44 protein-coding genes and 1 other RNA gene (1 of these 45 running past the window's edge) are annotated in these 57,671 nt (G+C 37.3%); 17 read left to right on the plus strand and 28 right to left on the minus strand.

All coding sequences use genetic code 11. From position 1 onward, the window contains the following. Positions 1–318 (minus strand): acyl-CoA dehydrogenase family protein (locus A0F92_RS10475; protein ID WP_167517023.1); only part of this gene is annotated, 318 nt, incomplete at its 3' end. A gap of 273 nt (positions 319–591) precedes the next feature. Here A0F92_RS10475 and A0F92_RS10480 point away from each other — a divergent pair. Then, positions 592–1,773 carry a cation:dicarboxylate symporter family transporter gene (locus tag A0F92_RS10480; protein WP_253810362.1) on the plus strand — a complete coding sequence of 394 codons (1,182 nt, stop codon included), beginning with the start codon at positions 592–594 and terminating at the stop codon, positions 1,771–1,773. On the opposite strand, the gene A0F92_RS10485 is transcribed toward A0F92_RS10480, so the two are convergent. Beyond that, complete coding sequence (locus A0F92_RS10485) at positions 1,774–2,559, minus strand: S1/P1 nuclease (protein ID WP_068245435.1); 786 nt, start codon at positions 2,557–2,559, stop codon at positions 1,774–1,776. A 227-nt stretch (positions 2,560–2,786) separates the two neighbouring features. On the opposite strand from A0F92_RS10485, the gene A0F92_RS10490 reads away from it, so the two are divergent. Further along, positions 2,787–3,509: a response regulator gene (locus A0F92_RS10490; protein ID WP_167517024.1), complete on the plus strand. Its 723-nt coding sequence runs from the start codon at positions 2,787–2,789 to the stop codon at positions 3,507–3,509. 88 nt (positions 3,510–3,597) lie between these two features. Here A0F92_RS10490 and A0F92_RS10495 read toward each other — a convergent pair whose 3' ends face one another. Further along, on the minus strand, positions 3,598–6,078 hold the full coding sequence (locus tag A0F92_RS10495; protein WP_068245439.1) for a S9 family peptidase: 2,481 nt from the start codon (positions 6,076–6,078) through the stop codon (positions 3,598–3,600). 99 nt (positions 6,079–6,177) lie between these two features. On the opposite strand from A0F92_RS10495, the gene kynU reads away from it, so the two are divergent. After that, positions 6,178–7,458, plus strand: a complete 1,281-nt coding sequence (kynU, locus tag A0F92_RS10500; RefSeq protein WP_253810364.1) for a kynureninase — start codon at positions 6,178–6,180, stop codon at positions 7,456–7,458. After that, the gene (locus A0F92_RS10505; RefSeq protein ID WP_167517025.1) at positions 7,448–8,071 is read left to right on the plus strand and encodes an SGNH/GDSL hydrolase family protein; all 624 of its coding nucleotides are present in this window, start codon (positions 7,448–7,450) and stop codon (positions 8,069–8,071) included. Before kynU ends, A0F92_RS10505 begins: the two co-directional genes overlap by 11 nt. Here A0F92_RS10505 and pyrF read toward each other — a convergent pair. Next, the gene (gene pyrF, locus A0F92_RS10510) at positions 8,063–8,908 is read right to left on the minus strand and encodes an orotidine-5'-phosphate decarboxylase (RefSeq protein ID WP_068245448.1); all 846 of its coding nucleotides are present in this window, start codon (positions 8,906–8,908) and stop codon (positions 8,063–8,065) included. The two genes, A0F92_RS10505 and pyrF, sit on opposite strands and share 9 nt — an antisense overlap. A gap of 40 nt (positions 8,909–8,948) precedes the next feature. Next, on the minus strand, positions 8,949–10,313 hold the full coding sequence (locus A0F92_RS10515) for an alpha-amylase family glycosyl hydrolase (protein ID WP_068245449.1): 1,365 nt from the start codon (positions 10,311–10,313) through the stop codon (positions 8,949–8,951). Positions 10,314–10,549: 236 nt separating this feature from the next. Between A0F92_RS10515 and A0F92_RS10520 the strand changes: the two genes are divergently transcribed. Next, complete coding sequence (locus tag A0F92_RS10520) at positions 10,550–11,641, plus strand: tryptophan 2,3-dioxygenase family protein (protein WP_068245450.1); 1,092 nt, start codon at positions 10,550–10,552, stop codon at positions 11,639–11,641. Positions 11,642–11,647: 6 nt separating this feature from the next. On the opposite strand, the gene A0F92_RS10525 is transcribed toward A0F92_RS10520, so the two are convergent. Further along, positions 11,648–14,218 (minus strand): WD40/YVTN/BNR-like repeat-containing protein, encoded by a 2,571-nt coding sequence (locus A0F92_RS10525; RefSeq protein ID WP_167517026.1) that lies wholly within the window; start codon positions 14,216–14,218, stop codon positions 11,648–11,650. Between the two features lie 166 nt (positions 14,219–14,384). On the opposite strand from A0F92_RS10525, the gene A0F92_RS10530 reads away from it, so the two are divergent. Next, entirely contained in the window at positions 14,385–15,026 is a 642-nt protein-coding gene (locus A0F92_RS10530; protein ID WP_068245462.1) for a hypothetical protein, read from the plus strand. Between the two features lie 207 nt (positions 15,027–15,233). Here the strand turns inward: A0F92_RS10530 and A0F92_RS10535 are convergent, their stop codons facing one another. After that, complete coding sequence (locus A0F92_RS10535; protein WP_068245465.1) at positions 15,234–16,496, minus strand: alpha-amylase family glycosyl hydrolase; 1,263 nt, start codon at positions 16,494–16,496, stop codon at positions 15,234–15,236. A gap of 49 nt (positions 16,497–16,545) precedes the next feature. Here A0F92_RS10535 and A0F92_RS10540 point away from each other — a divergent pair, with 49 nt between their 5' ends. Beyond that, positions 16,546–17,934, plus strand: coding sequence for an APC family permease (locus A0F92_RS10540; protein WP_068245467.1), 1,389 nt, complete (start codon positions 16,546–16,548; stop codon positions 17,932–17,934). Here the strand turns inward: A0F92_RS10540 and A0F92_RS10545 are convergent. The 3 genes from A0F92_RS10545 to A0F92_RS10550 form a co-directional block, all read right to left on the minus strand. Then, on the minus strand, positions 17,881–19,593 hold the full coding sequence (locus tag A0F92_RS10545; RefSeq protein WP_068245470.1) for a sodium:solute symporter: 1,713 nt from the start codon (positions 19,591–19,593) through the stop codon (positions 17,881–17,883). The genes A0F92_RS10540 and A0F92_RS10545 overlap by 54 nt on opposite strands. A gap of 327 nt (positions 19,594–19,920) precedes the next feature. Further along, positions 19,921–20,064, minus strand: coding sequence for a hypothetical protein (locus A0F92_RS15635; protein ID WP_167517027.1), 144 nt, complete (start codon positions 20,062–20,064; stop codon positions 19,921–19,923). Positions 20,065–20,069: 5 nt separating this feature from the next. Further along, positions 20,070–22,610: a PIG-L family deacetylase gene (locus tag A0F92_RS10550; RefSeq protein ID WP_068245623.1), complete on the minus strand. Its 2,541-nt coding sequence runs from the start codon at positions 22,608–22,610 to the stop codon at positions 20,070–20,072. A gap of 318 nt (positions 22,611–22,928) precedes the next feature. Here A0F92_RS10550 and A0F92_RS10555 point away from each other — a divergent pair, with 318 nt between their 5' ends. Beyond that, positions 22,929–23,975 (plus strand): Gfo/Idh/MocA family oxidoreductase, encoded by a 1,047-nt coding sequence (locus A0F92_RS10555; protein WP_068245473.1) that lies wholly within the window; start codon positions 22,929–22,931, stop codon positions 23,973–23,975. Positions 23,976–23,983: 8 nt separating this feature from the next. Here the strand turns inward: A0F92_RS10555 and A0F92_RS10560 are convergent, their stop codons facing one another. The 3 genes from A0F92_RS10560 to ffs form a co-directional block, all read right to left on the minus strand. Further along, on the minus strand, positions 23,984–24,775 hold the full coding sequence (locus tag A0F92_RS10560) for a M90 family metallopeptidase (RefSeq protein WP_068245478.1): 792 nt from the start codon (positions 24,773–24,775) through the stop codon (positions 23,984–23,986). A gap of 77 nt (positions 24,776–24,852) precedes the next feature. After that, the gene (gene fsa / locus A0F92_RS10565) at positions 24,853–25,503 is read right to left on the minus strand and encodes a fructose-6-phosphate aldolase (RefSeq protein WP_068245481.1); all 651 of its coding nucleotides are present in this window, start codon (positions 25,501–25,503) and stop codon (positions 24,853–24,855) included. 69 nt (positions 25,504–25,572) lie between these two features. After that, positions 25,573–25,672, minus strand: an RNA gene (gene ffs / locus A0F92_RS10570) — signal recognition particle sRNA small type. A gap of 352 nt (positions 25,673–26,024) precedes the next feature. Here ffs and A0F92_RS10575 point away from each other — a divergent pair. Beyond that, a complete protein-coding gene (locus A0F92_RS10575; protein WP_068245486.1) occupies positions 26,025–27,686 on the plus strand; it encodes an ArnT family glycosyltransferase in 1,662 nt (553 codons plus the stop codon). A 58-nt stretch (positions 27,687–27,744) separates the two neighbouring features. Here A0F92_RS10575 and A0F92_RS10580 read toward each other — a convergent pair whose 3' ends face one another. Continuing rightward, complete coding sequence (locus A0F92_RS10580) at positions 27,745–29,019, minus strand: type IX secretion system plug protein (protein ID WP_068245495.1); 1,275 nt, start codon at positions 29,017–29,019, stop codon at positions 27,745–27,747. An 85-nt stretch (positions 29,020–29,104) separates the two neighbouring features. Between A0F92_RS10580 and A0F92_RS10585 the strand changes: the two genes are divergently transcribed. Then, on the plus strand, positions 29,105–30,361 hold the full coding sequence (locus A0F92_RS10585; RefSeq protein WP_253810366.1) for an ABC transporter permease: 1,257 nt from the start codon (positions 29,105–29,107) through the stop codon (positions 30,359–30,361). On the opposite strand, the gene A0F92_RS10590 is transcribed toward A0F92_RS10585, so the two are convergent. Further along, the gene (locus A0F92_RS10590) at positions 30,354–31,076 is read right to left on the minus strand and encodes a TrmH family RNA methyltransferase (RefSeq protein WP_068245497.1); all 723 of its coding nucleotides are present in this window, start codon (positions 31,074–31,076) and stop codon (positions 30,354–30,356) included. The genes A0F92_RS10585 and A0F92_RS10590 overlap by 8 nt on opposite strands. A 4-nt stretch (positions 31,077–31,080) precedes the next feature. On the opposite strand from A0F92_RS10590, the gene A0F92_RS10595 reads away from it, so the two are divergent. Further along, entirely contained in the window at positions 31,081–33,501 is a 2,421-nt protein-coding gene (locus A0F92_RS10595) for a BamA/TamA family outer membrane protein (RefSeq protein WP_068245500.1), read from the plus strand. A 137-nt stretch (positions 33,502–33,638) separates the two neighbouring features. Here the strand turns inward: A0F92_RS10595 and truB are convergent, their stop codons facing one another. Together truB and proS are read right to left on the minus strand one after the other, a co-directional pair. Beyond that, on the minus strand, positions 33,639–34,352 hold the full coding sequence (gene truB / locus A0F92_RS10600) for a tRNA pseudouridine(55) synthase TruB (protein WP_253810368.1): 714 nt from the start codon (positions 34,350–34,352) through the stop codon (positions 33,639–33,641). 138 nt (positions 34,353–34,490) lie between these two features. Beyond that, a complete protein-coding gene (proS, locus tag A0F92_RS10605; RefSeq protein ID WP_068245506.1) occupies positions 34,491–35,969 on the minus strand; it encodes a proline--tRNA ligase in 1,479 nt (492 codons plus the stop codon). 173 nt (positions 35,970–36,142) lie between these two features. Between proS and A0F92_RS10610 the strand changes: the two genes are divergently transcribed. The 5 genes from A0F92_RS10610 to A0F92_RS10630 all read left to right on the plus strand — a co-directional run bounded on the left by A0F92_RS10610 (position 36,143) and on the right by A0F92_RS10630 (position 46,238). Continuing rightward, entirely contained in the window at positions 36,143–36,925 is a 783-nt protein-coding gene (locus A0F92_RS10610; protein ID WP_167517028.1) for a hypothetical protein, read from the plus strand. A gap of 59 nt (positions 36,926–36,984) precedes the next feature. Further along, entirely contained in the window at positions 36,985–38,517 is a 1,533-nt protein-coding gene (locus A0F92_RS10615) for an OmpP1/FadL family transporter (protein WP_068245518.1), read from the plus strand. A 329-nt stretch (positions 38,518–38,846) separates the two neighbouring features. Beyond that, positions 38,847–40,613 (plus strand): gamma-glutamyltransferase, encoded by a 1,767-nt coding sequence (gene ggt, locus A0F92_RS10620; protein ID WP_068245526.1) that lies wholly within the window; start codon positions 38,847–38,849, stop codon positions 40,611–40,613. A gap of 72 nt (positions 40,614–40,685) precedes the next feature. Continuing rightward, positions 40,686–41,351, plus strand: coding sequence for an HAD family hydrolase (locus A0F92_RS10625; RefSeq protein WP_068245531.1), 666 nt, complete (start codon positions 40,686–40,688; stop codon positions 41,349–41,351). Between the two features lie 177 nt (positions 41,352–41,528). Further along, positions 41,529–46,238, plus strand: coding sequence for a translocation/assembly module TamB domain-containing protein (locus A0F92_RS10630; protein WP_068245533.1), 4,710 nt, complete (start codon positions 41,529–41,531; stop codon positions 46,236–46,238). Between the two features lie 13 nt (positions 46,239–46,251). On the opposite strand, the gene A0F92_RS10635 is transcribed toward A0F92_RS10630, so the two are convergent. After that, positions 46,252–47,793, minus strand: a complete 1,542-nt coding sequence (locus A0F92_RS10635) for an ArnT family glycosyltransferase (RefSeq protein ID WP_068245535.1) — start codon at positions 47,791–47,793, stop codon at positions 46,252–46,254. Positions 47,794–48,233: 440 nt separating this feature from the next. On the opposite strand from A0F92_RS10635, the gene A0F92_RS10640 reads away from it, so the two are divergent. After that, positions 48,234–49,460 (plus strand): glycosyltransferase family 9 protein, encoded by a 1,227-nt coding sequence (locus tag A0F92_RS10640; protein ID WP_068245539.1) that lies wholly within the window; start codon positions 48,234–48,236, stop codon positions 49,458–49,460. Between the two features lie 105 nt (positions 49,461–49,565). Here the strand turns inward: A0F92_RS10640 and A0F92_RS10645 are convergent, their stop codons facing one another. From A0F92_RS10645 to rpsM, 10 genes are all read right to left on the minus strand, one after another. Next, positions 49,566–50,930 (minus strand): T9SS type A sorting domain-containing protein, encoded by a 1,365-nt coding sequence (locus A0F92_RS10645; protein WP_167517029.1) that lies wholly within the window; start codon positions 50,928–50,930, stop codon positions 49,566–49,568. Then, positions 50,851–51,591 (minus strand): sialidase family protein, encoded by a 741-nt coding sequence (locus tag A0F92_RS10650; RefSeq protein WP_167517030.1) that lies wholly within the window; start codon positions 51,589–51,591, stop codon positions 50,851–50,853. Before A0F92_RS10650 ends, A0F92_RS10645 begins: the two co-directional genes overlap by 80 nt. 195 nt (positions 51,592–51,786) lie before the next feature. After that, positions 51,787–52,377: a hypothetical protein gene (locus tag A0F92_RS10655; protein WP_068245552.1), complete on the minus strand. Its 591-nt coding sequence runs from the start codon at positions 52,375–52,377 to the stop codon at positions 51,787–51,789. A 444-nt stretch (positions 52,378–52,821) separates the two neighbouring features. Further along, complete coding sequence (aroQ, locus tag A0F92_RS10660; RefSeq protein WP_068245554.1) at positions 52,822–53,244, minus strand: type II 3-dehydroquinate dehydratase; 423 nt, start codon at positions 53,242–53,244, stop codon at positions 52,822–52,824. 133 nt (positions 53,245–53,377) lie between these two features. Then, entirely contained in the window at positions 53,378–54,484 is a 1,107-nt protein-coding gene (gene carA, locus A0F92_RS10665) for a glutamine-hydrolyzing carbamoyl-phosphate synthase small subunit (protein ID WP_068245556.1), read from the minus strand. Between the two features lie 140 nt (positions 54,485–54,624). After that, on the minus strand, positions 54,625–55,170 hold the full coding sequence (gene rplQ / locus A0F92_RS10670; RefSeq protein WP_068245557.1) for a 50S ribosomal protein L17: 546 nt from the start codon (positions 55,168–55,170) through the stop codon (positions 54,625–54,627). Between the two features lie 84 nt (positions 55,171–55,254). Beyond that, on the minus strand, positions 55,255–56,256 hold the full coding sequence (locus tag A0F92_RS10675) for a DNA-directed RNA polymerase subunit alpha (protein ID WP_068245560.1): 1,002 nt from the start codon (positions 56,254–56,256) through the stop codon (positions 55,255–55,257). Positions 56,257–56,345: 89 nt separating this feature from the next. Further along, entirely contained in the window at positions 56,346–56,951 is a 606-nt protein-coding gene (rpsD, locus tag A0F92_RS10680) for a 30S ribosomal protein S4 (RefSeq protein ID WP_068245567.1), read from the minus strand. 96 nt (positions 56,952–57,047) lie between these two features. Then, entirely contained in the window at positions 57,048–57,458 is a 411-nt protein-coding gene (rpsK, locus tag A0F92_RS10685) for a 30S ribosomal protein S11 (protein ID WP_068245569.1), read from the minus strand. Positions 57,459–57,601: 143 nt separating this feature from the next. Next, positions 57,602–57,671, minus strand: partial view of a 30S ribosomal protein S13 gene (gene rpsM, locus A0F92_RS10690; RefSeq protein ID WP_068245576.1) — the 3' portion only. 311 nt of this gene lie beyond the right edge of the window; the window shows 70 of its 381 coding nt (coding positions 312–381); its start codon lies beyond the right edge, outside the window; it ends in the stop codon at positions 57,602–57,604.

Consider the following 57,671-nt stretch of genomic DNA (forward strand, 5'->3'; position numbering starts at 1 on the left):
GCCCTGAACACTGGCAGTAGAACGAACCCCGCTATCGCCCCGTTCCAGTTCCTGCATCATTAATCCATAACTAATATAATCTAAACCGCCACCGCCATATTGTGCCGGAATGGTGGGCCCGAAGCAGCCTAATTGACCCATTTGTGATACAATTTGCTCGGGAAAAGCTGCATTTTGTGCATATTCTTCTATAATGGGCGAAATTTCTTTTTTTACATAATTACGCACAGCATCCCGTACCATTTTGTGTTCTTCGGTTAATAAATCATCTAACTGAAAATAATCGGGTGACTGGAATAAATCGGTTCTGGCAGCCATATTCTTTTTTTTATTAGAATGAATCGTTGAATTTCAGGAAAACAGGTTTTAAACTACACACCTAATACAATTAAAACAAATGTAACAAGATGCACACATCTCTCCGCATTTTGTTACATTTTTCTTTTAGGATTGCCCTTGCTTCGAACGCAATATTGATTGATGAATTGAATCTTCATCCGGCATCTGTTTTTTTATGAATAATATTTAATGGGTTTCAACTTTATATTTGTATATCAACGACTTGAACATTACACTGCTAAACATGCTATTTTGAAAAAAATTCTCAGCCACTTAACTTTTTATGTTTTTATTGCAATTATTGCTGCCATTGCATTGGGTGTTTTTTTCCCGGATACAGCTGTTTCCATGAAGTTTTTAGGCACTTATTTCGTTGATTTAATTAAAATTTTTATTGTTCCCATTATTTTCTTCACCATTGTATTGGGTATTTCGAGCATGGGCGATTTGAAAAAGGTAGGCCGAATTGGTATAAAATCCATTATTTATTTCGAGCTCATTACAACGCTTTCCTTATTGATTGGAATGGGTGTAGCGTTAATACTTAAGCCTGGAAATATCAACAAACAGTTATTACCTGTGGCAGCAGCGGCAAAAGCAACCACTGCATCCAAATCATTTAACTGGCTCAGTTTTTTGCAATCCAATACCACCATTCAAGCTTTATTATTGGCCATCATTGCAGGGATTGTTATTAACAAAAATAAAAACAGAATCAACATTATTCATCAACTAGGCAAATTATCACATTATGTTTTTATTGCACTAAAATATGTGATGTATCTGGCGCCGGTAGGCGCTTTTGGAGGAATGGCTTTTAGCGTAGGTAAATTTGGATTGGCTACGCTGCTGCCACTTGCCAAATTAGTGGCTTGTGTTTATGGAGCATCTGCCTTGTTTGTTTTTATAGTATTGGGCAGCATTTTAAAATATTACAATTTAAGTATCTGGAAATATTTGGTGGCTATAAAAGAAGAGCTTTTATTGGTGTTGGGAACCTCTTCATCAGAAGCTGCCTTGCCTACTTTAATGTCGAAACTAGAAAAGATGGGCTGCAGTAAAACGGTAGTAGGTTTGGTAATACCTACCGGTTATTCATTCAATTTGGATGGTACTTCCATCTATTTATCGATGGCAGTCATTTTTATAGCACAACTGTATCAGGTACATTTAAGTTTTGAGCATTTACTGATGTTAATACTGATACTAATGCTTACCTCAAAAGGAGCTGCGGGTGTTACCGGCAGCGGCTTTATTGTATTAACCACTACCCTTACTGCCATACACACCATACCTGTAGAAGGTTTGGCATTTTTATTAGGGGTAGATAAATTTATGAGTGAAGCAAGAGCCATCACCAATTTAATTGGCAATGGCGTTGCTACCATTGTTATTGCAAAAAGCGAAAAGGAGTATGTGAATCCTGCTACCTGATTATCCAAAAATCTGATTCATTAAACCGGCCAAATGCACACCGCCTTTTAATAATTGCTCATTAGCAGTTTGAATATGGTCGTACACATATCGGTAACTTAATTTTTGATCGGGTGCTTTTACTTCAGCATATAATTTTTGTGCTATTACATAAGAGTCATAAATCCATTGACTAACGGGTTGCTGCATCCAGGCCTGGCGTTGCGCTTTGTTGGTATAATTGATGGCATTGGTATATTCCGTATAGCTTAACTGCTCACTGCTGATTAATTTATCATCCCAAACCGAATGTAAATTGGTAGGCTGGCCAAACCAAAACACTTTAATTTTATTTCCGCCGGCATCTTCTTCCCGGCTAACGTGCATGGGCTGATGTACATCCCCAACAATATGAATCAATAAACGTACATACATTTTTTTGACATCCTTCGATAAGTCTTTGCGCTTTAATTCAGTGGCTAAAAAATTAATTTTGGTATATGCATCTGCAATGGTATCCTGCGCCAGATAAGCATTCAATTCCTCCTGCGTTAAATTATCGGCTACATTTATGTAATGCCATGGAGAGAGATAATCGTATTCATGATCAGATCTTACAAAATCGGCCCATGTACTGGCTAAAGCCATGGTTTCATTGCCTAAAATATCTTTAATGGCTGCAGCAGCTTTTGGAGTTAAATAACTTTCAGCTATCTGGCCAACTACCCGATGGCCTAACATGCCCCATGCCATTGATGATAAAGGCACATAAAATAGTATCGCAATAAAAAATAGTTTTCTTCTCATAATCTCATTTTTTTTAAACGAAAGTAAAAGATGCCGTTTAAAAAATGGATTAATAAATTAAGAACGGTTAAATGGGTGAAAATATCTGTTAAAAAGGATTTTTGGAAAATTGCTGCAAAAAAATGTAATTTGCTGTTTGAAATTGTCCCCCAACAAATCAAAAAAGATAAAGCATGAAGTTTAGTGGATGGCAGAATTATGCTGATTATTAACCAATACTTACGTGCATGTACAGATTTGTTATGGTAGATGACCACTACCGAACCCATTGGCGCTTTAGAGATTTTTTTATAGAGCGTACCGACTTTGTGATGGAGAAGGCTTGCTACTCCGTTTATGAATTTTTAGTGTATATCAAAGACCTGGAAATTGCAAAGAAGCCCCTGCCTGACTTATTGGTAATTGATATTAATATGCCCGGAGCAGATGGAGCCTCGCTTGCCCATTACATGAAGATTTTTTATCCCAATATTAAGATTTTAATACTCACTGTTCATGATACGGAAGAAAACCTGTTTAATGCCACACTTTGTCTGGCAGAAGGGTTTATCATGAAGCCCTTCTTTGAAGACCTGATTATTGATGCTTTTCAAAGAATTATGAATGGTGAGGAGTTTTATCTGGATCCCAGAACCACATTGCCTTATCCTACCATCATTGAAGATTCATTAGCTTATCGGGAATTGAAAATCAGAAATGTTAATCCATATAATTATACGGAATTAGAACGCAAATATCTGATTTTTCATGTAATGGGTCTTACTGTTCCGCGTATGGCCTATTTGCTGGATATTACAGAAGATGAAGTGCGTAATTTGCATGAATTAATGGTAAAAAAAACCGGCATTCAAAATGTTCCAAAAATTAAAGAAGACAGTAATCTGCGTTATTTTTCCATTAAACATAACTTAGCCCGAATGGCCGATTACAGAGCTTTTCTGGCAAGCTAACTTTACAAACAAAAATAGTTTTATAAAAAGACCCGCCCCAATTTGGAGGCAGCCTTTTTATTGTCTGAAACTTGTGTGCTGTTCGTTTTTACTTACTCATGGGAATATCATTATCCATTTCAGTAATATCTACATTCCGCTCAGTATGATCGCCCATTAAGTATTGTGAAAAATAATCTGCCATGCGCCACCAGAAATACTCAGTCATATCACCATAACCATGTCGTTGGCCGGGCATCATTACCAAATCGAATCGTTTATTGGCTTTTATGAGTGCATTAGCCAAACGAATGGTGTTGGCAGGATGCACATTGTTATCAATATCGCCAGTAGAAAGCATTAAATGCCCTTTTAAATGGCTGGCAATAGTTGGATTTTTATCAATACTATACACAAAACTGGTATCGCCTCCTTTAATTACCTCTTTTACACCATGATGCTTTTCACTCCACCAACGGTTATATATACTGTTATCATGATTACCCGATGATGCAACGGCTACTTTAAAAAAGTCAGGGTATACCAACATGGCAGCTGCACTCATAAATCCACCCCCACTATGCCCATGAATACCCACACGATTGATATCCATGAAACTATACTTATTGCATAATTGCTCTGCAGCAGTTTTTTTATCGGCCAAACCATAATCACGTAAATTACCATATCCATACGTATGGTACCATTTGCTACGCGAAGGGTTGCCACCTCTGTTACCAACTGTTACTACTACAAAACCCAATTGTGCCAACCGATCGGTTCTATTCATATTGGTAGAAAATGCTGTATTCACTGCTTCGGTTTGAGGGCCGGGATAAACATATTCTATCACCGGATATTTTTTGGTGGAATCAAAATCAAAAGGTTTATACAATACACCATATAAATCGGTAATACCATCATCTGCCTTTACACTAAATGGTTCGGGAAAATGATAACCGGTAGCCATTAAGGCTGATAAATCGGCTGTTTCTAAATTCATTAAAATTTTTCCATCACTATTGTATAAAACCGAAGCTGGAACGGTATTTACCCTGCTAAAGTTATCTATAAAATAACGGTTATCATCATTCATATCCACCGCATGATCAAAGTTCCCAGAATTCAGTAAGGTTAATCCCGTACCATCAAAATGAATACTATAGGCATGCAGGTAATAGGGATTTTCATTTTTCTCTTTGGCATTGGCAGTAAAATACAATATTCTTTTATCTGCGTCAATGCCTAATATATCTTCACAATGATAAGGGCCTGATGTAATTTGGTTTTTCAATTTTCCATTGCCATCATACAAATAAAAATGCCCCCATCCATCCCGTTCACTCCATTCAATAAGTTCTTTGCCATCATTTACCAGTCCTAACCTCCTTACCTCTACATAAGTATTAAAACGCTCTTCAATTAATGTTTGAATGGTATCGGGCACTACCCAGGCTTTGCAAATATCAATTCTTTTTAAATCGCGACTGGTACGTGTAAAATAAAATGCCTGATTATTGCCTAACCAAATACTGGGTCGGGTATCATCATCTCTATTATTCTTTTTGTCAGGAGCCGCCCAAATACTGATATCTTGGTCTTTAAAAGCCGCCACTTGCAATTCTTTACCTTCCTGCTTTTGCATATCAAACACATATAAATGATCTACCGGTGATTGTTTTTCACCGGGCATCCAATATTTATATGTTTCTAAGGTAGGCCTTGGTTGTGCAATGCTATTAATCACCCATAAATCTTGCACATTTCTATTGTCTACCCTTGTTAAACTAAAATACCTGCTATTGGGCGACCAATAAGCCCAAACGGATTTCCTTTTTTTCTTATTTTTTTCTTTATCTACATTCGATTCGCCTAAGCCCGATAAATTGGAGGAATTGTAGTAACTAAAGTTTTCTATACCATCTTTTGTTAAAGCATGTTCTACAATGGTAGAGTCATCTTCATTTTGCAGGGCTTTTTCATAATTCTGCTTATCCATCCAGTACAAATTATTCTCTCTTCCAAACAAAATAATGGCACTATCGGGCGAAATATTTGCCCAGGCGGGCTTTCTTGCAGGGCGCTTAAAATCTTTCAAATCCACCAATTCATTGGTATGAATGTTGTATTCAAAGTAAAACACTTTTTTCTTTGGCTTTGGTTCTTCGCTCTTCTTTATGGAAGTGTCGGTGTTCACCTCGTCAATTGAACTTTTTATTTGAAATTGAATCCAGTTTTCATCACGAACAAACTTTAAACTATCTATGGGTAAATGTTGTGCATCGAAAGGGTCTTTCACCATTAAAGTGATGGCTACAGCCAATTTACCATTGTCAAATAATAATTTTTTTTCATTTTTAACAGGATCAACCAACAGCCACTTTTTTCCTGCTGTAGTTTCATACATATACCAAAAACGGTTCGATTTTTTGAGCCAGTGGGGATCAACGGCTGTACTAAATACCATTTTCTTTAACCGGTTCGGGGAATACTTTGCTGCCAGTTCATAATTAGCTTTCGTAACCAATTGTTGGGCATACAATATGGATGTACACACCAATAACACCATCAATAAAAATAATTTTCTCATAGCATTTTTTTGGAAAATTAAAAATAGCCAATTAACCAATATCCCAAAAACCGCTTATCCATAAACAGCCGAAAAATATTTGAAGCAAATAGAGTTAATTTGTACAAACAGAAAATGATGACAGCCTACAGCACAGATTTTGCATTTGCTAAAAATGCCGATGAAAATGATCCTTTAAAAATATATCGTAACGCGTTTTATTTCCCAACCATTCATAACAAAGCGGCCGTTTACTTTTGTGGCAACTCATTAGGATTACAACCCAAAAAGGCTGCAACCATCATAGAAACGGAATTGGCCTCCTGGCGTAACCACGCCATTGAAGGCTTTTTTACCGGCACCCATCCCTGGTTGTATTATCAGGAATATGTAAAACCTTCACTCGCCAAAATAATGGGATGCCTGCCACATGAAGTAACTGTAATGAATACACTGACGGTGAATTTGCACTTACTGCTATTAAGTTTTTATAAACCCAATTCAAAACGATTTAAAATTATAATGGAGGCCGGCGCTTTTCCGTCCGATCAATATGCCGTTGAAACGCTGGTAAAACATTATGGTTTAGAACCTACATCTGCCATTATTGAAATACAGCCTGAACCGGGCAATAAAACTTTACAAACCAGCGCAATTATTACAACCATTGAAACACATGCCAACGAATTGGCCTTAGTTTTAATAGGTGGCATACAATATTATACCGGACAATTGTTTGATATTAAAGCAATTACTGCTGCAGCACACAAAGCCGATGCCGTTGCAGCTTTTGATCTGGCACATATAGCAGGCAATGTACCGGTTCAGTTACACGAATGGAATGTAGATTTTGCCGTTTGGTGCAGTTATAAATATTTGAATGGCGGGCCGGGAGCAATTGGTGGTATATATATTCATGAACAATATGCCACCAATATTAACTTTCCGCGTTTAGGTGGTTGGTGGGGAAATGATGAACAAGAACGATTTAAAATGGAAAAAGGTTTTAAACCAAAAAACAATGCCAGCGGTTGGAACATAAGCACTACACAAGTGATGAATACTGCCGCACTAATGGCATCGCTCGAAATTTTTGAAGCAGCAGGCATGGATGCAATTCGCAAGAAAAGCATAGCATTAACCGGTTATCTGGATTTTCTATTAAAGCAATTACCCAATATTGGGTTTGAAATGATTACACCCGCAGCACCTAAAGAACGGGGTGCACAATTATCGCTTTATTTTAAAGAAAATGGCAAAACCATACACAGCAAAATGTTGGAAAAAGGAATTATAGCAGATTTCAGAGAACCGGGGGTAATTCGTATAGCTCCGGCACCATTGTATTGCAGTTTTCAGGATGTATTTGCATTTTATGAAATATTAAAAAATGAATTTTAATATGAAACCGGTTCATCAATTACTTTGCCTCGGCGATTCCTACACCATTGGTGAAGGTGTACCATTGTATGATAGTTTTCCTTATCAACTGATGCAGCTACTTCGCCAAATGCAGATTCATTGCAATGCGCCCGAAATAATTGCCAAAACCGGTTGGACCAGTTTTGAGCTGGCAGAATATTTAATTCATCACCCTTTCAGCACAAATTATGATTTTGTAACATTATTAATTGGCGTTAATAACCAATACAGAAATTCCGATATTACTGAATTTGAAAATGATTATCAATTCCTGTTACAAAAAGCCATACATTTTACAGGCAACCAACCCGGCAAAGTAATGGGCATTGCAATTCCCGATTGGGGCTATTCGCCTTTTGCAGCGCGTAAACATGCAACAAACATTGAAAAAATTCACAAAGAAATTGATACATTGAATGTTATTTGTGAAGCACATTGCAACAAAGCAGGTGTACATTTTATCAATATCGCCAACTTAACAAAGTATATTGTTGAAGAAGGATATTTTACGGATGATGGGTTACACTACACCACTACAATGTATCGGCAATGGGCACAAATGATTGCAGTACTGATAAAAAAATTACAGTAATTTTTGAGAAAGTATCTGTTGCATAGTCAATTGGTATTTTGCAGCTGCTGCAGTTGCAGCTATTTGAAAATTTTCAGTATCATCTGCATAAATAATGCTTCTACTGGCATTTACTAAAAGTCCAACATTTTTATTCCACCCAAAATCAGCCACTTCATTTAAATTGCCGCCCTGTGCACCAACCCCCGGCACCAGAAAAAAGTGTTCCGGAACAATTGAACGAATTTGTTTCATTTCCACAGTTTTGGTTGCACCTACCACAAACATTAATTGCTCAGTTGTTCCCCAGTTTGCTACTTTTTCTATAACTTTTTCGTACAGTTTTTTTTGTGAATAAGCACCGGAATTACCGCCTGTTTCCTGAACGATTAACTGTTCAAAATCTTCACTGCTTTTGTTTGAAGTTAAGCCCAATACAATGGTAACTTTTTGGTTATACTCTAAAAACGGGCGAATACTATCTTCACCCATGTATGGCGCTACTGTTACAGCATCGAAAGGATATATTTCAAAAAACGTGCGGGCATATTGTGCAGCAGTATTGCCAATATCGCCGCGCTTTGCATCAGCAATAGAAAAATGCGTAGTAGGGATATAATGCAAGGTTGCTTCCATTATATCCCAACCCTTTGCACCCATCGCTTCATAAAAAGCCGTATTCAGTTTATAACTTACACAAAAGGTTTTAGTTGCATCAATAATTGCTTTATTAAAATTGAGTACGGCATTGGGTTGCTGTTGCAAGTGTTTAGGCAGTTTTTTTAACTCGGTATCTAAGCCAACACACAAAAAACTTTTGTTTTGAATAATTTGTTGCGTTAAATCTTTCAACAGCATAAACAGATAGTTAAAGTTCTAATTTTTGATAATGAGTTATTTAGTATACAAACACTTTATAGCCCCATGCTTCTAATGGTAACGACATACCCTTTGCAATACTCACTTTTTCGTTCGTAAATAATTCAGTAGCATTTCCAATAATTTGGGGATGATTCAAATTAATGGCTACGCGCTTACTACTCCAATTCAATACCACCAATACTTTTTTATTCTTCATGGTTCGTAAATAAGCAAATACTTTATCATCGGCATTGGTATGAATTTGCATAAATGTTGCATTTGCAGCCAAAGCTTCATTTTCACTCCTTAAATGCAATAACTTAGCATAAAAGGGTGCCCGTTCGTATTTATTAAATACCATAGTATCTTTATCAAAAAAGCGAATAACCCTTAATACAGGTTCTTCCTGGCCGCTGTAAATGAGGGGAACACTTCTCACAATTGTTTGCGTAAATACTGCAAAAGGGGCATGACTGGCGCCGGGCATGGTTGAGAAATCGGCTCCATTCCAGCTATTCTCATCATGATTACTGGTAAAATACATGCGCAATGCATTTTTGGGAAACAAACTATCTGTTCTATGCAAAGCACTATCTATTGCATAAGCCGGCTTTTTACCTTTTGCAATTTCTTTCATGATATTAAAATCATTCCAGGTATAAGTGGCATCAAAACCATCTTCATTTAAAGCAGGCTTATCGCCTTCGGCCAACATAAAAATGTTTTTATCTTTTCTTAATGTAGCAATGCATTTTTTCCAGAAATCATCCGGAACATCACTGGCCACATCACAACGATAACCATCTATTCCGGTAGAATCAATCCAATATTTCATTTGCGCAATCATTGTATCGCGTAATTCATTATTGGCATAGTTTAATTTACGCGTATCTGCCCAATCAGCAGCCATTGCAGGTTTGCCTGTACTGTCTTTCACATAAAAATCAGGATGTTTGGTTAACCAATAATGATCAGCTCCTGTATGATTGGGTACCCAGTCTAATAGTACTTTAAAACCTTTTTCATGGCATAATGCAACCAACTGCTTCCAATTTGCCATTGTACCAAATTCAGGATTTACATCCATATAAGTACTTACTGCATAATAACTTCCTAAGCTGCCTTTACGATCTGTTTTGCTGATAGGATTAATGGGCATAAACCATAAAGTTTGTACACCCATTGCTTTCAGTCGGTCTAAATTGGGCTCAAAAGCTTTAAATGTTCCGGCAGCAGTGTACTGACGGATATTTACTTCATAAATATTGCCCTGCATAATCCAGGCAGGATGGCCATTAATAGTAGCCGTATCATTGTTTGCAACAATTGATTGTTGATGAGAAGGTTGATTACAGGCAGTTAATAAAACAATGGCCGCTAAAAGACTTAGGAATGATTTCATTTTACAAAAATTGAATGTTAAAAAACCACGTTCAACAGAATGGCCTTACAAAAATAAATACCATTGCCGATGTAAGTGATAGAATGGATGTGTAAATTAAACACATTTAAACAAGTTTTGAAAAAATTACTGCATAGTTTGAAGAATAACAGGAACGAATTCCAATGAAAAAATTAAAATAAAAGAATTTGAATGATAAGTTTTTTATTTGTAGCATTATTATAAACGATTGTACAATGGAAAATTCATCCCCCTATTACCACAACTATTTGCAATTAAATCATATTTTAAACAGTCAGCAACCCATTAGTTTTAATGAAGGAAATGAGCCGGCGCATGATGAAATGTTGTTTATTATAATACACCAGGCTTACGAGCTTTGGTTTAAACAAATTTTATTTGAGATAGATAGCATTACTGCCATTTTCAGAAAAGAAACCATAAATGATAATACGGAAGATGCGGGTATTATTTTGCAGCGCATTAAAAGAATCAACACCATCTTGAATTTATTAAACCAACAGGTACGCATTTTGGATACGATGACACCACTGGATTTCCTGTCGTTTCGGAATTTACTTGTTCCGGCATCCGGCTTTCAGAGTTTACAATTTAGAATGATTGAAGCCAAATTGGGTTTAAAAATGCAACAACGCCACCGATCTGATTATTACAAAAGAACCAACGAAGGCGGCTTTACGATGACAGATTATTCAACCATTAATGAGGCAGAAGCAACACCATCATTAGCTGAATTATTGAACAGATGGTTAGAGCGTATGCCTTTTTTAAAACCGGATTTATGGAAAACTTACCGGCCCATTTCATTAACTCCATCTTCTATTACAGAACACCCTTTCTGGAATGATTACAGACATTTATATGTAACAAACTTAAACATACATGAAAAAAATAAATTAACAGATTTTGATTTTGTTTTATTCAATCAAAACAATGGTAATCTTACAGAAGAAGAATGTAAAGCACTCAGGCACCAGTTTACCGCATCTGCACTGCAATCGGCCTTATTCATGATTCTATACAGAAATTATCCTTTGTTCCAAACTTCATTCCAAATTATTGATGCATTGATTGAAACAGACCATTTATTAAGCACCTGGCGCCATCAACATTTAACAATGGTGCGCAGAATGATTGGCATGCGTGTTGGTACCGGCAATACCAGCGGTGCCGGCTATTTAGAAGGCGCTGTACAACAACATTTTATTTTTAAAGATTTAGCCGGCCTGTCTACCTTTCTGATTGAAAGAAAAAAACTGCCGGTTTTACCTGAAGCTGTTTTACAGCATATTACTTATACATTGTAGCATACATTATTTCTTAAGTTTTGCTTGTACTTCTTTAAGTGGAGCAATATAAATACTGCGCCCATGTGTCCCCAATATAATTTCGTTGGCTATAGGTTGGATGGCAATATCGTGTACCGGAATACTAAAAGGCAAACCATTATTCCATCCCATAAACGTAGTACCATTGTCGGCACTTACATACAATCCGCCATCAGTACCCACATAAATTACATTACTGAGTTTGTTGTCTTCTTTTATTACATTGATTGATTCATATGGCAAATCAGCACCAATGGACTTCCAGGTTTTGCCATAATCATCGCTTACAAATAAATAGGGCTTAAAATCATCATTCCGATAACCATTTAAACTTACATACACCCTGTTTTCTTTAAAAGCACTGGCAGTTACCCTGCTAACATATAAGCCTTTAGGTAAACCATCCTGAATAGATTGCCAGGTATAACCATCATCAAAACTAACATGTAATGAGCCATCATCGGCACCGGCATACAACAAACCAAACTTCAAAGGACTTTCACTAATGGTAGTTAATGTGCCAAATGGCACATTGCCCTGTGGTGGATTGGTTGTTAAGTCATTACTCAACGTTTCCAAATCTTCGCCCCGGTGCAATGAACGTTGAAATTTATTACTGCCATAGTATAAAATATCCTGATTATGCCTGCTTAATAAAATAGGTGTTTGCCAGTTAAAACGCAATGGCGCTTCTCCTAAATCGCCACGCGGATGGATATAAATAGTTGAATCCTCTTTTGCATTAGCAGCAGCAACCGACTTTATTGAACTTTCCGATTCTCCCGGAACTGCATCTGCGTCCGGCTCATCAACAGATACACGCCTGTTTTTATTGCTACGCATATAATTTCCAAACTGAAATCCGGAATAAACCGTTGTATTGTCGCTCCAATCAACCTGCACCTGCATACCATCGCCACCATTAATTGGTTTAAACGCATAGGAACCACTCGCCATCCATCCGGGATTCTCTTTATGGTTTGAAGGGCCGAACCAACTGCCGTTATCCTGTAATCCACCATAAACATTGTAAGGAGTAGCCATGTCATAAGTAACGGAGTAAAACTGACCAACGGATGGGGTATTCGCCTTAAACCAATGCGCACCATCATCATAAGTAATATTGCAACCTCCATCATTACCAATAATCATGTGTTGATCATCAGCAGGATTTATCCAGGCTATGTGATGATCGGCATGGGTTAATACATTATTAATTGGTTTAAATGTTTTACCACCATCCGCACTTAATTCAACATCAAAACCGGTAATCACCAATTTATCATCATTGGCAGCACTGGCAAATATTTTACCAAAGTAATAGCCATAGGTATTGTATAATTTCAATTGTTTATCATTCATTTTTTTCCAGGTTTTACCTGCGTCCTCACTCCTGTATACTTCACAACCAATAATGGGTGTTGTGAATAAAGCAGTATTTGCATCCATTAAATAATCCCAAATACAGGTGGGCTTTAATTCATTTGCTTTAACTTTTTCTTTAATAATTTCCGCAGTGTATTTTTCAGGAATTCCATTTCTACGCAGTCGTAAAAAAGTATTTAATTTTTTATTATCTAAAGCAAGGAATGCTTCTTTCGATAAATGTTTAAAATCAGTGAGGGTGTATTTTGAAGTATCGGTCATTTTTTTTGCAGTATCAGGCAAATGAAAATTATTATCTACCACAGCATACACCCAATTGGAATGTTGATGAGCAGTTGCTAATCCAATTCTGCCAACGCCTTTGCCAACAGGGAAACCTGCACCTTCATTCGTTATCAACTTCCAGGAATTACCGCCATCCGTACTTTTATAAATACCACTACTCGCTCCACTTTCTTCAAAGTTAGCAGCCGTGCGGGTTCTGTACCATGCTGCCGCATACAATACCGATGGATTTTTTGATTGAATATCCAGATCTACTACTCCTGTATTTTCATTCACAAACAAAGTTTGTTTCCAGGTTTTACCACCATCTGTTGTTTTGTACACACCCCGCTCTATATTGGGAGAATACAAGTGGCCCAGTACGGCAACCCATGCAATATTTTTATTGGTGGGATGTAGTACAATTTTTCCAATATGATGACTTTCAGGTAATCCCATATACTGCCATGTTTTGCCACGATTATTTGATTTGTATACACCCAATCCTGCATATGATGAGCGACTGCTATTTACTTCGCCTGTACCTACCCAAATGGTACCGGATGTCCAGTCAACCGCTATGGCCCCTATTGTAATCACATGCACGCTATCAAAAACTGAGGTAAAGCTCTGTCCGTTATTTTGGGTATACCATAATCCTCCGGTTGCATAGGCCACATAAAACTGAGTAGGACTTTTAGGGTTTACGGCTAGGTCAACAACGCGACCACTCATAATGCTGGGACCTACATTTCTAAATGGAATTTGATTAATAACTGATTGAGCTATCAACGCCGATTTTTTCTCCAATCCCTTCAATCTTTGATCGGCTGAAGTTGGAGGCACTTGTGCAAACAGGCTTATTGCAATACACAAGCATACAGTGATTAAAGTTAGTTTTAGCATAATTTTTTCATTTAGCATTTCATAAATGAATGCGGATCTATACCGTAAACCTTAATTGCGGAATAAAAAGTACATTCGTAAATCTAATATACAATTTATGCGTTGGTTAATCATACCGCTTATAACTATTTTTCATTCCGGTGTTTTTGCACAATGCAAAACTTTTATGATTTCTGATCGTGGAGATACCCTGAATTGTATAGATATGAACAATAAAAAACAGGGTAAATGGCTCATTCATGTAGATGAATTAAGGGGTGAACCCGGTTATGAAGAAGAAGGAGAATACAAAGACAATTTGAAAGAAGGCAGATGGAGAAGGTACAGTTTGATGGGTGATTTAATTGCCGTTGAAAATTATCGATGGGGAAATAAAGACGGCCAGCAGGAATATTTTTACAACGGTTCAATTGAACATGTGGAAAGTTGGAAAGCAATAGACCCACAAAAAAAATATGATACCATTTATGTTCCCGATTTGTATGATGAATATAAAGTTGACAAAAAAATCATTAAAATTAATGCATATGCGGTGAAAGACGGGATTTGGAAATATTATTTACCGGGATCTTCTTCTTTAATAAGAACAGAAACCTACAGTTATGATGCCATCGTAAAGCCAAAACCCGTTGGTACGCATCAAAAAGATACTTCAGCAAACACAATCAATGAAAATACATTATTGCAGGATAGTTTACCAAAAGAAAAAGTAAACAACGGTAATAAACCAAAAGAAATTTTACAATTCGAAAAAAAGAACCAGCATCGAAAAAAAGTGAAAATGCGGGATGGAACAACGGGTAATTAAATTAAAACATGTTTTAATTATGTCAAAATAAAACAATAAAATTCTGCCATCTCGTCATTAATTCATGACCGCACCTCCTCCCTACCATCTTCAGGAACTGATTCAACACATATATGAATCAACAGTATTGAATACCGAACCAGTATGGCACATGGCTGGGCATTGTACCAAAGCTATTTTCTGTCATTTTTGCAGTATCTGGAAGGGTTATTTTGCTTTGTGATAGATGAGGTATTCATAACCCTGTAATTCAAAATCTATTTTGCCGGAAAAGGTGAACTGCAGGCCGGAAAAGGGATTGGTAAATGCACCGTTTAACCATTCATGCTGTACCGAAAATTTTTGTTTGTCATCCCCACTCAGGTTTAATAATACCAGCAATACTTCATTATGCCAATAGCGCATGAATGCCATAATGTTATTGCCGCTTACGGGCAAAATAAAGGTTTCACCTTTCATGATAAGATCGGTTTGCCGCAAGCTGGATAATTGGGTATAAAAATCTTCCAAACCCAATGGCTGTTGCCATTCAATTAAATCTTTATCAAAAAAAGATAATCGCTTTTTATTCGGACTTTCCTGGCCACTGTATATCAATGAGAGCCCCCTCCACAAAAAACTATGTACGGCCAACGGCAGGGCGGCACCGCCATATTTTTCATATTCCGTTCCATTCCAACTGTTCTCATCATGATTGGATGTAAAAAACAACTTATAACTATCGGCCGGATATTGGGAATAATCGTGCAGGGTATTGTATAAATTGCTCATGCCGGCCGTGCCTTTGGCATAGGCTTCGGTTTGGTGCATCCATTGCCAGGCATAGCTTACATCAAATGCATCATGGTATTGTACATTTTCGGTTTCGGCCAGCCAAAACAGGGGCTTAACGGCATCGCATTGCTGCCGGGCTTCCATCCAAAAATCTAAGGGTACCAAATGGGCCATATCGCACCGAAAGCCATCAATGCCTGCCTGGTGTATCCAAAACTGCATGGCAGCTATCATGGCCTTACGCATTGGGCTTTGCGTATAATCTAAATCAATCACATCTTTCCAGCCATTTTTCTCCGTAAAATTTCCTGCTGCATCTTTTATATACCAGTCCGGATGTTCTTTGGTCCAGTGATGATCCCATCCGGTATGGTTGGCCACCCAGTCAATAATTACCTTCATTTCCAATGCCTGTGCCTGTTGCACCAGCGCTATAAAATCGTTAAGGGTACCAAATTCAGGATTTATGGCTGTATAACTGCTGCAGGCATAATAACTACCCAGTGTGCCCAATCTGTTCAATTGCCCAATGGGTGTAATGGGCATCAACCAAAGTATACGTACCCCCATTTGTTGCAGACGGGGCAAATGGGCGGCAAATGCCCGAAAAGTTCCTTCAGGGGTATATTGCCGAACATTCACTTCATAAATAACGGCTCCGTTAGCCCAGGATAACATAGGGAAATGATTGGCCATAACTGTTGTGTGTTTACAACAAAGAAAAGCCTTATTTTGTAAACGCAAAATGAACAAACCAAAACTAGTCAGGAAGATAAGTTTATTACAGGCTACCGCTATTAATATGACAGATATGGTGGGCATTGGCCCCTTTGTGGTATTGAGTGTGGTGGCAGAAAGCATGAATGGCCCCTGGTATTTGTATGCCTGGGTGGCCGGTGGGCTTTTGTCGGTAATAGATGCCAATGTTTGGAGCCAATTAGGGGCAACTTTCCCTTTAGCAGGTGGCAGTTATAATTTTTTAAAAGAAGGTTATGGCCCCCGGTGGGGAAAATTGATGAGCTTTTTGTTTGTGTGGCAAACCATGATTCAAGCCCCATTGGTGATAGCATCGGCGGCGATTGGTTTTGCACAATATGCTTCCTTTTTGGTTCCCTATAGTACCACGGTTTCAAAATGTATTAGCGGTTCGGTGGTTATTGCTATTGTGTTTCTGTTGTACAGAAAAATTGATGCCATTGGAAAAATCAGTGTGTTTTTGTGGACGGGGGTATTGTTTACCATGGGCTGGATTATTAGCGGAGGTATGTTGCATGGGCATTTTATGCAACCCATACTACACATCAACGATGGATTGACGATCAATCATGCATTTGCTGCTACATTAGGCTTTGCGAGTGTAAAAACCATATACAGTTACTTAGGTTATTACAACGTTTGCCATTTGGGGGGCGAAATTATGCACCCTAAAAAAAATATACCCCGCAGTATGTTTATTTCCATTGGGGGTATTGCCGTGTTGTATTTGCTGATGAATGTAAGCATTGCCAGTGTGTTACCGCTGCATACCATACAGCACAGCCAGTTTGTGGTAAGTACTTTTATTGAACAGATAGCAGGCCCTTCTGCCGCCAATGTGGCTACGTTGTTAATTTTATGGGTGGCTTTTGCATCGGTTTTTTCTGCCACACTGGGTTATAGCCGTATACCCTATGCCGCGGCTGCCGATGGGGCTTTCTTTTCTGTATTTGCCAAACTGCACCCTACCAAACATTTTCCCTATGTATCATTATTGGTATTAGGTGGTACTGCCTTTGTGTTTAGTTTGTTGTTTAAATTACGCGATGTAATTGATGCCATTCTGGCTATGCGTATTTTAATTCAGTTTATTGGGCAAGCATTGGGCTTAATTTTATTAGTGAAAAGAAAAGGCCGGAAGTATTTTGCCTGGCACATGCCCTTGTACCCTTTACCGGTATTGCTGGCTATGGCTATGTGGTTCTATATTTTTATTTCAACCGGCTATACCATGATGCTGGGCGGAATAACGGTAACCCTATTGGGTATCATTGCCTATCTGCTAAAAGCCAAACGTAATAAAGAATGGCCCTTTCTGAAAGGATTAGTTGTTGGGGAGCAAAATTTGGATGAGCCAACTGATGATGGCGACGAGTAAAGCACCAATTACATTGAGCCATAAGAAACTAACCCCTAGAATATTGTATTTGTTTAATACAAACACCAGTATTACTATAAGTTCACTTACAATGGCCGCCCAGAAAACAGCATTCCCTTTTACTGATTTCATATAAAACGCTACTAAAAATATACCGAGTATCACCCCATAAAAAAGTGATCCCAAAACATTTACGGCTTCAATGAGACTGCCCATGCCAATCACAAACTCTGCTACAATTACACAGAAAATACCCCATGCAAGGGTATAAAATTTTGAGATTTTATAATTATTAAGTGCTTCATCATAAGAAGCGGGTAAATCTTCTTTCTTTTTTTGAAAACGCAAATGAAAATCAATAACTGAAGTAGCAGCCAATGAATTCAGTGCTGCTGCAGTTGACCCCCAGGCTGCTAAAAAAATAATGGCAATGAGTAATCCTACTAAACCATGCGGTAAATAGTCTACTACAAAGCGCAGAAAAATATAATTGGTATCATTGGTATCGCCGGTAATACCTGCTTTTTGAAACAAACCCTGATAACTGGTTTTGAGTTGCTGCGAATGTACATTCAGTTCCTGCAATTTTGCTCTTGCCTTATCGGGTTCGGTATTCCATATTTTAAGAGCTGCCTGCTTTTCTGCATTTATCTGGTTGTATTGCTGTTCTAACAATATGGCATTGTGTTTCTGGCTGCTGTTCAGCAATTGTTCATGCACCACATTGTTAAAAAAAATAGGCTGGTCGCTGAATTGATAAAACGTAAACAATAAAGCGCCTATCAGTAAAATACCAAATTGCATGGGCACTTTTACCAATCCGTTCAACAACAAACCCATTTTGCTTTCTTTATCATTTTTGGCGGTAAGATAACGGCCTACCTGACTTTGGTCGGTACCAAAATAGGAAAGCGCCAAGAAGAAACCGCCAATAATACCGCTCAGCAAATTATACTTGTCTTTCCAGTCGAACCCATTTTTAGTAAACCCCGTGGTAATTACATTTAATTTACCATTACTGCCGCTAATTTTCAATGCATCCGTAAAGCCAAAGCCGTTGGGCAATAAATGTACAATCATAAAAGCTGCAATTGCCATTCCTGCAAATATGATAATGAGCTGCAATTGCTGGGTATAGGCAACTGCTTTTGCCCCGCCACTTACTGTGTAAATAATCAACAGACCGCCCATGATGATATTGGTGATATAAATATTCCAGCCAAACAATGAAGACAGAATGATGGCGGGTGCGTAAATACTGATACCGGTTGAAAGACCACGAGATAAGAGGAATAAAAAAGAAGTAAAGGAGCGGGTTTTAATATCGAAGCGATGTTCTAAAAACTCATACGCCGTAAAAATTTTTAAACGGCTGAACAAAGGTACAAAGCTGATGCAGATAATGACCATGGCAATAGGTAAACCAAAATAATACTGCACAAAGCGCATACCGTCAGTAAATGCCTGACCTGGGGCCGATAAAAAAGTGATGGCACTGGCCTGGGTACCCATTACACTTAACAACACCAAATACCAGGGCATAGAACGATTGGAGAGAAAATAGCCTTCCAGGTTCTTTTCTGTTTGGCTCTTGTATATCCCATAAGCAATGATGCCTACCAATATGAGCGTAAGAACAATCCAGTCAATTTGGTTCATGAAAAATATTGTGTAAACCAGGTAAAAAATATAATTTCTGCAATCAACGCTATAATTACCAACAGGTACCATTTATTCCAACCGGTGAAAACAATTATTTTATTGTTTTGTGGCATTTGATTAATTTTTTTCTGAACCCTTTTAAATAAACCGATAATAACAAACTAAGCAGCCTTTAAAAAGTAATTGAATCTTTAATGCAATCATCATATTCACTTCAGTATCATTCCTTTTGCAGTTTAGCTAATTATTCTCATATCATCAAGTCTTGTAACGGGAATACTGCTGCATTTTTGCTAAAGTTTTATTAAAGCTGCCTAAACACTGCTATTTTCCATTTACTAAACTGCCTGCAAACAAACCCAAAGCCAACCCAATGAGCAAACCGATTTTTACATTTTTAATTAAAAAACCCAAGGCAATACCAATAATTAATATCGTAAAAAAACCTATTTTTTTTCTGGGATGCATTGTTATTATTCGTGTTTAGGTAAAGCAATTAAATTTGCCAATAATTTATAAGCACCTGGCACTCCGGCAGGTAATTGCCGAAACAATACCAAACTTACATAAGCTACATTGCCTTTGCCATAAGGGGCAATAATTAAACTGCCTGATGATGGGGCTTCATCTGTATCATGCATACTCAGCGGGGCTTCAAAATGCGCATCATTGGTTTGTGCCTGATAGGTGCTGCGTTCCTGTACCCATCCTTCAAAATCGTTTTCGGTGATTTTGTTGGGGAAATTTAATACGCTATGCTTCGGTAACAAAAATTGAACCGGCGAATTTTCTTCCGTTACCCGCGGACTACCATTCACTAAGAATTTGTAGGGACCCGCCTGAACCGGTTTATTGTTGATAAAATTGCTTTTATAGTATTGAATAATGAGGTTACCCCCGTTGTGAATGTAGCGGTTAAAAATATCATTTTTGGTAGTGAGAAATTCATGAATATTATACGCTCGAATACCAATTAAAACGGCATCGAACTGACGAAGTTTTTCATCGGTAATGTCCTGCTCCTGCAACCACTGCACCTGATAACCCAATTGTTGAATGGCATCGGGCAGTTTATCGCCGGCACCGGCAATATAAGCCACCCTTGTACCCACTACTTTTATCGGTTCGGTAATTACTTTTACACTGTCTGTATACAAATAATGAATGGTAGGTATATGATTGTAGGCAATTTTCTTTACGTTTAAATGATAGGTTTCATTTTTTCCCTGAATGGGGATAATAACGGAAGGTTGAATAACAGGCACTTGCTTCGCATTAAAAATGCCCCCCAAAGGCACCGGCCAGGCATAATTTTTCCCGGCTTCAAAAAGTAGCGTTGTATCTTTGGTATACACAATGGTGTTGCCTTGTTGCAATTGATAGGTTACAGGAACTTTGGATCCACCATAATTGGCTTGTAATTGAACGTTTAAAAGAGGCGGATTAACCTGCTTGCCTTCCCTTTCCACATTACTCAATACCACATTGGGTTGTATACTAACTGTAACAGGTGGTGTAATCACAAAGGGCTGGTACACTTCTCCTTTTACAGGATCGAGATATTTATACTGCACGGCTTTTTGAATGGTAAATACCAAATCCTCTAACGCAAACGTAAACGCAACTGCATAAGCAGGCGGACTTTCAGGTTTGCCAATTAAAGTTTGGTCGTTTACCGTAAACATGCCTACATTTTCCATAGGGTGCACCAACCAATAAGGCTGTGAAACCGGCTGCTGCAATGCTACCGGAAATTTTCGTTCGAAAGCAATATTATCATTTACAGGCAACAATTGAGCAATGGCCGTATCAAACAACACTTGTTGCCTGCTCATTAAGGTTAACTTTTTCAGATGTAAAGCAACCGGTAATCGTTTGTTCACAAAAAACTGTAATTGCATGTGCTGCCCTTCTACTGCATATTCATTGCTACTGGTAGCTTCTGCCATCAATCCACTGCAATCCACAATCAGGTTTATCACTTCCTTCAATTTTTCCTTTGTCCAATCATTTTGTTCAGGTAATTGTTGAATAGCATGGTATATATGAACCAATGCAGGCAAAGAATTTTCGGGGTGTTGAATATTGTATTGTTGTAATAAATCATTCACCAAAGGAATAATGGCGGCACCGCCTTTGATGCGGCTCCAGGTAATATTAATGCCATCCATCAAGGTACTATCTGGCGGGGTACCACCGGTAGTGGTAAAATATTCGGTAATACTACCTTCCCTTCTGGGCCTGCCTTCACCCTGGCTTTTGTGCATGCTTCTGGCTTCGCCTCCAATTTCTCCATAACTTTCGCCCAACAACGCATTATAGCCGCCTACTTCAATTTTTAACTGATCGTTGGCGGTGGTATTGATGCTGCCAAAGTTGTACGTATTCCACAAAATACGTTTGGCTTGCCAGGGCTTTACGCCATATTTAAATTGTTCAGGAAATTTAGTAGAATCGGCGGCGGCAGTAAATGCTTCGTTTGCCAAAATAGCAGAAGCCCAGTGATGGCCATGTCCTGCTCTTTTATCACGTGGAAAACGGGTAATGATTACATCAGGCTGGTATTTGCGTATTACCCAAACAATATCGGCCAGTACTTTTTCTTTATCCCAAATATGCAATGCCTCTGTAGCACTTTTGCTAAATCCAAATTCAAATGCCCGGCTAAAATACTGGCCACTTCCATCTATTCTTCTGGCAGCAAGCAATTCCTCCGTTCTAATCAGTCCCAATTCAAAACCCTGTTCATCTCCAATTAAATTTTGACCGCCATCTCCTCTGGTTAAACTCAGGTAAGCAGTTTTATACAAAGCTCCCTTTGCCAGATAAGGCAACAGGGTATTGTTTTCATCATCCGGATGTGCAGCCACATATAATACACTACCCAGCACATTTAATTTTTTCATCTGCAAAAAAATAGCTGCACTGTTTACAATGGGCGGATTTTGTGCCAACACAGTCTCACTGTATAACAGGCCTGCAGCCCAACAAAAAAGGAATACTAATTTTCGCATATTTTTTTCAATAAAAGATTTTATACATATATTTAAGGTAACAGCTACAATACTACCAACAAAGAAATGTGTACAAGTTATATACGAAGATAAATGAACCATTCAAAAATGCCTGCATAAGGTGATGAATGGCTGGTTATCTGCTTAAAATATCGTTAAGATCTTTTATTGATAGCTCCTATCCGATTTGCTTTTTGAATATATTATAGATAATTATAACAAGTTTAAAAAAATCATCTGGCAAACCATTAAAAAAATTGTAGCTTCGGGCAGTTGATTAAATATGCACATTAATTAAAATATTAAATCATTGAACTGATGAATGCACCGATTAAAACTGCGCTGCTTTCTTTTGGCATGAGTGGAAAAGTATTTCATGCACCCTTTATTGATGCGCATCCAGGTTATATTTTAGTGGGTGCCTGGGAAAGAAGTAAAAAACAAATTCAACAAATTTATCCACATACAAAAAGCTACGATACACTGGAAGCATTATTGGCAGATGATATTGATTTGGTAATTGTAAACACCCCCAACGAAACCCATTATGCCTATACCCGGCTGGCATTGTTGGCCGGAAAAAATGTGGTGTTAGAAAAACCCATTACTGTTACCACAGCTGAAGCCAAAGCCTTGAAAGAACTGGCATTACAGCAGCAGTTAATGATTTGTCCGTACCAAAACCGCCGCTACAATAGCGATTATTTAACCACCAAACGTGTAATTGAATCGGGATTGTTGGGAAACATTGTAGAAGCAGAATTGCGGTTTGATCGATATACCCCTCATTTAAGCTCAAAAGCACATAAGGAAACCGGCAAGCCGGGCACAGGTGTTTTGTACGATTTAGGTTCACATTTAATTGACCAGGCATTGCAATTATTTGGTGAACCCGAAGCTTTGTTTGCAGATATTGCTGTTACCCGACCCGGCTCTGTGATTGATGATTATTTTGAATTGCTTTTGTATTACAAACATTGCAGAGTACGTTTAAAAAGCGGCTATTTTGTGCGGGAACCCCTACCGGGTTACATTGTATTTGGAACAGCCGGCAGTTTTTTAAAATCGAAAGCAGATGTGCAGGAAAATCATTTAATAGAAGGCAAAAAACCAACCATGCCCAATTGGGGCATTGAACCTGAAGCCGAACAGGGTTTATTGCATACAGCAATAGACGGAAAAATAATACGGGAACATGTACCTACCGAAAAAGGCAATTACATGGGGTATTTTGAAGCCTTGTATCAGGCATTGGTGCATCAGCAACCCTTACCTGTTACCATTGATGAAAGCACAGCTGTAATTGCTATTATTGAAAAAGCTTTTGAAAGTAACCAAAAGGGATGCAAAGTAATACTGAGCTAAATTGAGCATCATTGATCAGATGTTTGAAGTAGTTGAGCAGGATTTTGACGAAATGTTTTTTCTAACAATGCATACAATTGCGGATGATGTTGCGCCAATAAATGCGGTTGTGAAAAGAAATATTCACTTACTACCGCTAAAAATTCTGCGGGATTAGTTGCACCATAAATATTAATATCGCTCTGTCCGGCCTGCATTTCCTGCATAGTTCGATGTATTAACTGTACCCAAGGCAAAACGTAGGGTTTGCTTAATAAACTTTCCGGTATACCATCAGTAGAGCCATCAGCTTTATCTAACAAGTGTACAAATTCATGAATGGCTGTATTGCTTTTACTATGTTCATTCATAAAACCTTCTCGCAGCGATTGTTGCGATAAAATCATCATTTGATTGAGGGTGCCGGTACCTACCATCCCCAAAACATCGCAATTTATGCCTTCTAACTGAAAGGTTTTTTCTTCAAAAGCATTGGGATATAATAAAATATGTTGCAAATTATAATAATGCCAGTTAGGAAAACCCCAAATAGGTATAATGGCACTGCTGGCAATGAGTACCGCATCTAAATCGGTGAGGGTTGTTTTTACCGGATGTATTTTAACATATTGTAAAAATTGCATCACTCGTTTTTCAAATAATTTTTGATCGATTGCATTTAGTTGTGTGTAAAAATGTACATGTTGGTTCAGCAATTGGTGCCATGCGGTTGGCATGGGTTGTATTTTTTTATGGCGAGGCCAAAATAGGAATAGTGCTACCAATGCAATGGAAACCACCAATAATATCCAAACTGTCATGCCATCTGTTTTAAATGTTAAAAAAAAATCTACACAGTTTATATGTAGATTTTTTTATAGAATGAATGTGATTATATTTACATTTTTTTGGCATCTTCTAAAAACTTAGCCAATCCTATATCGGTTAAAGGGTGTTTCAATAAACCGAGGATAGAATCTAATGGACAAGTGCAAACATCGGCACCGGCTTCCGCACATTTTACAATATGCAATGAGCTACGGATGGAGGCTGCCAATATTTCTGTTTCAAAACCCTGTAAGGAATAAATATGCGCAATTTGTGCAATCAGTTCTACCCCATCCCAATTGGTATCGTCAATACGCCCAATAAAGGGTGATACATATTTGGCGCCTGCTTTAGCTGCTAAAATAGCCTGACCAGCAGAAAATACCAAAGTACAGTTGGTTTTAATACCATTATCGGTAAACCATTTAATGGCTTTTACGCCATCTTTAATCATAGGAACTTTTACTACAATATTGGGGTGGATGGCTGCTAATTTTTTACCTTCGGTAACAATACCATCAAAATCGGTTGAGAAAACTTCTGCACTAATATCGCCATCTACCATTTCACAAATGGTTTTGTAATGGTTCATTATAGCATCGTTGCCTTTTACACCTTCTTTTGCCATTAAAGAGGGATTGGTGGTAACACCATCTAAAATACCTAAATCGTTTGCTTCTTTAATTTGAGCAAGATTTGCGGTATCAATAAAAAATTTCATGATGAATTATTTAAAACGTGAACAATAGACGGAAAAATAATTGCTTTTACGAAAGCATTGAACATAATAAAAAGGCAGGCTACTCACATCGCACCGCTACAACCGCTTATCCTTGCTGCATTCCTGCCCTGGGGAGGTTCAGCAGGAGCTGGTCGTGTAAGACCTGCCGGCTGCAAATGTAAGGCAACTAATTAAATTTACACACTACATTTTATTGATTTTCGGAATAGGGAATATTCTTTACTGTAATTAATGGGTATAAAACACAAAAATTGAGTGAATATGTTTCTTAAATACATTAATAAAATTATTAATATTTTAAATTTGTGTTTGTAAAAAAATCATTAAAAGTCAATAAAATTATTTTCATCTTAAATTTGCATATTCATTTTTAGATGGATGGAGATTTTAGCATAGCAAACCTTTTTTAGCCACCATTTCAAAATGTAACCTCACCATTACCCGCATCAAAAGGCAAAACACAAAGTTTTGTGCATTTTTATTCAATTAATTGGGCGGAAATGGACAGGAAAAAAATATACTTACTGCTTTTAATATGGTTCTTAATCAATTTAATTCAAGGATTGGTTACCAATATTCAGGAAGATGAAACTTATTACTTTCTGTATAGTAAAAGCATAGATTGGGGCTATTTTGATCACCCCCCTTTTATTGCATGGATGATAAGAGCCGGTTCATTGTTTTTTAAGGGCAATTTGCAAATACGTTTTTTCCCAATTGTATTGCAGCCTTTTACACTTTTATTAATTTGGGAACAACTGAACTTTAAAAGAAGAGCTACAACTCAACAAATATTGTTATTTTTTCTTACAACGTTTTCAATGATTATGTTTTCTGTATATGGTTTTGTAGCAACGCCAGATTCTCCCCTACTTTTTTTCACTGCATTATTTTTCTTTTCCTATCAAAGATTTCTAAAAAAGAGCAATTGGATTAATACCTTATTAATGATTGTAAGTTCGGTTGGATTAATATACAGTAAATATCAAGGGGTATTGGTCATTTTTTTAAGCCTGCTTTCCAATACTTCGCTATTCAAAAAAAAACAATTTTACTTGGTTTTATTGATTGGCCTTTTACTTTTAGCGCCACATATTTATTGGCAATACAGTCATCATTTCCCTTCAATAAAATTTCACGCCATCGGCCGGTCTGAGCCATTTAAATGGGCGTATTTTTGGGAGTACATTCCCAATCAAATGCTTTCTTTTAATCCATTTATATTTTTAGCTGTAATATATGTTTTAGTAAAATATAAATATATTGATGCTTTTCATAAAGCTTTGTATTTTAATATTATTGGAATTATTCTATTTTTTTGGGTTAGTACATTTAGAGGGCATGCAGAACCTCACTGGACAATTGTAGCTGCAGTACCCATGCTGATAGTATTGAATGAACACATCAGTTATCATCCGGCTTTACTAAAATACACCAAACGCTTTATAGGAGCTTCTGCAATTTTGGTGCTGTTATTAAGAATAGCATTGGCGGCACAGCTTTTGCCTGAGCAATTTGGCTTTTCATCGAAAAGTGATTATTACAAAGCAATAGCTGCTGAAGCAAATCATATACCTGTAATTTTTTTAGGAAATCATATTGAACCATCATTGTACCATTTTTATACCGGAGATACTGCTATTTCCTTATCAAATTTAAATACCAGAAAATCGCAATTTGATATTTGGAATTATCAAAATAACTGGATGGGTAAACCAGCATTCATATTTGGAGATTTTAAAGGAAAATCAAATCATTATAATGTTAACGGATACAAATTCAATGGATTTAAAACAGACTCATTGTTTACAACGAACTCTTTAAAAATTACATATCAACTGCCAACTGATATACTTTACAACAATGACTCTGTTTTAATACCTTTTCAATTGAAAAACACTTTAAACAAAACATTCTTTCTGCAAACAAAGGATTTTACAGTTGAAATTAATGCAATTTTGAAGAATAAAACATCCATTTTAGTAGTACCGTGCAGGAAAAAACTACGCAATCAATTTATATTACCGGGTGCCACAATTCAAGATACATTACATTTAATAATGCCTAAACTATCAACCGGGCAATATCTAATTGGTTTGGCAGCCTCTAATACTTTAGGACCAACAGCTAATAGCAGCTTTACTTCAATTGAAATAAAATAGCATGGAATAACATTACAAATGAATAATGAAATATTAGATTTCAGTAGTACAATGAAAGCTATTGCCGGTTAAATCTGGAATTAATGGTTGTAACCCCCACTAATTCATCGTACCGATCGTTTAATGAACGGTAATACACAAAAATGGTATAATCATTTTCTGTTTCCCAGCTATTGCCATCGGTTAATTTTAATGAGCCGGCAGCACCGGGGTTATCGGCAGGCCGGGTAACGTAAGTATAATTGTAATAACCTTGTTTTAAGAAAAGGGTTTGTTCATAAACGCCTTTATCTGCATTAAAAACCATTTTAGCTTTTTGGGTGAGCCGGTTGCCGGTTAAAGCCCCCAAAATATACACATCCTGTCCGGTAAATGGATGATTGCCCGGCGGCACAAAACTAAAATGCACATAGGCATAATCGGTTTGCCACCAGGGGTTTACCAGCTCGGTGGTGCTTATCATATACCAGCCATTCATATCGTTCATCAATAAATAAGGCTGACCCGATAAATCGTAATCGTTCTTCAAATATACCTGATAGGGAAAATTGCTTTTGTCAACGGCAGCTACCCTTTCACTCTGATAACGGAAGCTTTCTAAATTAGCCCAACGATATTCTTTCCCGCCGGGAAAAATACAATCCTGCTCGGCATTGTATTGATAAATATTGTTATTAATAAAAATGGGTTGAATACCCTGAATGGCATTATCCCATCGATAATTCTGCATAATCAGCACTTTAAATTGTTGTTGCGGATTTAAAATATTCAATTCACGGGTATTGATGCTTAACTGTACTTTTTGATGGGTTAAAAATAACTGATTAGTAAAGGGTTGTGCAATATTTGCGGTAATATCAACCCGGTTATGTACTACAAAAAAACGGCGGGTAAATGCCAATTTAGAAGTATCGCCATCTAAAAACACTTTTAAAATATAATTACCGCTTACAGCCGGCATGGCATTGGCATCGGGGAATACTAACTGATAGGAAACGTATTGCAGAGGTGTTATAGAGGAAATGCGGTACTGGTTAATAGCCTGTTGTTGAAATCCTTTCAGATAATCAAATATACTTACATCAGCCGGTGTCCAGTCGGCATTACACAACACAAAAGTGTAATAAAAATTTTTGGGATAAGCTACCAAATCGTCAAAATGCAATTCCAATAATTCACCGGAATTGAGGTGAATAACGGGCATGCTTTGCTGATTATTTTGTTTGAAGATAGATACATTGCCAATGGATGGCATATACACCGAATCAACATAGGTTTGCGCCTGCAACGAAGTGCATAACAACATTACTACCAATAGTTGGAGCCATTTCATGTTTCAAACTTTTAATAAAAATACAATACTGCTGATTATTGCCATAATTTAATTGGTTTTGCTGATTGCCCCGCAGCACGTAGTTTTGAAACATTTTAAAACCGTTGCCTTGGATGTTGCTTTTTATATTGCCAGAAAAATAACTTTTAACCACGAAAAAACATTTTCGCGATTTATTATTCGTTTGGCCATAGTGGCTACTGCGGTAAGCGTTATGTCGATGATTGTTACCTTAGCCTTTGTAAATGGATTTCAGCAAACCATTTCTGAAAAAGTGTTCAGTTTCTGGGGACATATACGCGTACAGCATTTTGAAGTAGATAAAGCCCTGGTAGCAGAAGAAACACCCATTGAGCGCAATGATACCGTAGAATATATTCTGCACCACCAACAAGGTATTCAGCAGGTTCAGGTATTTGCTACCAAAAGTGCCGTATTGGCTTATCACCGTGAAATTGAAGGCACTTTATTCAAAGGTGTTAATGCAGAAAATGACAGTTCCCGGTTAAAACCGTTTTTACAAAAAGGAAGATGGCTGCAATTTAATGACAGCAGCTATTCCAAAGAAATCATCATCTCAACAAATATTGCCAATAAACTCAATATTCAATTAGGCGATACCCTGCGTATTTTCTTTATTTCAACTGATGGCAGTGGCAATACTTACCGTAAACTGAAAGTAGTTGGTCTGTATAAAACAGGTATTGAAGAATATGATAAACTGTTTGCAATTGGTGATATACGCCTCATTCGCCGCATTAATAACTGGCCGGCCAATGCCATTGGAGGTTACGAGGTTTTTTTAAATAATTACAAGGACATGAATAGGGTGAACCAGGCATTACTGAATCAGCTTCCCAATGTCTGGAGCAGCAAAACCATTCAGGATGTATACCCAAATATCTTTGACTGGTTGAATATACAAGATGTAAACCGCAATGTAATTTTTATCGTAATGTCAATTGTAGCCATTATTAATTTGGTTACCTGCCTGCTCATTCTGGTATTAGAACGCACCAGAATGATTGGCATTCTGAAAGCCATTGGCGCCAACGATTGGCTGATACAAAAAATATTTCTGCTCTATGCCTGGTTTATTGCAGGTTTTGGTATTGGCATTGGCTTAATTGCCGGGCTGGGTGTATGTTTGCTGCAACAATTTACCGGATTTATTCACTTAGATGAAAGCAATTATTATGTATCAGTGGCGCCTGTTCATATTATTGGATGGCAGGTTGTATTGGTTTGTGTAGCTACTGCTTTGGTTTGTTTGTTGGCATTAATGGTGCCTACTGCACTGGTTAAAAAAATTCAACCGGTAAAAGCCATTACTTTCAGGTAAGATGCGATAGTAAAATACCCGCAGCTACTGCTGCATTCAACGACTCCGCCTGCCCTTTGCCGGGAATAGTAACAGGGTGTGTAATGGCAGATAATACCGCTTGCCGAATACCACTTCCCTCACTTCCAATGAGCAATGCTGCATTAGGTAAAAAGGGCATTTGTTGTACCGGAACTCCATTCAATACAGCGCCAATAACGGGCACCTGCAGTTTTTCAAGCCAGAATGGCAAATGGGTATACCAATGGTTTACCCGTAAAAAACTACCCATGGTGCTTTGAATTACTTTGGGATTGTACCATTCCACCGTATCGGTGCTGCAAACAATATGCGCAACACCAAACCAGTCTGCTATTCGAATCATGGTACCAAGATTCCCCGGATCCTGAATGCCGTCTAACACCAGTACCAACCCCTGTGGTGTTGCAGGTATCGGCGTTTCAGCACGCTGCTGCACCACCAATATCACTTCGTTAGGTGTTTGCAGATTGCTGATTCTATCCAATTCAGCCTCAGATACAATTATCACAGGTACTTGAACATCAGCATGATGTGTCATCCAGTGTTCCGTTGCATAAATTTTTTTAATGGTATAATCAGATGCCAGTATTTCAGCAGCTATTTTAGTTCCTTCAGCTATAAATACACCTTCTTCTGTTCTTTGTTTTTTGTGGCACAAAGATTGAATATATTTGACCTCATTCCGACTAAGCATTGATATGAATTTTAAGCTACAGCAATTATTACGATATACCACCCTAACTCTGCTACTTCTTTATTTAGCCGCTTGTTCTATTGTAAAAAATTATCCGATTAATAAACCTTTTGTTTTTGAAAACAGAATAGAACTAAACGGAAAGGTGTCCAAAGATGAGAAAAAACGCTTAAAAAATGAATTAAGCAATTATTGGGATGATAGTTTACAGGCCCGTTACATCAGCGAAATTAAGCTTTCCTTTAAACAACCCATTATTAGCAAAGTATTGAAAAATCCACCTGTATTTGATACCACCAATATTTCGCGTACCATTCGGTATATGAATGCCTATCTCAACTCGCAGGGGTTTTATTATGCACAATTTGCTGATTCAGTACCCAGGTTTGATACAGTAAAAAACCAGATACGTGCTACCATTATCATGAAAATTAATCTGGGTAAAAATATTACCATCGATTCTGTGCGTTATCATTTGCTAGATACAGCCGTTCACCCTATTGATTCCAGTTTGCAAAAAATGGCGCTGGCTGCCAGCGGAAAAACCTTATTGAAAAAAGGTACCCCTTATACCAAACAGGTAATCAGTAACGAATTAGACAGGCTGGCGCTTTTATTCAGAGATAGCGGGTATTACAAAATTTCGAAAGACGATTTTTATGCCGAAATTGATACCACCAATACTCAATTACTGCAATTGGCCTTCGACCCTTTAACACAAGCCAAACTGATTGAAGAAGCCAATAAAGCCCGCTACGAAAATCCAAAATGGAATGTAGAAATTAAACAGCACCAGTTTAAAGACAGCAGTAAACTTACCCAATATTACATTCATCATATTTACTATTACCCTGAATTAAAAATTACCGACCAGCCAGATAGTGTTTTATTGCAAAAGAATTTAAAGCAATTCAATTACAAACACTTAACTATGGTGTATCAGGATGGTAAATTTATTTATAAGCCGCTCATTGAACATACCTATTTAAGATACAATCAACTTTACAGCGAATCGAAGTATTACAAATCCATCAATGACTTGGGGCATTTACCGGCCTGGCAACAGGTTGATGGTAAGGTAGTATCTTATGGAACAGATTCATTAGACCTGTATTTATTTTTAACCCCTGCCCTGAAACAAAGCTATAGTGTAAATTTAGAAGGCAGCCGCAATACCGGTGATATTACCATTGGCAACCTGTTTGGTATTGCCACTAATTTTACTTACACCAACAGAAATTTATGGAAGCGGGCCATACAGTCTCTCACCAGTTTGCGCCTGGGTACAGAATTGAATATTGGCCAGGCACAAAACCCGGGGGTAACGGGTACGCCTTTGTTACAAACCTTTCAAGCCAGTTTAAGTCATACCTATAATTTTCCAAAACTCATTATCCCAAGGGTTATTGATTCAAAATTTTTCAGATCGGCCGATAATAAACGAACCTTACTTTCCGTTGCAGGCTCTTATACTGACCGGAGAGATTATTACCAGTTACGCTCTCTTACCACCAGTTGGGGGTATGAGTTCTCAAAAAATGCACGTAAATCCAATGCCGTCACCAGCATTTCATTCAAGCCATTGAATGTGGAGTTATATAAAATTGATACCTTACCCGGATTAGATACCCTTTTCAAAAACAATCCATTTCTTCGAAATTCATTTCGCGATGGCAATGTAGCAGGCTCGGCCATATCAGCCATCCGAACATTCAACAGTCCGAGAGACCCTTCCAAAAGCCATTTTATCCGTTTGGGTATTGAAGAATCAGGTACATTAACATCGTTACTGAATATTTACACCGACCGAATATTCAAATACATTAAAACAGAAGGGGAATACCGTTATTTAAAAAAATACCACAAAACAGAACTGGCTACCCGCTTTTTTATCGGCGCCGCCTTTCCGAAGGCAGGCCAGAATATTCCGGTGTATAAACAATATTTTTTAGGCGGCCCCAACAGTATGCGGGCTTGGAGCCTAAGAGAATTGGGTTTAGGTTCTTCCATATTAGTAGATACTATTTCAAATACAAACTACAAAGAACGTTTTGGCGACATGGCGCTGGAAGCCAATATAGAATACCGCTTTCCATTGTTTACATTTAGTGCATTCAAACTATCCAGCGCATTGTTTACCGATATGGGCAATGTATGGAGCCTTACCCCCAACCCTTCCGATCCCAATTCAGTTTTTGCCTTACAAAGATTAGGGAAAGATTTGGCTATAGGCGTGGGTACAGGCCTGCGTTTCGACTTCTCCTACTTCTTATTGCGCCTAGATTTTGGTTATAAATTAAAAGATCCGGCCCGACAATACAATGATGGTTGGGCAGAGTTCAATAAACTAACCTGGACAGAAAACAGAGGCAATGCAGTCGTCAATAATTACGCCATACAATTCGGTATTGGGCTCCCCTTCTAATAGCTGAATAAAGTTGATAATACCGGCTGCTAACCTTCGTGGCATCGCCTGTTGCGTCGCAATCACTTCACCGTTCCAAACATTGGGCAGCAGGCAGTATGTTTTGAAAAGAAAATTTTTTTTAAAAACAACAATGGCTAACCGTTCGTATCTGTTTTTAAAACTTGTACAGATTGTTCAAATGCTTCAATGGTACTCGCATCTTTCAATTCAAAATTACCAATTGCAGTTCTGCACAAACTGCTTAAATAGCCACCAACGCCAAGTGCTGCTCCAAAATCGTTTGCAAGACTTCTAATATATGTTCCGGTTGAACAATGTACTTTAAAATGCACAACAGGCATTGCTACATTTGTTATTTCAAAAGAATGTATGGTTACCGGCCTTGCCGCTACTTCTACTTCAATTCCTTTGCGTGCAGAGAGGTACAAGGGTTTGCCATCTTTTTTTATAGCAGAATGTTGGGGTGGCATTTGCAGAATAGCACCGGTAAATAGTTTTGTAGCTTGTTCCAACATGGGTTCCGTAATATGATCAGTTGATGCAACAGATTGCGGAGTGGTTTCCAAATCGTAGGAAGCAGTGGTAGCTCCCAGCGTAATAGAACCGGTGTACACTTTATCCATTCCCATAAAATCGTTAATCTTCTTGGTAAAAGCACCGGTACAAACAATCAATAAGCCGGTAGCCAGCGGATCTAAAGTACCGGCATGGCCAACTTTTGATATACCTGTGGTAATTCTGACTTTCTTCACCACATCAAATGAAGTCCAGTGCAACGGCTTATTCAACAACAACATTTTCCCATCTAAAAAAGGTTGCAAAGCAGGTATAACAGACTTTTGTTTCAATGATAAGAATTAAAAAAATGATACACACATGCTATTTGGTTTCCACACCATTAGCGGCATTTTTTGGGTACTTTCTTCAACCAAACTGCATCAACCCTCTCAACAAATAATGTGAATTGGTTTGCAGAGCATTGTTGATTAATAAGCCCGGGCAAACAATACACGTTGCACAGAGGGTTTTCCGGTTAGTATACATGCACCCGTTTCCTGTTGGTTATCGAGCGGAATACAACGAATTGAAGCTTTAGATAATTCTTTAATTTTATCTTCTGTTTCTGAAGTGCCATCCCAATGTGCTGCAACAAAACCCCCTTTATTGTCTAATACTTCCATAAATTCATCCCAACTATTCACAGATGTTATATGTTCATTACGGTAAGCCAGTGCTTTCTGATAAATATTTGTTTGAATTGCATCCAATAATTGCTCAACAAAAACATCAATGCCCTCCAATGAAACTGTTTCTTTGGTTTTGGTATCTCTTCGGGCCACTTCCACCACGTTATTTTCAATATCCCGAACACCCAAAGCCAACCGAACCGGCACACCCTGCATTTCATACTGTGCAAATTTCCAGCCCGGCCTTGTATTTTCATTATCATCAAATTTTACACTAATCCCTTTTTTCTTTAACTGTTGAACAATAGCCAAAGCTTTTTCGGCAATCATGGCTTTTTGTTCATCACCTTTATAAATGGGCACAATTACCACTTGCAGCGGTGCAATTCTAGGCGGCAATACTAATCCATCATCATCACTGTGTGCCATTACCAAAGCGCCAATTAAGCGGGTACTAACCCCCCAACTGGTAGCCCATACATAAGTTAATTTATTTTCTTTATCACTAAATTTTACATCAAATGCTTTGGCAAAGTTTTGCCCCAGAAAATGCGAAGTACCTGCTTGCAATGCCTTTCCATCCTGCATTAATGCTTCAATACAATACGTATCTACTGCACCGGCAAAACGTTCATTGGCGGTTTTTACACCTTTAATAACAGGAACAGCCATCCAGTTTTCTGCAAAATCGGCATACACATCCAGCATCTTACGGGTTTCTTCCAATGCCTCTTCCTGTGTGGCATGTGCAGTATGTCCTTCCTGCCATAAAAATTCGGCAGTTCTTAAAAACAGGCGGGTACGCATTTCCCACCGAACCACATTGGCCCATTGGTTAATTAATAAAGGTAAATCGCGGTATGATTGTATCCAGTTTTTATAGGTATTCCAAATAATGGCTTCACTGGTAGGTCTTACCACCAATTCTTCTTCTAATTTAGCATCGGGATCAACCATTAATTTACCCGGCCTATCAGGATCCGTTTTTAAGCGGTAATGGGTTACCACGGCACATTCTTTTGCAAATCCTTCCGCATTTTTTTCTTCTGCCTCAAATAAACTTTTGGGAACAAAAAGCGGGAAATAGGCGTTCAAATGGCCGGTTTCCTTAAACATTACATCGAGGGCATTGCGCATATTCTCCCAAAGTGCATATCCATAGGGTTTTATAACCATACAGCCTCTAACTGCACTATAATCAGCCAAATTAGATTTAATGACCAAATCGTTGTACCATTGGGCGTAATCTTCAGCACGTGAGGTTAGTTCTTTCGCCATAACTTTTGTATCTATTTTTTGTTATTTAGGTGAAGCCTGTAATTGACATATCGTTAACATAAAAATTAAGTTAATATTAATGCAGGCAACATTTTTGATGTAACTTTAATTTGAAAAAAGAATGCAGCAAATGTATGTAACTTAGTATTACGAATTTTGTAAAACGCATGAATATGAAAACAACTTTTTTATTAACAATTGCTGTTGCAGCTGTAATGAGCAGTTGTTCTACCGCTTATAAATCAACCCAAACACCGGACGATTTGTACTATTCACCCACCAATGGTAATGCAATAGTGAATCAAACCCGTCAGGAAGATCGTTATCAGGAGTTTCAAAATTATAATGACGACCGTTACCTAAGCATGAAAGTGCACAATTACTATTTATGGGCACCATTGGATGATTACAGCTACTGGTATGATAGCCGTTATAATTTTCCTATATATAATAACTGGGCTTATCAAGGATACAATAGTTGGAACCCCTATTGGAATATGTGGAGCCCCTATTACACAGCCGGTTATGGCATGATGCCATTTTATGGTTATGGATATGGATACGGATTAGGCTATGGCTGGAACAGTTGGTACAATCCTGCTGCCACTTTAATTGGTTATAAAAGCCCATCCATCATCAGCAGATCTACATCAGGTAGTTATTTATCTGCCTACCTGAATAGAAATTACAATAATACCAATTATGTTCGCCAACTGAAAGAAGGCAGCAATATGTATGCGCCTGGTAACAGTTTTGGCAGTTTGGTGCGCCGTGTATTTTCTACTTCTCCCACAGGCAACAATAACATGCCCAATAACAATAGCTGGTACCGCCCCGCCCGAACTTTTAATACCAACGGTAATACCTTTACGCCTAGTAGTAATGCCGGTGGCAGAAGTGGCGGATTTAACAGTGCAGGCAGTAGTGCCTCTGGTAGCCGCGGACCCAGAAATTAATTTTAAAAAAGATTGAAACCTATTCAACTATTTGTAAGATTCAGCACCAAAGCCAATCTATGAAGAAAATAATACCCATTCTATGCATTTTAGTGAGCCAGAGTTTATGGGCTCAAACTCCTGAAGATGCTTTGCGTACTGCTTGGTTTACCCAAAATGGCTCTGCCCGAAATATGGCAGTGGGTGGTGTTATGGCATCATTGGGTGGAGATATTTCCGCAGCCAACGTAAATCCGGCCGGGTTGGGATTGTATAAAACAAGAGAGTTGGTATTATCACCCGGTTTTTTAATGAATAACAACAAACTCAATTACAGAGGCACCGATTCAACTGTTAAAAAAAATACTTTTATGTACGGCGCCAGTGGTATTGTAATTGGCTCGCCCAGCAGGTATAGCGACAGTAAATTTACAAGTGCTGCTTTTTCGCTTTCGGTTAATCAGTTAGCCAATTACAACAATCATATTCAATACAGTGGATTTAACAATATGAGTTCTTTTACCGAACAGTATTTAGAAGAACTAACCCGCGACAGGGCCGATACCAATGCGGCCTTAAGTAATTATATTTTTGGTTCATCACTGGCATTTAGAACTTATCTGATAGATACTTTAAGTGGCCCCAACGGTTCTGTTGCAGGCTATCAAAGCTTGGTTCCTATATCAAGTGGTGTTATTCAATCGTATGATGCAGTTACCAGAGGCGGTTACAACGAAATTGCACTGGGCTTAGCCGGCAATATGGCCGACAGGTTATACATTGGCGGTAGTTTAACGGTACCCATTGTATCCTACCAACGTGATTTAACGTATTCTGAAACTGATGCTACCAATAATCCAAATAATAATTTTGCCTATTTTACTTATCATGAAACATTTAAATCGCAAGGCGTTGGGGTAGGTTTAAAATTGGGCATGTTATACAAACCGAAAGAATTTTGGAGAATTGGTTTTGCATTACACACCCCCCAACTTATCTCTTTTAATGATCAAATACGTTCCTCTATTACAGCAAACACCGAATCATATGCAGGGTTAAGAACCGAAACCAGCGACAATTTAAATAGCGGCAATCCTGGAACCCGTCAATACAGTATCGTTACCCCATGGCGCGCCATTGCCAGCGCCAGTTATGTATTGAGAGAAGTGGCCAACACCCATAAACAGAGAGCTTTTGTTAGTGCCGATTTAGAATATGTAAACTACCGCGGTGCCCGGTTCAGAGCTGCCAGCAATGCAGACCAATCGAGTATTGATTATTACAGCCAGCTTAACAGTACCGTAAAAAACTATTACAAAGGCAATATTAATGCCCGTATTGGTGGTGAATTAAAATTCGATCCCTGGATGTTTCGATTAGGTGCAGCTTATTATGGTAGTCCTTATGCTGCATCTGAAGTAAAGGCGAATAGAATTGTAACCAGTGGTGGTGTAGGATACAGAAACCATGGCATCTTCATTGACCTGACTTATGTTTACACTTTTGTGAAAGATGCCAACTTTCCTTACTATTTAAATGACAAACCCAATACCTTTGCCATACAAACCGGCAATTTGGGCAATATTGTAGCAACCATTGGTTTTAAATTTTAATTGGTTTAGCCACACAAATTCATACGCAATCATTGATAAGAAGAAGTCTCAAAAGTAAAATGAAGCGTTTGAGAATGGCTTAGATGAAAACTTTCTCCACCCCCTTTACCGAATAAAAAGAGGCTGTCTCGAACTTTTGAGACAGCCTCTTTTTATTGAACACAATAGTTGAAAATTGAAAAAGTAAGAACAGTAAAAATTGATGTACACAATGCATCTGCTAAACAGAGTGGAAAAGTTACATAAAATGATTACCATTTGAAAAATTACATCATCAACAAATAATCTGTAAATTGCTGTTATAAAATATTTATAAAAAAAATTGCGCTATGTACTTTGCTTTCAAACTAAATACAAAAAAAATAAATATATTATCAATTATTCTAATTATTTATACGGTTACAGCATGTTTCCCTTTTCAGCTATATGCCCAAAAAGAAAACAATCTGGTTGGAGCAGGCAAAAAGATCGATCCTTTTCATTACACCATCCATAAGTCTGCCGGCTTTCCGCATGCATCCGTAGCAAGTGCGCATCCGTTAGCCAGTATGATTGGTGCTGCCATAATGCAGGAGGGTGGCAATGCTTTTGATGCCGCCATTGCAACACAATTGGCACTGGCAGTAGTGTTTCCTGAAGCCGGAAATATAGGTGGCGGAGGTTTTATGGTGGCCAGAAAAAGTAATGGTGAAAATATAGCTTTAGATTTTAGAGAAACGGCACCCGAACATGCATCAAGAGATATGTATTTAGATAAGAATGGCAATCCCGATATGCATTTATCGCAAAACGGTCATTTGGCCAGTGGCATTCCGGGTACTATAGCCGGTATTTTTGCTATGTACAAACATGCCAGATTACCATTTCAACAACTCATTGCACCGGCTATTGCAATAGCTGAAAACGGATTTGTAATCACCGCAAAAGAAGCACATCTCTTAAATGCCACCAGAGCTGAATTTATACGTTATAATACCAAGCCCAATGCATTTGTAAAAGCAACACCCTGGAAGGAAGGAGATACACTGATACAAAAAGACCTGGCTAAAACATTGATGCGTATCAGCAAAAAAGGAGCAAAAGGATTTTATGAAGGTGAAACAGCCCAATTAATTGCAGCCGAAATGCAACGAGGTAAAGGCATTATAACATTGAATGATTTAAAAAATTACCGGCCTGCAGAACGCACTGCCCTCACCTTTAACTTTCAGGATTTTACCATTATTGGAATGCCCCCACCCAGTAGCGGGGGCATTATTGTTGAACAACTCATGAAAATGATTGCCAATAAACCTATAGTATCATATGGTTTTGAATCGGTTAAAATGGTACAATTAATGGTAGAAGCAGAACGGAGAGCCTTTGCAGACCGGGCCGCCTATATGGGCGATCCGGATTTTTGGAAAGTTCCATTAAAAACCCTTACAAGTGATGCATATATTGCTCAACGCATGGCAAATTACGACAGTACAAAACCTACACCCAGCAAACTGATTAAAGAGGGACAAATACCCGAGCACGAAGAAACCACTCACATTAGCATTATGGATGCAAAAGGTAATATGGTAAGTATTACCACTACGTTGAATGGATGGTATGGCAGCAGAACAGTTGTGGGTGGTGCCGGATTTTTTTTGAACAATGAAATGGACGATTTTAGTGTAAAGCCCGGCGTACCCAATATGTTTGGCGCAGTAGGCGGTGAAGCCAATGCCATACAACCCGGTAAACGCATGCTCAGTTCTATGTCGCCAACCATTGTATTAAAAAATAATACACCATTTATGGTTTGCGGTACACCCGGTGGTACCACTATTCCTACCTCTGTATTTCAAACATTGGTAGATGTACTTATTTTCAATATGAGCGCAGAACAAGCCATTGCTGCTCCAAAATTTCATCACCAATGGCTGCCCGATGTAATTTTTGTAGAACCCGATTTTCCTAAAAGCACCATTTCAGGTTTAGAAGCAATGGGTTATACCATTCAACAACGGGGTAACATTGGCCGAACAGAAATTATTAAAATATTACACAATGGAGAAAGGCAAACAGCTGCAGATACCCGTGGCGATGATGCAGTAGCCGGGTATTAAACAACCGATATATTTTCAATATTTCGTTAATATATTACACACACAGCATTTTTTCATCGGCTAACATTTTATATGAAACCAACATTTGGCGTTGCCTTCGATTTAGATGGAACACTCATCAATAACAACGATTACCACATACAATCCTGGCAAATATTTTATCAGCAAAGAAATATTCCTCCGCTAACAAGAGCAGAATATTTAGCACATTTTAACGGCAAAACAAATGTAGATGTTTTAAAATACATTTTTGGCAATCAGATTTCTGAAGCAGATATAAAAAATTACACGAACGAAAAAGAGGCCATTTATCGGGAAATCTATGCACCATATATTCAACCGGTTGCCGGATTAATGGAGCTATTAGAAACGTTAGCAAAACATGCAATACCTATGGTAATTGCCACATCGGGCATAAAAGACAATATAGATTTTATGTTACAACACCTGCCCATTCGGCAATATTTTAAAGAAATTATTTATTCAGTTCATATTACACATGGTAAACCACATCCTGAAATTTATGAAAAAGCAACCCTTGAGCTGGGATTACCACCTCAGCAATGCATTGCTTTTGAAGATGCAGTGGCAGGTGTTACTTCAGCCAAAAAAGCAGGTTTAAAAGTAATTGCATTAACAACCACACATACAGCAGGTGAATTAGCAGCTGCCGACAAAATTGTTACAGATTTCACCAGCATCACCTATCATCAACTGCAGCAGCTCATTCAGGAATAAAAACCTTAACAACTTCAATGCACTTTCATCGCAATCATTTACATAGAAGCCTTAGTTTTGTTACTGTGTTTGGAATATTGCGTTGATTGATTAATTTCCGTTTATAAAACTACTCACCTGAAAAGAACACTCACCATATTAAGGCGTTTTGTATTTATTGTAATAGCGCTTGTTTTATTGGCATTTATTGCCATACAAACAACTATCGTTCAAAACTGGTTAATCGGCATTGCCACCAAAAAATTATCTAAATCCTTAGGTACAGAAGTAAGCATTAAAAAAATAAACGTTACCTTATTCAATAAACTCAATTTAGATGGAACTTTAATACGTGACCGGCAAAAAGATACTTTATTATATGCAGGTGCTTTAAAGCTTAGAATAACCGACTGGTTCTTCTTAAAAGATTCAGCCGATTTAAAATATATTGGACTGGATGATGCCGTTGTAAAATTACAAAGGAAGGACAGTGTATGGAATTTCCAGTACATTGTTGACCATTTCGCCAGCCCAAAATCAACCAACACAAAAAATGGAATAGCCCTGAATCTGAAAAAACTTGAATTCAATAACATTCGCTTTATTAAAAATGATGAATGGCACGGAGAACGTATAACGGCAAAATTGAATTCGCTTTTATTAGATGCAGACAATATCAATTTAAACAAAGGAATTTTTTCTATCAATCAATTAAATCTGGATCATCCTTATTTTGAAATAGCCAATATTCATGAATTACGCCCCGATTCAATCAGAATTAAAGACCACCAAACCAATACACCCGATACAGGATTGCAGTTCAATACCGATAATCTTTTAGTGCAGCTCAAAAAACTCAACATTAAAAACGGAACACTTTCTGTTCAAGGAAATGATAAAAAACCACTACCGTATTTTGATGGAAGCCATATTTACATTCAACAATTAACCGGGCATTTTGATGAGGTAAGTTTGATAAAAGATACTTTACACTGCATTGCAAACATTGCTGCAAAAGAAAGAAGCGGTATTGAAATAAAAAGATTAAAAACAAAACTAACCATCAATCCGCACATTATAGAATTGGCAAAATTAGATCTGCTTACCAATAAAAGCAGATTAACCAACTATTATGCCATGAAATTCAAACATTTTAATGATGATTTTAGTGAATATATTCATTCTGTTACCATGGTGGCTAAGTTTACGGAGGCCTCGGTATACAGTGATGATATTGCCTATTTTGCACCGGAACTAAAAGACTGGAAAAAACAAATCAATATTAACGGACATTTTGAAGGTACAGTAGCTAATTTTTCGGTACAGGATTTATTTGCCCGCATTGGCAGCGGCAGTTATATCAGTGGCAGCCTTGCTATGAAAGGCTTACCCAATTTAAATAAAACATTGATCAATTTCAACAATGGAATCATTAAAACCAATTATAATGATGTTGTTCTTTTTGTGCCATCAGTAAAAGATATGAAAGTACCCGATCTCACCACCTTAGGCGATGCATTGTTTAAGGGAAATTTTAATGGCACTATTTATAATTTTACTTCCAATGGCACCATTACTTCAGGATTAGGAGGTGTGGCAGCCAATGTTACCATGCAAATACCACAAAAAAAAGATATTACTTATTCAGGAAATGTTATAACCAATCATTTCAATATCGGAAAATTTTTACGCATCAGCCAGTTAGGCTATGTTGATTTTACGGGTAAAATTTCAGGCAGTAATTTTGATATTGAGAAACTCAAAACACAAATTGAAGGAAAAATTGCATCGCTCGATTTTAATCATTACACTTATTCAAACATAACCACCAACGGTACCTTTCAAAAAAAATATTTTAATGGTGAAGTTAAGGTTGATGATCCAAACATGAATTTTAATAGCAATGTGGAAGTAGATTTAAGTAAGCCGGATCCCAGCTTTAACATTTTGGGCGATTTGGTGAATGCCAATTTAAAAGTTTTAAATTTTTATAAAGACAGCTTGCAACTAACCGGGCTATTAGATATTTATTTTACCGGTAAAACAATTGACCAGTTTTTAGGTAGTGCAAAATTTTTAAATGCTACCATCACATCTGCCGATACCCAATTAAGTTTCGATTCACTGAACCTTACTTCCGGTTACTCAGCCGATTCAGTAAAATTTTTAAAAGTTGGCAGCAACAATTTCAACGGAACAATTGCAGGAAAATTTACCATTCTTGATTTACCCAACAGCTTTCAGTCATTCCTGCATCGCTACTACCCTGCCTACTTTAATGAGCCTGCAAAAATTGCTGTTAATCAGGATTTTACATTAACTATAAAAACCGATTATATTGAACCACTTTTACAGATTTACGACAAAAAAATATCCGGATTAAATGATATGGATATTTCCGGAAAAGTAAATACCTCCAAAAGTATATTTCAACTTTCTGCTTTAGTACCTTATGCAAAATATGATCAATATGCCGTTTCGGGTATTAACTTAAAATGTATTGGTAATTATGATAGTTTGTTATTATCCGGTAGCATTAGCGATATACAAATTAAAGACAGCCTTCAGTTTCCGAACACACAACTGAGCATTAAAGCTGCTAACGATCATTCGGTTGTACATCTTTATACCAGCACTAATAATGTTTTAAAAAATGTATTGTTGAATGCAGATGTGTATACCTTAAATGATGGTGCACGTATACACTTTAACCCATCTTCATTCATATTAAATGAGAAAAAGTGGAATTTAGATAAGCAGGGTGAAATTATAATGCGTAAAAATTTTGTTTCGGCCAGTAATGTAAAATTCATACAGGGCTTTCAGGAAATTACCGTAGAAACCGACGAAGAAGAAGGCGGCAATACCAATAATCTTATTGTAAAATTAAAAAATATATTTTTAGGAGATATTACTGCACTGTTCTTGAAGAATCCTAAGCTTGAAGGCATTACAAATGGTGAAATTTATTTGAGAGATTTCTATGGCTCTTTTACTGCCGAAGCTAAATTAGCATCGAATCAATTAAGATTAAATGATGATTCGGTGGGTATTGTCAATATTCAATCGCTGTACAGCAGCAAATCAGGAAAATTAGATTTTACTGTTACCGCACCAAATAAAGAATACCATATTAATGCTACGGGTTATTATAAAACCAAAGACACTACCAACAAACCATTGTATGTTGATATACAATTAGCGCACACCAAAATTAATTATGTTGAACAGTTTATCGGCGATATCTTCAATCGGTTAAAAGGCTATGGAACAGGCCATCTCATTATACAGGGCAACCCTGCAGAACCCGATTTAAGTGGCAATATTACTCTGAAAAAAGCTGCACTGAATGTTTTGTATACTCAAGTGTATTATACCATTGATTCTGCCAATATATCATTTGAAAATGATGGTATTAATTTTAATGAATTTTATATAAAAGACAGTTTAAATAATACCGGGCTGATTAAAGGTAAATTATACGAAAAAGGCTTTAAAGATTTGGCTTTTGATTTTGATTTGTTTACCAACAAGTTGATTATGCTGGATACCAAAGCGGTTGACAATAGCCAGTTTTATGGTAACGCTACAGGTAAAGCCACATTGAGTTTTAAAGGCCCTGAGCGTAATGCGCGGTTAACCATTATTGGCGATATTAATGAACCATCACATATTTATATCCCTAACTCGGTAAGTAAAGAAAGCGGCGAAGCTGATTTTATTGTATTTAAAACCTATGGAACAGAAATGACCAATGAAAGGCAGAACAGTAATTTTAATTTGTTGGTTGATTTGGATGTTGCTGCCAATAATAAATTAAATGTTGATGTAATATTAGATCCCTTAAGTGGTGATGTAATTAAAGCCAAAGGAAACGGGCGTTTAAAAATAAGGGTAGGCACAAAAGACCCCTTAACCATTCGTGGAAGATATAATATTGAAGAAGGTAGTTACGCATTCAACTTTCAATCCTTCATCAGAAAACCATTTATCTTAAAACCCGATGCCGGTAATTTTATTGAGTGGAATGGTGATCCTTTTAATGCAGATGTACATATAGACGCACAATATACTGCTGAAAACATTAGTGTGAATGATTTAATCAGCAACCAATCTGGCCAATTCAGCGGAACCAGCCGTGCATACCGGGGTTCGGTGTATGTAATTGCTGAATTAAGAAACCGATTAAGCCATCCTGACATTACGTTTAAATTAGATTTTCCGCAAGGCAGCCCATTAAAAACAGATCCTACTTTTAGTGAGTTCATCAACAGAATAGAAAATAATCAAAACGAAATGTTGAAACAAGTTACTTACCTCATTGTTTTGGAACGCTTTGCGCCTTATGGTGATATTGGTGGCGCTAATACCAACTTTACCAATATTGGTGTAAATACTATTTCTCAAATTATAACACGTGAGTTGAATAAAGCTATATCCAATATTGTGTATAAAATAACAAAAGATAAAAGTTTAAAAGTTGATTTAGGTACATCTGTTTATAGCAGTAGCGATATTTTATCATCTGCCACCGGCGCAGGCATTGGCGCCAATACCAATGCGTTAGACAGAAGCAGAATTAATTTTAAAGTTGGGAAAAGCTTTTTTAATGATAATGTAATAGTAAGCTTTGGCGGCGATTTTGATTTTGGTATCAGTGCAGCCGCTCAAAGTGGTAACTTTCAATGGTTACCCGATTTTAATTTAGAAATTATTTTAACCAAAGACAGGCAATTAAGAGCCATCATTTTCAGTAAAAACAGTTTAGACATCAATGCTGGTGCGTTAGGCAGAACCAGCAGGCAGGGAGCCGGTTTATCGTATAAAAAAGATTTTGAAAAACTGTTTGGCAATAAAGAAAAGAATACAACCATCAAGCCACCTGCCGATAGCACATTGCTGCAATAAAATATGCCGCATGTTATAATTTTAAAGGCACAGGTAATGCTTTGCAGTCCTTCATTCTATACACATAAAAATACCGTACAATCTTCCCACCTCTTATTTGGTTGATGATTTCTGGTTGCTCAATGATAGTAAAGTATCGGGCAAATGCTTTGTAGGGGTCAAATGGTAAATTAGAAGGTACCAAACAATAAGCATCATCTCCTATTTGTAAAGGTTTTCGTGCATTGTTTAACCAGGCAAATTTGTGTATTTCATCTAATGGCCCAATGGCAATTACCCTATGGCCTGTGATACGATGTGTATAATATTCCAAATGCCCACCCGGAAACATTTTGCCTACAATAATGGGTGCATTGGGCTGCATGGCACCTTTAGCAACATCGGCTTTCATTAATGTATCTAACTGATGGCTAAAGGTTGTCCAGCCACTTACATCTAATGTAGGACAATATTCTCCAAAATTTGCTTTATCCTGACTACCTAAATTAAAGGGCGCCAATTGCACTAAAATTACTCCTAATATAAGTGTGCCACCCAAAACACCAAAAGCCGTTTTTAAAAAGCCGGGTACAGTTTTAACCGATCTTTTTTCTAAATATACCGCTCCATAAAAATACAATGGAATATAAGCAGGCCCACTCCAATGCGGTAACGTTGCATTGAACATAGATATGCCCCAAAACAATACAATCATGGGAACACTCATGCAAATAATCCAGGTATTAATAGTAGCATTAAAAATAGCAGAACGATTTTTAAATACATAAATAATAGCAATAATTAATAATATAAAAATAACAGGATTTTGATAAGCAAACTCGCCAATTACTTCTCTAAAAAAATCATCTAACTGAATGGTGGTATGGGTTACCCTTTCTGAGTGATAGCGATAAGTAATAAAATCGTTTTGAATATTCCACCACACAATAGGTACTACAAACAATATACTTACCAATGCACTTACATACAATCGGTAATTCAACAGCCATTTCGGTTTTTTAATGAGAATGAATAAACCAAAGCCTGCCCATAAATACAAACCATGTACTTTGCTGTACAAAGCCAACCCAATCATCAAACCTAATAACAACCAAATGCCCAATGATTTTTCTTTATTTTGAATGAATAATTTTGCCATGAGGTATAAAGCGGCCGTCCAGAATATCATTTGCGGACTATCGGGCATAATGAACATACCTGCAATAATTGCCGTATAAATAGCGCAGTTATAAATTAATGCTGCATACCAACCCATGCGTTCATTTTTCAGTAAACGGCCTGTTTTAAATATAAATATAGTGGCTATTGCGCCAGATACAATGGCACCCAAACGCATACTCACATCATTCACCCAGTGCAAATTGAGTGTTGACAGTCTGATTAAAAAACCCACCATTGGCGGATGATCAAAATGATTCCAATCCGGCTGTATGGCATACATCCAGTAATATGATTCATCAATACCCAATTCCACCAACAGCGAAAGAAGAATTTTAACAAGGATGGTAATGATGATGAGCCGGAATAATAACTTTTTGTAAGAAACAGCCACCATGATATTTACATTTAACCCAACAAAAATAAAGGTTGTACATGGAATTAGTAGGAATGGCTTCAAAGCCATATAGATTACCAATTGAATAAACCAGCAGCACAGCTTCTCTTCATATACAACCCTTACCTCAAAAAGGAGCCATATAGCAGTACAATTTTCTTACTTTTGCAGCATAAACACATTACAACTTTTTCGCACAAAAAGAATGGCATACAATGATGCAATTGTATTAAAATAATGGGTAGCTATGTATTGGTGGCTGATGAAGATATAACTGAAACAATAACAATTGGCAGATAATGTTATTCAAAAAAATGAGCTGGTAGAAGCTACATGGAACTAAAATAAATACATGGAATAGTTATGTGGAATGTTACTTACAACAAAAACCAACCATGCAACATGTTACATGTAATGAATAAAAACATAAAAAAGAACACATGAAAGTAGATACCATGCGTGAAATAGATAAGTATGCCGGCGTTCCGCTTACTTTTCTTTTATCCATCATTGCATTGATTGCCCGGATTTTTAGAACCATACCCCCAAAACCTGATTTAAGCAGAACCCTGTTTATAGAATTATCAGAAATGGGCAGCGCCATTATTGTTGACCCTGCCATGCGTAAACTGCAAAAGGAAGCCCATGCAGAACTGTATTTTGCCATTTTTAAATCGAATAGTAAAAGCTTAGAAATACTAAATACCGTGCCCTCTGAAAATATATTCAGAATGCGCTCAGAAAATATGGGTGTTTTATTTGCTGATGTTATTCGTTATATATTTTGGTGCAGGAAGAAAAAAATAACCACTGTTATTGACTTAGAGTTGTTTTCACGCTTTACAGCTATCCTTACTTTTTTTTCAGGGGCATTATCAAGAGTCGGCTTTGCCAGTCCGCATGATGAAGGTTTATACAGAGGCAACCTCATTAACTATCCGGTTCGTTATAATCCGCATGTACACATTGCCGTTAATTTCTATTCATTAATCAATACTGCATTAGGTTATCATGATACATTTTATGCAACCACTCCGGTTCATTTCAATGCTATTCAATTAGAAAAAGCCAGGGTTGATCCGCAGGCCGTTGCAACTGTTCAATCTAAAATAAAGCAACTATACCCTTCTTATACCCATCAAAATATTTACTTATTAAATGTGAATGCTTCTGATTTGCTGCCGCAACGCAAATGGCTGCCTGAACGTTTTGCAGAAATTGGGCAGTTATTATTGGCGGCAGATAAAGAAGGCATTGTATTAGCCACCGGTGCTGCCGCTGAATTTGATTATGTAGCCAATGTGGTTAATAGGGTAAATGATACCCGCTGTGTAAATTCGGCCGGTACTTTTAAATTTGAGGAACTCATTCCATTGTATTCCATTGCCAGGTTAATGCTCACCAATGATTCGGGACCTGCCCATTTTGCGGCGGTAACCCATTTAAAAGTTTTTGTAATTTTTGGACCTGAAACGCCACATTTGTATTTACCGTTGGGTGACAATGCAACCCCAATCTATTTAGGTTTACCCTGCTCCCCTTGTGTAAGTGCTACCAACCACCGTAAAACATCCTGTATTACGCGCCCCTGTATAAGCGGCATACCTACACAAATGGTATGGGGCTATATTGATAACTATTTACAAAATAATATGCATATTAATTAATATTTATCATCAATAAAATGTACAACTATTTACTATGTAGTTGAAAGCGTTATTAATATCATCATCATAACAATGCTGATAATCAGTATAAAATGAATTAAAGGCCTACCTGATTATTTGTAATTTATGTCTTTCGGTATAAGCACCATCCATTATTTCAACAATATACAAACCGGTGGGCAAGTTAGAAACATCTATACTTGCATTACTAACTTTATTAAAAAGCTGATGCCTCTGCAGATTATTTTGTAAATCATAAATACTTATTTCTGAAATGGCAGAACCAACGATTGTTGTTTTTCCATTGGTTGGTTGTAATGAAATATTTACCATTGAGTTAGCCGGATTGGGATAAACAGTAAAACTATAACCGCAAGGACTATAGATGGTTTCCCCATTTTTTTGTGAAGTTTCTCCGCAGGCATCGGTATAGGTAACAGATACGCCTCCACCTTTGGAAACATCCATATATATATTTGGAGAATTGGGACTATAAATGTATATACCTGATGTTGGATTGTCAACTGTCCAGTTCCAGTTGGTAGCACCTGTTATATTGGGTATGGGGTTTACATACCATGTTTGAATGCCATTATTGCAACCTCCATTCATAGTTGCGCTTATGGAACTTACCAGTGTTATTGTAGAAACATTAAGAGCAGCTGTTTCGGCCGGGTTCCCATTAATTGTGGCAGAAATTGTAGCATTTCCCTGACTGATTTTGGTTGCCGTTATCGGGTTTCCTGTAGATGGCACGTTAATAATACCATTTGGAGATACACTCCATTCTACGCTTGCATTAGGTGGCAGATTTGAAACTGTATAATTTGTGGAATTGCAAAAAGCAGATATTCCAATTATAACTGGCGAATTATCAACTTCTGAAACGTAAATTTGCCAAGTACCGTTCCTTTCATCCATCCATGCCGCATATGCTTTTCCACCTTGTGCAGTGACACCAATGTAATCGCCCTCATAACCTGTTCTATGAATAGTATTGTTAATGGGTTGAGTAACATGTGAAACATCGCTTACCTTTTGATTGATAATAGTATTACCTCCATCATTTGAAATAGCAAGGTAGGTATTTGTTTGAAAACCACTACCATCAATACTATAATACGCAATGTATAGACCTCCTGTTGCCTGATCAACACAAACCCAAGGAAAAAAACTTTGAATGCCATTAGGAATACTCACTATTTGCGGCGTTGTCCAATTATTGCCTTGGTTATCTGAATAGGTCAATTCAATAACTGCTTTACCGTTTCCATTTTGTTGTGCTACAAACACTGCATATATCCTTCCATTGTGAGTTCCTCCGCTTTTATCGACTGCCATCGCAGGAAAGTCATTTACTCCAATATTATTAAAAGCAGGATCAACGCCACTACTTGTTTTCCGGATACCAACATAAGGAACAACTACTTGCGCAGTACTGAATGTTACACCTCCATCCAGTGATCGCACAAACCCAAGACCATTTGCGAGATACGGGATATGTAGCATTAATCCCGGTACCATAATCTGCCCAACAAACATAAACTTCCCCGTTAGGACCAGTTTGAACATTAGCTCCCTGTCCTGGCCCATTTTTTAAGGTTATTGAATGTGTGAAAGAATTTCCACCATTAGTTGAGCGATTAAAATTCACTGTCTCATTTGTTTCAAAACTTGTCCATGCACAATATAAGTTATTTCTATACGGACTGGAAGGTATATAATCAATGGCAATCATTTCTTTATCAAATGAACCCCCAACTACTGTTATACCCTGAACAAAAGATCCAAAAGAGACACCATTATTGGTTGATGTGGTTATATAATATCCATTATCCAACTCAATCATAGTAGAAATATAAATATTTCCATTCGCATCTATTGCTGTGGAAGGATCTCCGTAAAGTATAGGGGAATTTATATTCAGAATATCTGATCCTGACCATGTTACACCACCATTAGTACTTACATATCTTCCTTGGTTATAATTACCAGGATAAGTATTAGCGCTTGCTACTAAAATATTAGGATTTTGCATGTTTATAGAAATATGCACTTCTGATTGTTCATTAGCTGAAGGAAAAATCTGTACATCGTTATGATCTGTGATGCCTGGCGTAGTAGACTGCACAGCGTTAGTATGCACTGAGGGATTTGCTTTTGCGGGAAATGAATTTTTTATTATGGATTTGTACCCGGGTCATACAAATTTTGAACTTGCAGGATGTTGTCCATAACATGCTATTGAAATTATGCAGAAACTTACTACCAATAGAGAATTACGTCCATAGAAGATGTTATCCATAATTTTATTATTATGGTTTATTTAATTAATATGATAGTTTATTAAGTCCCAATATTGGGTTACAGGAGATCCGAAGTAGAACTCTTGATAGTACATTTTAACCATTCCAACTTTTGGTACGAACCACTGGGACTTATTAAAATGATAGTTTTCAGCAGCCCCATGTTCCTGAAGCAAAAAGGTATTATTAAACGTTCCAATGGTTGTTTTTAATGGGTAATTATTTACTACTGTAAGGGTATCACTTTTATATGGTATGCTCCATCGTGCTCCAACAGCTAAAGGAAAGCGGTAAACATTAGCAATATACATCTTGGTTCTATCGTAAAAAATGGCTGAATCTTTATCACTGTAAACATAGTTGGTATCAACAGAAGCAGGATTGGTAATAGTCCAAATGCTAACAGGTGTACCATTAGGCAAAGTACTTCGACCTACAATAGCAATATAGACACTGTAAGTTTTATTATTATTACTATCAGTAACTGCATATGTATAATTTGTCCCGACTGTATTGGGTAAATATGAATTCGTAGTGTCAATGGCGGTTTTTTTAGAACAGTTTGCTAATAATACTGGAAAAAAATACAGAGGAATATATAAATTTTTCATGACTTGCTTTTTAGTAATAAAATAAAACGAAAGTCGGATAGGTTAACAATAGTCTAATTTAGACTAATTTATAAAAATAAATAAAATATGTTGCCTCAAATTCAAAATTAAGTAAAAATTAATACTTTGATATGCAATGAAAAATATGCGCAGAACCCATTTTTTAGTTAAAAAAAACATCCCCGCACTATATTCATTGGCTTACAAAAGCACTGAAATAAAATTTATTAAAAGGCATTTTACAATAAACTCAACTTTTTAATACCCACAGTGAAAGACGACAACCTGAATCAACTGATTACTTACAATTAATCTCAATTTTATTTAAATCAAATATTATATGTATAATTGTATATATATATAAATATTTAAAACTTTGCCTGATAACTATATACAAAATAACGCAGTCATTCCTGCACAAAAAAACAGAGCAACCCGATGAAATTATTGCTGTGTTGAAAAATAATTTACAGCCAATTCATATCCTTTTAGGCCAAGCCCAATAATGCTGCCAACGGCTTTTGCACTTACATGCGATATTTTTCGGAAGTCTTCACGGGCATGAACATTGGAGATATGCACTTCTATTACGGGTGTTGTGATGGCCGCAATAGCATCGCCAATGGCAACGGAAGTATGTGTATAACCCCCGGGGTTCAAAACAATTCCATCATAATTAAAACCAAATTGTTGTAAAGCATTAATCAGCTCACCTTCTACATTGCTTTGAAAATAACTAAATTGTATTTCAGGAAATTGATTTTTCAGCTTATCAAAATAGTTTTCGAACGTTTCAAGCCCATATACATTGGGTTCTCGCTTACCGAGCAGATTTAAATTGGGGCCATTGATGATTGCTATTTTCATGTAAAACTGTTGTTTAGATAGTGCGGTGCAGTTTGAATAGCCCGCATGATCATTGTAATATTACTAAATAATACCCATGATTGTATCAGCAATGGGTACTCATCTAAATACTATTTTTTGAATGGTAAGCGTATTAGTTTTGATGCTGTTTGATTAATTGAATAAAATCATCGAACAAATACCTGGAATCATGGGGGCCGGGCGTAGATTCCGGATGATATTGCACACTAAATGCCGGCTTGCTTTTTAAGCGAATACCTTCAATACTTTCATCATTCAAATTAACATGCGTTACTTCCACATCGGCATGTGCTTTTACGGCAACAGGATCAACCCCGAAACCATGATTTTGTGTAGTAATTTCACATTGTCCCGTAATGATATTTTTTACCGGATGGTTTAACCCTCTGTGGCCATGGTGCATTTTAAAAGTGTCAATACCATTTGCTAAGGCCAATAATTGGTGCCCAAGGCATATTCCAAATACAGGCTTATTTTCTGCTAATATTTGCTGTACGGTTTCAACGGCATAAGGCATGGCAGCAGGATCACCGGGACCATTGGAAAGGAAGTAGCCATCGGGATTCATTGACCTTATTGTTTCAAAAGGGGTTTTAGCAGGAAAAACTTTTAAATAAGCACCACGTTGTACTAAGCTAACTAAGATATGTTGTTTAACCCCATAATCCAATACGGCAATTTTATATGCTGCATCCGGGCTACCCATTTCATATACGCTACTGGTACTTACGGTACTGGCTAATTCTAAACCATCCATATCAGGACAATCAGCCAACATTTTTTTCAAAGTATTTACATCCAAAATTTCAGATGAGATAATGCAATTCATAGTACCTTTTGTTCTAACATGTGCTACCAGAGCGCGGGTATCTACCCCTTCAATAGCAACAATATTATTTTCCAACAAATAGGCTTGCAAAGAGGTTTCTGCCATATAGCGGCTATATTGTTCTTCCAAATTACGACCAATTAATCCTTTTATTTTTACACTATTGCTTTCCGTATCGGCCTTTGATACACCATAATTACCAATATGTACATTATTCATAATTAATACTTGTCCGGCATAACTTGGATCGGTAAACACTTCCTGATAGCCGGTCATCCCGGTATTAAAACATATTTCACCGGTAGTAGTACCTATTTTTCCAAAAGCAAATCCTTGTAAATAGGTTCCATCTGCTAATAATAAAACGGCGGGTTGTTGTTCCTGATTCATATTGTACGGAAATTGTTGTGCAAATAAAATGGTTTTATACTAGGTGTGTGTAAAAAGTTTTCCTCAATGCAAAAAGTGCAACACATAAAAAAAGCAAGACCATTCAGTCTTGCTTGAGTGATATTTCTAACAGATTTCATTTATTCTGCTGCTTTTGTTTCAATTGAAGCAATATCAGTGGCTGTTGTCGGTTCTACCTGAACAGTTTCAGAAGTGGTTGCTACTTCTGTAGTTTCAGCAGATTTTTTTGGACGACCACGTCTTGTTCTCTTAGCAGGTTCAGCGGCTGTATTGGCTGTTTTACCATAAATTTCATTAAAATCTACTAATTCAATCATGGCAATTTCACCATTATCACCGGGTCTGATTCCTAATTTGATAATACGGGTATAACCTCCGGGTCTTGAAGCAATTTTTGGAGCCACAACCGTAAACAATTCTTTTACAGCTGCTTTATTTTGCAAATAGCTGAAAACTACTCTGTGCTGATGGCTTATTTGCTCTTTGGTTTCACCCTTCTTTGTTTTAGTTAATAAGGGTTCAACATAAGTACGCAAGGCTTTCGCTTTAGCTAAAGTAGTTACAATACGCTTGTGCGTAATTAAAGCACTGGCTAAGTTAGATAAAAGTGCTTCTCTGTGTGCCTTTTTACGGCCGAGGTTTTTAATTTTGTCTCCGTGACGCATGACTTTTTGTTTTAAAGCTTATACCGTGTCAGGAATTATAAGCTGTGAATAATAAGGTGCTTATATGCCACCTGATTGTTTTGATTAATTGTCTAAATTATCAAGACCTAACTTTTGTAAATCCATACCAAAATGTAAGCCTCTTTCGTGCAATACCTGTTCAATTTCAGATAAAGATTTCTGACCAAAGTTTCTAAACTTCATCAAATCTTCCTGCTCGTATTGAACCAGTTCGCTCAAAGAATTAATTTTAGCAGCTTTCAGGCAGTTGAAAGCACGTACGGAAAGATCTAAATCTTCCAGCGGTGTTTTCAGTACTTTGCGTAACTGTAAAATTTGCTCATCTACTACATCTTCTTTTTTATCTTCTTTATTATCGAATGTGATGTTTTCATCCGTAATAATCATCAGGTGTTGAATCAGAATGCGTGAAGCTTGTTTTACGGCTTCTTCCGGATGAATGGTACCATCGGTGGCCACTTCTAAAATCAGTTTTTCGAAATCGGTTCTTTGTTCTACACGATAATTTTCAATAGAATATTTTACATTCTTGATGGGTGTATGAATAGAATCGATAGCGATGTAGCCAAATGGCGTATCTTTTAACTTATTTTCTTCAGCAGGAACATAACCGCGGCCTTTGGCAATGGTTAATTCAATATCTAATTTAGCTGTAGGATCCATGGTACAAATAACCAGTTCGGGATTCATTACCTGAAAACTGGAAGTTGCAGCACCAATCATACCGGCATTAAATTCAGTTCCGCCTTTTACAGAAAGGGTAATTTTTTCGTTGGAAACATCCTGATCGGTAGTACGTTTAATTCTAACTTGTTTTAAGTTCAGGATAATTTCAGTAACATCTTCAGTAATACCTTTTATGGTAGCAAATTCATGGTCTACACCATCAATTTTAATACCAATAATAGCATAACCTTCTAAGCTACTTAATAATACACGACGTAAAGCGTTGCCAACAGTTAAACCATAACCTGGTTCAAGTGGGCGAAATTCAAATAAGCCTTCGAAGTCTGTTGCTTTTTGTAAAACAATTTTATCGGGCTTTTGAAAGTTTAATATGGCCATATTAAAACTTGGTTTTTATTTTTCATCAACCCCAATACGAGGCTGAATAATAATTTGGTTTGCTTTAATTAACTGAAAAAGGGAACAAATTATTTAGAATACAATTCTACAATCAGTTGTTCTTTGATGTTTTCAGGTACTGCCTCCCTTTCAGGGTAGGTAATAAATGTACCTTTCTTTTCAGTTTCATTCCAATCTAACCAGTTGATTTTTGCATTTTTACCACGTACCTTGCTGGTAATGGAAGAATTGTGCAGGCTCTTTGCTTTATAAGCAATAATATCGCCGGGTTTGCATGAATAAGAAGGAATGTTCATGGTTTCACCATTTACGGTAATGTGTTTGTGTGTAACCAATTGACGTGCTTCAGGACGAGAGGCTGCCAATCCTAAACGAAATACAGTATTGTCTAAACGAGCTTCCAGCAATTTAATTAAGTTTTCACCTTTTACACCTTTCATACGAGAGGCTTCATCAAAGGTTTTACGGAACTGACGTTCTAATAAACCATAGGTATATTTTGCTTTTTGTTTTTCTTTCAACTGTAAAGCATATTCACCTAAAGTTTTACGCTTTTTTGAAGCGCCATGCTGCCCCGGAGGGTTGCTGTTTTTGTCTAAATATTTGGCATTCCCTAAAATAGGTTCTCCAAATTTTCTGCAGATTTTGGTCTTTGGACCGGTGTACCTTGCCATAGTAAATTAAAATTGTGATTTTTTAGTGTCGAACAGTTATCATTAAAAATCTAAAATCAATACCTGTTCCTTTATTGTGATTAAAATAAACGAACCTTAAACCCTGCGTTTTTTGGGAGGGCGGCAACCATTGTGTGGTAAAGGGGTAATATCTTTGATAGATGTTACTTCAATGCCATTTTGTGCAATGGAACGAATAGCGCCTTCTCTACCTGCACCGGGACCTTTTACAAACACATCTACTCTTTTCAAACCTGCATCTGAAGCTACTTTAGCAGCATCGGCGGCAGCCATTTGAGCAGCATAAGGTGTATTCTTTTTAGAACCACGGAAACCCATTTTACCGGCAGATGACCAGCTGATTACCTGACCTTGTTTGTTGGTAAATGAAATGATGATGTTGTTGAAGGTAGCGCTGATATGCACATCGCCGGCAGCATCTACTTTTACAATTCTTTTTTTAGCAGCAGCTTTTGCGCTGTTTTGTGCTTTTGAAGTTTTTGCCATAATTGTTTTGAGGTAATCGGTTTAAAAAATTGATTTCGAACATCGAAACCCGGATACAACTCTCCTCCTGTCCGGCAGGGATCCAATGTTGTTCCGAATATAAAAAAATGAAATACCCCTTGTAGAAGGGATATTTCATCAAATTATTTCTTAACTGCTTTCTTCTTACCGGCAACAGTTTTACGTTTTCCTTTACGAGTACGGCTGTTGGTT

This window comes from Hydrotalea flava, assembly GCF_001623405.1.
Taxonomy (GTDB): Bacteria; Bacteroidota; Bacteroidia; order Chitinophagales; family Chitinophagaceae; genus Hydrotalea; species Hydrotalea flava.

Excerpts from the sequence above, each read along its gene's own strand:
- A0F92_RS10590 (WP_068245497.1), bottom strand. The coding sequence starts at position 31,076 with ATGCTTAGTCGGAATGAGGTCAAATATATTCAATCTTTGTGCCACAAA.
- A0F92_RS10515 (WP_068245449.1), bottom strand. The coding sequence starts at position 10,313 with ATGAAATCATTCCTAAGTCTTTTAGCGGCCATTGTTTTATTAACTGCC.
- A0F92_RS10495 (WP_068245439.1), bottom strand. The coding sequence starts at position 6,078 with ATGAGAAAATTATTTTTATTGATGGTGTTATTGGTGTGTACATCCATA.
- A0F92_RS10635 (WP_068245535.1), bottom strand. The coding sequence starts at position 47,793 with ATGGTGGCTGTTTCTTACAAAAAGTTATTATTCCGGCTCATCATCATT.
- A0F92_RS10575 (WP_068245486.1), top strand. The coding sequence starts at position 26,025 with ATGGACAGGAAAAAAATATACTTACTGCTTTTAATATGGTTCTTAATC.
- A0F92_RS10615 (WP_068245518.1), top strand. The coding sequence starts at position 36,985 with ATGAAGAAAATAATACCCATTCTATGCATTTTAGTGAGCCAGAGTTTA.
- A0F92_RS10555 (WP_068245473.1), top strand. The coding sequence starts at position 22,929 with ATGAATGCACCGATTAAAACTGCGCTGCTTTCTTTTGGCATGAGTGGA.
- A0F92_RS10550 (WP_068245623.1), bottom strand. The coding sequence starts at position 22,610 with ATGCGAAAATTAGTATTCCTTTTTTGTTGGGCTGCAGGCCTGTTATAC.
- A0F92_RS10530 (WP_068245462.1), top strand. The coding sequence starts at position 14,385 with ATGATTTCTGATCGTGGAGATACCCTGAATTGTATAGATATGAACAAT.
- carA (WP_068245556.1), bottom strand. The coding sequence starts at position 54,484 with ATGAATCAGGAACAACAACCCGCCGTTTTATTATTAGCAGATGGAACC.
- A0F92_RS10520 (WP_068245450.1), top strand. The coding sequence starts at position 10,550 with ATGGAAAATTCATCCCCCTATTACCACAACTATTTGCAATTAAATCAT.
- A0F92_RS10640 (WP_068245539.1), top strand. The coding sequence starts at position 48,234 with ATGAAAGTAGATACCATGCGTGAAATAGATAAGTATGCCGGCGTTCCG.
- A0F92_RS10490 (WP_167517024.1), top strand. The coding sequence starts at position 2,787 with ATGTACAGATTTGTTATGGTAGATGACCACTACCGAACCCATTGGCGC.
- ggt (WP_068245526.1), top strand. The coding sequence starts at position 38,847 with ATGTACTTTGCTTTCAAACTAAATACAAAAAAAATAAATATATTATCA.
- proS (WP_068245506.1), bottom strand. The coding sequence starts at position 35,969 with ATGGCGAAAGAACTAACCTCACGTGCTGAAGATTACGCCCAATGGTAC.
- A0F92_RS10625 (WP_068245531.1), top strand. The coding sequence starts at position 40,686 with ATGAAACCAACATTTGGCGTTGCCTTCGATTTAGATGGAACACTCATC.
- A0F92_RS10655 (WP_068245552.1), bottom strand. The coding sequence starts at position 52,377 with ATGAAAAATTTATATATTCCTCTGTATTTTTTTCCAGTATTATTAGCA.
- A0F92_RS10485 (WP_068245435.1), bottom strand. The coding sequence starts at position 2,559 with ATGAGAAGAAAACTATTTTTTATTGCGATACTATTTTATGTGCCTTTA.
- A0F92_RS10595 (WP_068245500.1), top strand. The coding sequence starts at position 31,081 with ATGAATTTTAAGCTACAGCAATTATTACGATATACCACCCTAACTCTG.
- A0F92_RS10675 (WP_068245560.1), bottom strand. The coding sequence starts at position 56,256 with ATGGCCATATTAAACTTTCAAAAGCCCGATAAAATTGTTTTACAAAAA.
- A0F92_RS10580 (WP_068245495.1), bottom strand. The coding sequence starts at position 29,019 with ATGAAATGGCTCCAACTATTGGTAGTAATGTTGTTATGCACTTCGTTG.
- A0F92_RS10545 (WP_068245470.1), bottom strand. The coding sequence starts at position 19,593 with ATGAACCAAATTGACTGGATTGTTCTTACGCTCATATTGGTAGGCATC.
- A0F92_RS10540 (WP_068245467.1), top strand. The coding sequence starts at position 16,546 with ATGAACAAACCAAAACTAGTCAGGAAGATAAGTTTATTACAGGCTACC.
- A0F92_RS10560 (WP_068245478.1), bottom strand. The coding sequence starts at position 24,775 with ATGACAGTTTGGATATTATTGGTGGTTTCCATTGCATTGGTAGCACTA.
- A0F92_RS10505 (WP_167517025.1), top strand. The coding sequence starts at position 7,448 with ATGAATTTTAATATGAAACCGGTTCATCAATTACTTTGCCTCGGCGAT.
- aroQ (WP_068245554.1), bottom strand. The coding sequence starts at position 53,244 with ATGAAAATAGCAATCATCAATGGCCCCAATTTAAATCTGCTCGGTAAG.
- A0F92_RS10525 (WP_167517026.1), bottom strand. The coding sequence starts at position 14,218 with ATGCTAAAACTAACTTTAATCACTGTATGCTTGTGTATTGCAATAAGC.
- A0F92_RS10535 (WP_068245465.1), bottom strand. The coding sequence starts at position 16,496 with ATGGCCAATCATTTCCCTATGTTATCCTGGGCTAACGGAGCCGTTATT.
- pyrF (WP_068245448.1), bottom strand. The coding sequence starts at position 8,908 with ATGCTGTTGAAAGATTTAACGCAACAAATTATTCAAAACAAAAGTTTT.
- rplQ (WP_068245557.1), bottom strand. The coding sequence starts at position 55,170 with ATGCGTCACGGAGACAAAATTAAAAACCTCGGCCGTAAAAAGGCACAC.
- rpsK (WP_068245569.1), bottom strand. The coding sequence starts at position 57,458 with ATGGCAAAAACTTCAAAAGCACAAAACAGCGCAAAAGCTGCTGCTAAA.
- fsa (WP_068245481.1), bottom strand. The coding sequence starts at position 25,503 with ATGAAATTTTTTATTGATACCGCAAATCTTGCTCAAATTAAAGAAGCA.
- rpsD (WP_068245567.1), bottom strand. The coding sequence starts at position 56,951 with ATGGCAAGGTACACCGGTCCAAAGACCAAAATCTGCAGAAAATTTGGA.
- A0F92_RS15635 (WP_167517027.1), bottom strand. The coding sequence starts at position 20,064 with ATGCATCCCAGAAAAAAAATAGGTTTTTTTACGATATTAATTATTGGT.
- A0F92_RS10610 (WP_167517028.1), top strand. The coding sequence starts at position 36,143 with ATGAAAACAACTTTTTTATTAACAATTGCTGTTGCAGCTGTAATGAGC.